Annotated in this window: 33 protein-coding genes; 18 read left to right on the top strand and 15 right to left on the bottom strand. The window is 42.2% G+C overall.

Going from position 1 to position 49781, the window contains the following annotated elements; all coding sequences use genetic code 11:
* Window positions 1–154 precede the first annotated feature (154 nt).
* Both DBR11_RS07945 and DBR11_RS07940 read left to right on the top strand, forming a co-directional pair.
* Window positions 155–2707: a galactose oxidase gene (locus tag DBR11_RS07945; protein ID WP_108551343.1), complete on the top strand. Its 2553-nt coding sequence runs from the start codon at window positions 155–157 to the stop codon at window positions 2705–2707.
* 112 nt (window positions 2708–2819) lie between these two features.
* The gene (locus DBR11_RS07940; protein ID WP_233260685.1) at window positions 2820–5084 is read left to right on the top strand and encodes a GH92 family glycosyl hydrolase; all 2265 of its coding nucleotides are present in this window, start codon (window positions 2820–2822) and stop codon (window positions 5082–5084) included.
* A gap of 47 nt (window positions 5085–5131) precedes the next feature.
* On the opposite strand, the gene DBR11_RS07935 is transcribed toward DBR11_RS07940, so the two are convergent.
* The 3 genes from DBR11_RS07935 to DBR11_RS07925 form a co-directional block, all read right to left on the bottom strand.
* Window positions 5132–7312: a DUF5703 domain-containing protein gene (locus DBR11_RS07935; protein ID WP_146186487.1), complete on the bottom strand. Its 2181-nt coding sequence runs from the start codon at window positions 7310–7312 to the stop codon at window positions 5132–5134.
* 109 nt (window positions 7313–7421) lie between these two features.
* The gene (locus DBR11_RS07930; protein WP_108551339.1) at window positions 7422–8072 is read right to left on the bottom strand and encodes an HD domain-containing protein; all 651 of its coding nucleotides are present in this window, start codon (window positions 8070–8072) and stop codon (window positions 7422–7424) included.
* 101 nt (window positions 8073–8173) lie between these two features.
* Window positions 8174–9031, bottom strand: a complete 858-nt coding sequence (locus DBR11_RS07925; protein WP_108551337.1) for a helix-turn-helix domain-containing protein — start codon at window positions 9029–9031, stop codon at window positions 8174–8176.
* A 178-nt stretch (window positions 9032–9209) separates the two neighbouring features.
* On the opposite strand from DBR11_RS07925, the gene DBR11_RS07920 reads away from it, so the two are divergent.
* Entirely contained in the window at window positions 9210–11702 is a 2493-nt protein-coding gene (locus tag DBR11_RS07920) for a glycoside hydrolase N-terminal domain-containing protein (protein ID WP_108551334.1), read from the top strand.
* A gap of 42 nt (window positions 11703–11744) precedes the next feature.
* Here DBR11_RS07920 and DBR11_RS07915 read toward each other — a convergent pair whose 3' ends face one another.
* Together DBR11_RS07915 and DBR11_RS07910 are read right to left on the bottom strand one after the other, a co-directional pair.
* Window positions 11745–14591 (bottom strand): glycosyl hydrolase 115 family protein, encoded by a 2847-nt coding sequence (locus DBR11_RS07915; protein WP_199233790.1) that lies wholly within the window; start codon window positions 14589–14591, stop codon window positions 11745–11747.
* Complete coding sequence (locus tag DBR11_RS07910) at window positions 14592–15698, bottom strand: endo-1,4-beta-xylanase (RefSeq protein ID WP_108551332.1); 1107 nt, start codon at window positions 15696–15698, stop codon at window positions 14592–14594.
* Window positions 15699–16199: 501 nt separating this feature from the next.
* Between DBR11_RS07910 and DBR11_RS07900 the strand changes: the two genes are divergently transcribed.
* The 4 genes from DBR11_RS07900 to DBR11_RS30105 are packed head-to-tail and all read left to right on the top strand — an operon-like array spanning window position 16200 to window position 26371.
* A complete protein-coding gene (locus tag DBR11_RS07900; RefSeq protein ID WP_108551328.1) occupies window positions 16200–19361 on the top strand; it encodes a TonB-dependent receptor in 3162 nt (1053 codons plus the stop codon).
* 18 nt (window positions 19362–19379) lie between these two features.
* Window positions 19380–21137 (top strand): RagB/SusD family nutrient uptake outer membrane protein, encoded by a 1758-nt coding sequence (locus DBR11_RS07895; RefSeq protein WP_108551326.1) that lies wholly within the window; start codon window positions 19380–19382, stop codon window positions 21135–21137.
* 35 nt (window positions 21138–21172) lie between these two features.
* Entirely contained in the window at window positions 21173–22816 is a 1644-nt protein-coding gene (locus DBR11_RS07890) for an endo-1,4-beta-xylanase (RefSeq protein WP_108551324.1), read from the top strand.
* Between the two features lie 39 nt (window positions 22817–22855).
* Complete coding sequence (locus tag DBR11_RS30105; RefSeq protein WP_233260684.1) at window positions 22856–26371, top strand: family 43 glycosylhydrolase; 3516 nt, start codon at window positions 22856–22858, stop codon at window positions 26369–26371.
* 56 nt (window positions 26372–26427) lie between these two features.
* Here DBR11_RS30105 and DBR11_RS07880 read toward each other — a convergent pair whose 3' ends face one another.
* From DBR11_RS07880 to DBR11_RS07870, 3 genes are read right to left on the bottom strand one after another with little or no spacing between them, the layout of a single operon-like run.
* Window positions 26428–28116, bottom strand: coding sequence for a sodium/sugar symporter (locus DBR11_RS07880; RefSeq protein WP_108551322.1), 1689 nt, complete (start codon window positions 28114–28116; stop codon window positions 26428–26430).
* Window positions 28117–28125: 9 nt separating this feature from the next.
* Window positions 28126–29457 carry a xylose isomerase gene (gene xylA / locus DBR11_RS07875; protein WP_108551319.1) on the bottom strand — a complete coding sequence of 444 codons (1332 nt, stop codon included), beginning with the start codon at window positions 29455–29457 and terminating at the stop codon, window positions 28126–28128.
* Between the two features lie 22 nt (window positions 29458–29479).
* The gene (locus DBR11_RS07870; protein WP_108551317.1) at window positions 29480–30955 is read right to left on the bottom strand and encodes a xylulokinase; all 1476 of its coding nucleotides are present in this window, start codon (window positions 30953–30955) and stop codon (window positions 29480–29482) included.
* A gap of 113 nt (window positions 30956–31068) precedes the next feature.
* Here DBR11_RS07870 and DBR11_RS07865 point away from each other — a divergent pair, with 113 nt between their 5' ends.
* From DBR11_RS07865 to DBR11_RS07845, 5 genes are all read left to right on the top strand, one after another.
* Window positions 31069–32118, top strand: a complete 1050-nt coding sequence (locus tag DBR11_RS07865; RefSeq protein ID WP_108551315.1) for a LacI family DNA-binding transcriptional regulator — start codon at window positions 31069–31071, stop codon at window positions 32116–32118.
* Between the two features lie 84 nt (window positions 32119–32202).
* On the top strand, window positions 32203–33237 hold the full coding sequence (locus tag DBR11_RS07860; protein WP_108551313.1) for a LacI family DNA-binding transcriptional regulator: 1035 nt from the start codon (window positions 32203–32205) through the stop codon (window positions 33235–33237).
* Window positions 33234–33974 carry an SDR family NAD(P)-dependent oxidoreductase gene (locus DBR11_RS07855; RefSeq protein WP_108551311.1) on the top strand — a complete coding sequence of 247 codons (741 nt, stop codon included), beginning with the start codon at window positions 33234–33236 and terminating at the stop codon, window positions 33972–33974. The genes DBR11_RS07860 and DBR11_RS07855 overlap by 4 nt, the downstream gene beginning before the upstream one ends.
* Before the next feature lie 42 nt (window positions 33975–34016).
* Complete coding sequence (gene uxuA, locus DBR11_RS07850) at window positions 34017–35183, top strand: mannonate dehydratase (RefSeq protein WP_108551309.1); 1167 nt, start codon at window positions 34017–34019, stop codon at window positions 35181–35183.
* A gap of 29 nt (window positions 35184–35212) precedes the next feature.
* Complete coding sequence (locus DBR11_RS07845; protein WP_233260683.1) at window positions 35213–36304, top strand: glycoside hydrolase family 43 protein; 1092 nt, start codon at window positions 35213–35215, stop codon at window positions 36302–36304.
* Window positions 36305–36306: 2 nt separating this feature from the next.
* Here the strand turns inward: DBR11_RS07845 and DBR11_RS07840 are convergent, their stop codons facing one another.
* Entirely contained in the window at window positions 36307–37206 is a 900-nt protein-coding gene (locus DBR11_RS07840; RefSeq protein WP_108551307.1) for a 1-aminocyclopropane-1-carboxylate deaminase/D-cysteine desulfhydrase, read from the bottom strand.
* 372 nt (window positions 37207–37578) lie between these two features.
* Here DBR11_RS07840 and DBR11_RS07835 point away from each other — a divergent pair, with 372 nt between their 5' ends.
* Window positions 37579–38610 carry an RluA family pseudouridine synthase gene (locus DBR11_RS07835; protein ID WP_108551305.1) on the top strand — a complete coding sequence of 344 codons (1032 nt, stop codon included), beginning with the start codon at window positions 37579–37581 and terminating at the stop codon, window positions 38608–38610.
* A 3-nt stretch (window positions 38611–38613) separates the two neighbouring features.
* On the top strand, window positions 38614–39453 hold the full coding sequence (locus tag DBR11_RS07830) for an aminotransferase class IV (protein WP_108551303.1): 840 nt from the start codon (window positions 38614–38616) through the stop codon (window positions 39451–39453).
* Here the strand turns inward: DBR11_RS07830 and fmt are convergent.
* Window positions 39448–40356: a methionyl-tRNA formyltransferase gene (gene fmt / locus DBR11_RS07825; protein WP_108551301.1), complete on the bottom strand. Its 909-nt coding sequence runs from the start codon at window positions 40354–40356 to the stop codon at window positions 39448–39450. The genes DBR11_RS07830 and fmt overlap by 6 nt on opposite strands.
* A gap of 107 nt (window positions 40357–40463) precedes the next feature.
* Here fmt and DBR11_RS07820 point away from each other — a divergent pair, with 107 nt between their 5' ends.
* The 3 genes from DBR11_RS07820 (at window position 40464) to DBR11_RS07810 (ending at window position 42220) form a co-directional block, all read left to right on the top strand.
* Complete coding sequence (locus DBR11_RS07820; protein ID WP_108551345.1) at window positions 40464–41504, top strand: DNA topoisomerase IB; 1041 nt, start codon at window positions 40464–40466, stop codon at window positions 41502–41504.
* A 131-nt stretch (window positions 41505–41635) separates the two neighbouring features.
* Window positions 41636–41905, top strand: a complete 270-nt coding sequence (locus tag DBR11_RS07815; RefSeq protein ID WP_108551299.1) for a hypothetical protein — start codon at window positions 41636–41638, stop codon at window positions 41903–41905.
* Window positions 41906–41941: 36 nt separating this feature from the next.
* Window positions 41942–42220 carry a hypothetical protein gene (locus tag DBR11_RS07810; RefSeq protein WP_108551297.1) on the top strand — a complete coding sequence of 93 codons (279 nt, stop codon included), beginning with the start codon at window positions 41942–41944 and terminating at the stop codon, window positions 42218–42220.
* A gap of 31 nt (window positions 42221–42251) precedes the next feature.
* On the opposite strand, the gene DBR11_RS07805 is transcribed toward DBR11_RS07810, so the two are convergent.
* Together DBR11_RS07805 and DBR11_RS07800 are read right to left on the bottom strand one after the other, a co-directional pair.
* Window positions 42252–42464 carry a hypothetical protein gene (locus DBR11_RS07805; RefSeq protein WP_108551295.1) on the bottom strand — a complete coding sequence of 71 codons (213 nt, stop codon included), beginning with the start codon at window positions 42462–42464 and terminating at the stop codon, window positions 42252–42254.
* Window positions 42465–42504: 40 nt separating this feature from the next.
* A complete protein-coding gene (locus tag DBR11_RS07800; protein WP_199233791.1) occupies window positions 42505–43662 on the bottom strand; it encodes an exo-beta-N-acetylmuramidase NamZ domain-containing protein in 1158 nt (385 codons plus the stop codon).
* A gap of 208 nt (window positions 43663–43870) precedes the next feature.
* On the opposite strand from DBR11_RS07800, the gene DBR11_RS07795 reads away from it, so the two are divergent.
* The gene (locus DBR11_RS07795) at window positions 43871–45091 is read left to right on the top strand and encodes an FtsX-like permease family protein (RefSeq protein WP_108551291.1); all 1221 of its coding nucleotides are present in this window, start codon (window positions 43871–43873) and stop codon (window positions 45089–45091) included.
* Here the strand turns inward: DBR11_RS07795 and DBR11_RS07790 are convergent, their stop codons facing one another.
* From DBR11_RS07790 to DBR11_RS07780, 3 genes are all read right to left on the bottom strand, one after another.
* On the bottom strand, window positions 45092–46609 hold the full coding sequence (locus tag DBR11_RS07790) for a glycosyltransferase family 39 protein (RefSeq protein WP_108551289.1): 1518 nt from the start codon (window positions 46607–46609) through the stop codon (window positions 45092–45094).
* 144 nt (window positions 46610–46753) lie between these two features.
* Entirely contained in the window at window positions 46754–49162 is a 2409-nt protein-coding gene (locus DBR11_RS07785) for a S9 family peptidase (protein ID WP_108551287.1), read from the bottom strand.
* A gap of 90 nt (window positions 49163–49252) precedes the next feature.
* Window positions 49253–49699 carry a DUF2059 domain-containing protein gene (locus DBR11_RS07780; protein ID WP_108551285.1) on the bottom strand — a complete coding sequence of 149 codons (447 nt, stop codon included), beginning with the start codon at window positions 49697–49699 and terminating at the stop codon, window positions 49253–49255.
* Window positions 49700–49781 lie beyond the last annotated feature (82 nt).

The following is a 49781-nucleotide window of genomic DNA, read 5'->3' as shown; positions in this document are numbered from 1 at the left end:
GAGATATATAGGCCTGTAGCGCTACAGATAGCGCTTTATACGTTCATCTTCTTTAATTTTAATAGGATTTACTGTGAACAGAAAATCCTATTAAAAGTTACATATTCTATTATCTTTGGTGTTCCTGTGACCAGATGTCCTTCTTCAAACGACTATGAAATTAAAGTTTTACGCTGCTTGTTTTTTGTTTTTACAGTTAGCTTCCTTGGCGGGGTATTGCCAATCTTATGGATTAGGTTTTGCTGGCCATGAAGTGGTGCAGGACAAAAGGACGAGTTTGGATCTTAGTGCAGAGCAGCCCATCTGCTTGGATCGTAGTTTTGAATTGTCGTTTGATCTTTCTTTTATGCCAGGTTATGCAGATTACTTTGGTTATGTTTTCCGCCTGATTGATAACAACGAACGTAATATTGATCTGGTATATGATATGCGGTTTCTGGAAAACAAACACTTCAAATTGATTATTGGCGATAAAGTGTCTGATATTGCCTTTGATATTAACATTAATAAACTGTATAAAAACTGGTATAATTTAAAATTTCAATTTGATGCTGAACGTCAGCAGCTTATCCTGCTGGCAGATGGGAGAACTTACCGGCAAAAATTGAAGTTGGAGAACAATTGCTACAGGATTCTTTTGGGAGCAAATAACTACAAATATTTCAAAATAAAAGATGTACCTCCAATGAAAATCAGGGAGGTTAAGATCAGCGAAGATCAACATTTGAGTTATTACTGGCCATTGAACGAGAAATCAGGAAATAAAGCCCAGGAAAAGATCAAGGGAAAAGATGCGAGTGTTTTCAATCCAATCTGGGTCAAAAAACTGCATTACGACTGGGAGATGGTGAAAGATTTTGTAGTGAAGGGGCCAGCAAGCGTTGCTTTTAATCCAAATAAAGAGGAACTGTATGTGGTTGCTGAAGATTCGCTGGTCAGTTATAATCTAGTTTCCCACCAATCTACTTATCATCCATACAACTCCGGAAAACAAGGGCTACTTGCTGGAAACCAATCTATTTTTGATGCTAGTACGGGGCAGTTGTTCAATTTTTATATGGACCAGAAGTTGGTTGCTAATTTTAACTTTAGTAGTGGGAAATGGGATAAGAAATATATAAATCCCGATGTCATCACACTGTTCTGGCATTCCAACAAGTTTTATTCAGCTCTGGACAGTTCTATATATATGATTGGTGGTTATGGACAGTATCACTATAGTCATAGTGTAAACCGTTATCATTTTCCAGACAAGAAATGGTCACTTGTGCAGGCTAAAGGGAATTTTACCCCACGTTATTTATCTGCACTTGGTGCAGTAAAAGATGGCGCCTATATCCTTGGAGGGTATGGAAGCGCAACAGGTGAACAAATCTTAAATCCCAAAAATATCTACGACTTTAATTTTTACGATGTTAAGCAGGGAACTTTTAGGAAGATTTTTGAAATCAAACCTAAAAACGAAGATTTTGCTTTTGCAAACTCGATGGTGGTTAGCGAAAAAAACAACAACTACTATGCGCTCACCTTTCCAAATGATAAGTATAATTCCTATCTGCAATTAATACAGGGGTCTTTAAATACGCCTGTTTATAAACTGGTGGGTAATCGGATACCTTATGCTTTTCATGACATCAATTCTTTTGCAGACTTGTTTTATTGCCCCGCAAGTCAAAAATACGTTGCTGTGACGTTACTGCGGGATGAAAAAAGGAACCAAACAACTGTTAAGATTTTTACACTATACGGTCCGCCAGAAGTCTTTTCCAGTGCCTTAGCAGAGGGTGGGGATACATTCAAAGCCAGCAAATACTTATTATTGCTTGTGCCGGTATTCCTTATTGGCATTTTCTTTTTTTACAGGCAAAATAAGCGCCGTTCCGGAGCAGCTACAACTGGATCTGCTGTGCCGTCATTTCCAACCGAAGTTCCGTTAATTCTGGATAAAGCAGCTGATTCTGAAACGGAACAACCGAAGCCAGAAATAAAAAACACCATTTTTCTGTTCGGAGATATGCAGTTGTTTGATAGAGATGGAGAAGATATTACCAAATCTCTCTCTCCTTTGATACGGGAGCTTTTCCTGGTCGTGCTGCTGTATACTATAAAATGGGGAAGGGGGATCAGTTCTGAGAAGCTAACAGAAATATTGTGGTTTGATAAACCTGCGGAGAGTGCCAGGAATAACAGATCTGTGAATATTGCCAAACTAAAGATTATTCTGGAAAGAATAGAGGGCTGCCAGATTTCAAAAACAACCGGGTACTGGAAGATCGATTTTGAACCTAAGCAGGTTAAAATTGATTACAATCAATATTTGAATATCGTAAACAGTAAGCGGGAAATTGACAAAGCCAGGCTCAACGAACTTACGAATCTGATCCATCGTGGCGGCTTTTTGTCTAATGTAGAATATGACTGGCTGGATGGTTTTAAATCGGAGATTTCCAATGAGATCATTGATACCTATCTCCATTATGCAGCTCGTATTAAAATTGCAGATGATCCGGAATTTTTGATCAGCCTGTCTAATTACATAGCTTATTTTGATCCGGTAAACGAAGAAGCAATGTTGATCAACTGTAAAGCACTTGTACATTTGGGAAAACATTCTTTAGCAAAAACAAAATTTGAAACTTTTAGCAAAGCCTATAAAGCGATTTATGGAGAAGACTTTAAACAAAGTTTTCAGGAAATATTAGAATAGCAGATTTAATTTTTTGCGGAAATTGGGTTAAATGATACCGGTTAATCATTTGTTAGGCTTTTATTAATACCTGGATCTAACTTGGATTAAAATCAAGAAATTAAACCACTGTATGCTTAAGATGTTAACTAATGTTATGGTGCCAAAACTAAAATTGGTTTTGTGCATTCCCCTACTATGGATACAAACAGGTACCATTGCCCAGACCAAATCTTATGAGGGCACCGGGAACCTGAAATATGTAGACCCGTTGATTGGTAATGTTGGTCATTTATTAGAACCAACCCGTCCTACTATTCAATTGCCTAATCAAATGATCCGAATGTTTCCGCAAAGAAAGGATTATAAAGATGATCAGATTTCGAGCTTTCCTTTAAACGTTGTTTCGCACCGTTTAGGACAAGTATTTTCAATGAAGCCAGTTGTGCAAGAGCGAAGTCTGTCAAGCTGGAAAAAGAATATGACCTATGATTATGACCTGGAGATTAATCGCCCCTGGTACTACAGTACCTATCTTATAGATGATGAGGTGAAGGTGGAATTTACTCCCGGAAAAAAAACAGGATACTTTAAATTTGAATTTCCCACTAAGAGTAATAAATCTTTGCTTTTTGGAAACTATAACGACGGTCAAAATGAATTTAATTTTATTTCTGCCAGGGAACTAACTGGTGTTGAAGTTTATCATGGGAATATTAAGGTATATCTCTATGGTATTTTTAGTGAAGATGGTGTAATAGGTACTGTTCAAAATAATCAGCTGTCAGGCCAATCTAAGGTAGAAGGAAAAGATGCGAGGGCCTATATTAGTTTTCCTAAAAACTCTAATGGTAAAATTGAATTTAAATATGCCATCTCTTATATAAGTGCAGCACAGGCTAAAAAGAATTATGATCATGAATTAAAACAAATAGATTTTAATGCCCAATATGGTGTTGCCGAAGAGGCCTGGGCGAAAGTGATCAATCAAATCCATTCAACGGGGGGAACTGAAGCACAAAGAAGATCTTTTTATACAGCTCTGTACAGATGTTATGAGCGAATGGTGGATATCTCTGAAGATGGACAGTATTTTAGTGGTTTTGATAATAAAATACACCAAAGTAACCGGCCATTTTATGTTGACGACTGGGCCTGGGATACTTATTTGGCCCATCACCCGCTTCGTGTAATTTTAAACCCTGCACAGGAAGAGGATATGTTAAGTTCTTATGTAAACATGTATGAACAGAGTGGCTGGATGCCTACGTTTCCGGTACTGTTTGGTGACCACGCTTGTATGAATGGTTTTCATTCTACAATTAGTTTCCTGGATGCGCACCGTAAAGGATTAAAAAACTTTGATTTAAACAAGGCCTACGAAGGTCTGGCTAAAAATGCGAATGAGGCAACCATGCTGCCCTGGAGAAATGGACCTAAGACAGAGTTGGATGATTTTTATCACAATAAAGGATTTTTTCCTGCTTTGGCGATTGGAGAAAATGAATATGTACCCACTGTAGACAAATTTGAAAAACGCCAGGCAGTGGCAGTTACCCTGGGGAACAGTTATGACGATTGGGCATTGGGTCAATTGGCTAAAGACATGGGGAAGAAGGAGGATTTTGTGAAGTTTAATGCCAGAGGACAGAATTATAGAAACTTATGGGACCCAGAGAAGCAGATGTTCATGCCGAAAGATAAAAATGGCAACTGGGTTAAAATAGATCCTAAGTTTGATGGGGGAATGGGGGGAAGAGAATATTATGATGAGAATAATGGCTGGACTTATTTATGGCAGATACAACAGGATGTAAATGGATTAATAGGTTTACTGGGTGGTAAAACTGGTTTTGAAAATAAACTGGATCAGTTGTTCAGAGAGCCACTTGGGCGGAGTCAATATGAGTTTCAGGCCAAATTCCCTGACGTAACTGGGATTGTAGGCCAGTTTTCTATGGGTAACGAACCGAGTTTCCATATTCCATACCTATACAATTTTACAGATTCGCCATGGAAAACTCAGAAGAGAATCCGCTTTCTGCTAGATACCTGGTTTAAAGACAATGTATTTGGTATTCCGGGTGATGAAGATGGTGGGGGGATGACTGCTTTTGTGGTTTTTTCTTCCATGGGTTTTTACCCGGTAACGCCCGGTCTGCCGGTTTATACCATTGGAAGTCCTGTTTTTGAAAGAGTAGCTATCGATTTACCCAATGGGAACACTTTTGAAATGATCGCCAACCATTGTTCTGTAGTTAATAAATACATTCAGAGTGCAAAATTGGATGGTAAAGTATTAAGCACGCCTTGGTTTACTCATGAGCAACTTGTAGCAGGTGGAAAGCTTGAATTGGAGATGGGGCCCAAACCAAATAAAAAATGGGGGGTTGAATAAATAAATTAAGGCCAGTCGATAAACTGATTGGCCTTAATTTTATAGGTCTATTGAATAGACATATCTATCACGTCTTTCTTTCGTTCAGCAGGAGTAACAACCAGATCTGTTAGTTTACCCCTTACAATCTTACCTTGAACTGTTGTTTTAAATGGTGCATTTAATTTAAAGTCTGCACTCCACTCTTTAGGCCAGGCGGGCAGCAGCATGATTTTTTCACCTTCACATTGCATTAACATCAGCTGTAGTGCATTTTCTGCATTTCCACCATTGTCCTGATCAGGCTGGTAATCATTTTCTGCAGACCAGAAAGCAGGGAATTTCAATTCCGGATCTTTTAGATTGAAGGCAAACTGAGTGTATTCTTTGGCTACACTGGTTATGCCCAATAAAGCAGCCTGTATGGGATCTTGCGTCCAGCAACCTTTAAATCTTTCTTTACGGGCATTAAATGTTGATATGGCCAGTTTAAGGTTTGGTTTGCCAAGGCCATAGATCCGAAAAGGGTAGATGGAGTATAATTCCGGATTTTCACGATTTCTTGGCTTAGCCGTTTGTTGTCCGGAATATGGAAGAAGGATGCTGTCTCCAGATTTAGTATCTACGCCAACAGGAAGTACAGGCAGTTCTTGCAGCAGTCTTCTCCATGGTGCTTTTATTGAAGGTTCAGCAATGTTATCCGGAAGATCAATCAATTGCTGAAGTAACGCATGTAAACCTGCAATGTCTGGTGCAGGATTGTACACTTTCCAGAATTGTTCTATCGAATTAACCGGATCCAATAGTAATTTTCCGCTTTCATCTCTTTTAAAATGCTGATCGAAGAAAATGATGCCCGCTTTTGCTACCGGAAGTAATTTTTCCCTTGCAAATTCTTGATCTTCAGTGTATTTGTAATAATCCAGCATCATCATACTCAATTCAAGGACAGGCGTAAAATAATGTCCTGTCCAATCCTCTTGTACCTCTGGCCCCCAATATCTTAAACCTCCCCAAAAAGGAGCTGTTTCTGCAAAATAGACGCCATCATGGTTGTAATATTTTTTTATCTGAGCCTTATTTGCAGGAATCATTGCTATATACATATTAAAAAATGGCATCATCACATCAAAATCACCAGCCATTAACCTGGGCCAGTACATTGCACGGGTGTTCTGAAACCAATACTGGCCGCCCCATTTCCTGTAATCAGCAGTTACAGATTTTATTTCCTGATCAAGTTTTAATTTAGTGTGATTTACATTGAAGATTGACCCGTTAAATTTTACGGGGTACCCACCTCGTCCGGCGCAAGCCGTAACAAAACGCTGAAGTATGTAACCATGTGTAATATCTTGTGCTGCCTGGTCTCCATTTATGTAAATCCAGCTGCGCTTCCAAAATTGGTCCCACCATTGCTGGTGTTTTTTATAGCTTTGAGCCAGGCTGAGTTTTTCAAGACGTGAAACCTGATCTTTTGATTGTGATACCCATTTATCTCCGGTTGTTGTTGTTGCTGTTAAAGGATAAATAGAAATAAGATGAAATGTTGCCGGTTGAGTTGATTTTAAAACAGAATAACCGCTACTAATCATTCCAGTTCCCTTAATAACAGCACCGAATGTGCGATTTAATACCTCTGGATCGCTGTTTTCTCCATTTCTATGATACCAGGCAATACGGTTGATCTGGTCTTTCAGGATGACATCTGCACCGATGCGTTCATTCTTTGTGGTACGCCAGTTATCGAGTGTGAATTTTGCTGAAACCGGATGATCACTTTTTACTTCAACTCTGATCACCGGGTTATTTGCATCTACCCAGATACGTATAATGGCTCCTTTACCTTTTTTTCCTTCTGAAATTTCTATTTCGCCTTCATGTAGTTTAAGTGTCTGCAGGAAATGTCCACCTGGTTTAAATGGAGACGGACTCAGTGAAAGACGCATACCCCCCAATTTTAGTAGACCGTATAAGCCTCTGTTGTCTTCACTCCAGGCGTCGGTTTTTGCAGTGAAAAAAACGATGTCTCCACTGGGTTCGGCCCATACGTTAAGTCCTACATCACCGTTGCCAATGGGCATAGATTCTAATGATGTAGGACCAGGGGTATCCCAGGTTACATTATAGGGTTTTAAAAGTAATTCGATATTCCTTGATTCTTTCTGCTGAGCCAGAGCTGAAAGTGAACTGATCAGCATCAGAAAGGAACAGATCGTAATTTTTGACTGTCGAAAATCATTCATCATTTGTTCGGTTAGGTTCTTAAATTTATAGTAATCCTGAATAAAGATATTCCCACAAATTAATAAACCCTTAATAGCGAATTAACAGACCTTGTAGTGTTGATCCTGAGAGCTACTCTGACCATGGGGAATGTAAAATGCAGTCACAGAAATTTTTGCGGTGAAAGTTGGGGAGCATAAAGGCACATACATCGGCTTTAATATTGCCAAAAGTGGTTTCAGTCTTATGCTCAAATCCTCCAAAAAATGTGGGGATAATTTTTTTCTTGAAATCATTTCTAGGAAAAGCTTTTATAATTTCTTCCCTATGTTGTGCACTTAAATTTTCATAACCTTCACCCATTACGTCTAATCCTACTCCGCTGTACATTAATGCTACCTCATTTTCTTTATGCTCTGCGATACCAATAGTTGTATGCAAAGCAATTGTATCCCAAACCAACTGTATCTTATCTTTTGCAATGCCATGGCCCTTTAGGAAATCGCGGGCTGCGTTGGCTCCGTCGACTTCAAATCTAAGATCTGAGCTACTGTAATGAGGCACAAGACCAAGGTCATGAAATACGGATGCCACGTATAACAGTTCCGCATCATGCGTTAAATGCTTGCGTTGAGCATTTAATGATGAAAACAGAAAAACACGCAAGGAGTGGTTGTAAATAAATTCAGTACCATATTCCAGTAAAAGTTCGGTGGCCTGTATTGTAATTTTACTGTCCGGGATAGTGATACCGGCTAATTTTTTTAAACGATTTACTGACATAATTTCAAATTGTTTTATACAATTCAAAGTTATGCTCGTTAAAAGTTTCAGAGAATATCAATAACTACGTTTGACATGTCAAAATTTTCGACCTTTTTGGTTTAAAGCCCAATACTGATAAATTGATTGCGATAATCAGCGGGCGATATATTGGTATTCTTTTTAAAGAAATGACTAAACTGTTCTGGTGTATTGAAATTAAGTTGGCAAGCAATTTCTTTTACGGGACTGGAACTAAATTGCAGGGACCTCTTTGCTTCTGCAATGATTTGTCCATTGATCATCTCTTTTGCATTTTTTTTACTGCATCGTTTACAAAGATCACTCAGTCGCCGGGCTGTAATATTCAGCATTTTCGCATAGTCGCTCACTGCGTGATAATTCTGGTATTGAGCACTGAGCAAATCCATGAATTTTCGGTATAATAGATAATCCTGGCTGTCAAAGGTATCTTCATTTGTCATTTTTACATTAGCCAGTTTGATCATGATAATTTTCAGGTAAGCAGCCATTGCGTCCTGTTGATTAGTATATGCAGGCATTTCATATTCATTGAGTAGGGTAGTGAATAGAAGGCTGAGCTCATTCATTTCTGAATCATTTGGCAGTAAACGTTGATTGGCGATTGTATTATTAAATAGTACAGCTTTACAATTACTTGCACTCCTGGGTGTCTTCTCCCAAAAACAATCACCAAAAGAAACGATATACCCAGAAACAACGGAAGGTGTTTCAAATTGATAGATTTGCCCTTTGGATAATAAAAAAACCTCACTGTTCTTCACTTCAAAAAAGGAATCATCCACGGTTAATCTTCCAGTCCCACCTTCTACAAATATGATGCGATGATAACTAAGCCTGTTGGGAAAATCAGTATTTACAACTCGATTTTCCAACCGATCTATAAAAAATGAGTCTGTAATGGTTTGCTCTATAAGAATTTCTTGCACAGGTTTCACCCAATTGAATTTTTAGTAAAGATAAAAAATCACGTCGACGAATAGACGATTAAAAAGCTGCTTCTTCTATTTGTATGTTGCTTCTCAGTATAATCCATTCTAATCACAGGATATACTATTTTCTTTTTTACCCCCAATAGTATTTTTGATTCTTGTATTACATTAACCAAATCATTGTATGAAACCTGCCTCTTTTTTCTTTTCATTCTCTTTCCTTATGGTTTGCCTGATCTTTTCGCAACCTGCTGCAGCACAATTACCGGGAGTAGAAGCCGCCAAAAAACATACACTAGTTTATAATAAACCTGCGCCAGATTTTTTTGAAGGTGCCTTACTCGGAAATGGGGGTATGGGTGTAGTTGTCACGACCAGGCCAGATGCAGTAGTGCTTTATTTTGGGCACAATAATGTATGGGATATCAGGATTGCGGAACAGAATAAAGAGAAACTGGGTACATTCCAGGAGGTTTTTGATCGGGTAAAACAGATACCTGTGGGGCTTAAAAATCTTACAGATGACCCCTGGTATGCCGCTTATAACCATATGGCCTCAGAAAATTACAGTAAGCCTTATCCCAGACCTTTTCCATGCGGATCTGTGTTGCTTGGATTTGACCGGCGTAAATTGACGATGCTGGGGCATGAGCTAGACATTTCAAATGGTTTGTGTAAAGTGAAGTTTTTAACCAGTGATCATCAGAAAACTTTCCTGAACATATTTACAGAGATGAACTCTGATCTCTTGTGGATAGACTATACGGATAGTTTGGGCAGATCCATGGAGCATCCTTTTACCAGGGTTAAAATCATGCCTGATCCATCCACACCTAAAGAATTTTCAGCTTCTCAAAGTCTGGAGCAATTAGATCAAGGAATACTCGCTTTCCGCCAGGTACTGCCTGCAAATGAACAGAATCCTTCACTTAAAGATCATAAAGATAAAGCCTTTAAACTGGCAGTAAAACTCAAAGGTTCACTGCTTAAAAAGTCAAGAACGAACTGGAATGGAAATAGAGAGGAAATGGGCCTTCTGGAAGCTGGGTTTACCAGTAATAAGGAATTCCTTATGGCGATTTCTTTGGAGGAGGGACTGGATGCTGCGGTTTCTGCTGGGGAAGAAAGAAATACCATTTCCAAAAAAGACATGACAAATGCTTTTGAGGCTAATGTGAAAGCTTGGAACAGCTATTGGAGCAAATCTTCCGTACTGCTTTCTGATCATTTTCTGGAACAGACTTGGTACCGTAATCTATATTTCTTTAATTGTGCGGCAAAAGATGGAGTGAATTGCCCGGGCATTTTTGCCAACTGGAGCTATAACAATATTGGTACGGCCTGGCATGGCGATTATCATATGAATTACAATACGCAACAGCCTTTCTGGATGACTTTTTCAAGCAATCACCTGGAAAAAAATCTGCCTTATGTAAATCTTATTGAAGCTTTGGTGCCTGTGAGCCGTAAATGGGCAAAAGACTATTATGGCTTGCCTGGTATGTATATTCCACATTCCGCGTATCCGGTAGAGATGACTATGAATCCCTATCCGGTTCCTGATTGGGGTTGGGAGGTAAGTGAGACCCCATGGGCGATACAGGGACTGTGGTGGCACTATCTGTATTCAGGAGATCAGGATTTCTTAAAGAATAGAGCTTATGAACCTATTAAAGAGGCGGTTCAATTTTTAACGGCTTATATGCAAAGAAAAGAGGCAGTTGATCCAGCCCGATGGAAAGACCATAAATATCATATTTTCCCTACGTTGCCCCCTGAACTTTATGGTTTAAGACCTGGATTTAAGTATAATTATGATGGTATTGTTGATCTGACCCTCACTAAATTCGCTTTTGAAGCTTTTAAGAAGGCCACCGTCATTCTTGGAAAAACAAAAACTGAAAAACAGTTGCTGAGCCAAATAGACAACATACTCAAGAACTTTCCTGATTATCCGACCGCGGTTTCAAAGGATTATGGAAAAATATTTGTTTCTGTACCTGAAGAAAATGAACAGGTGGTTTACAACCTGCCCAATTCCTTATTTACAGTCTTTCCTGGGGAAGATCATGGACTGGATACACAGGGAGAAATGGCAAAGATTCTGCAGAATACCTATAATAGCCAGCAGAATGAAGGTGGCAATGACTTAGTGTTACTTAATTTACAAGCAGCAAGAATTGGCAAACTGGATCTGGAAACCTTTAAGAGACAAATTAATTATTGCCTTCTTCCAAATGGTACGGCTACAGATCTTGTGATGCAGACAGGTGGTCGTTATAATGACTATTCCGATTATCAATATATGGCTAAAATGGGTGTCTGGTTTGAAAATTTTGCTTTGCCTGCTGTGATCAATGAATGCCTTTTACAGGGGTATAATGGAAAGATCAGGCTGTTTCCCAACTGGCCGAAGGAAAAAGATGCCTCTTTTACTTCTCTACGTACAGTGGGGGCATTCCTGGTTAGTGCGAGTTTAGAGAAAAAGATGGTCAGTAAGGTCAGTGTATTTAGCGAACAAGGTAATGATCTATGCCTGTTGGCACCATGGAATAAAGGCTATTATACCAGTAACAAGAGGATCGGTAAAAAACACTTTTCTAATCCAAATATAGTTTTAAAGACCCAAAAGGGGGAAGATATCCAGTTTTATCCTGAATCAAAACAGCTGGATTAATTCTGCATTTTTTCAGGATAAAACTGATTAATCAAGTGTCTGTTAACGTGGGCTTTCCGGTGGTCCTAAATAGCTTGCCGGAATGGCCTTGGTTTCCAAAACGAGTTTCTGCAAAACTACACCAGGGCTAAGCGCCCATACTTTCAGCGTATGAACACCTGGTTTTTTAACCTCGTGCTTCGAACTCAAAATTTTTATATTCTCTGCCACATTAGTATCCCAGTTTCTTTGGTCGGCTTTGATGATGTCAATCGTTTGCGGCGTTTCATCGTCCATGGAAATGGCATAAGATAAAGCCATATCATGGCTGAAATCGAGTGTAGGAGAGAGGTAAGCATTGATCTTCACTTCACCTGCCTGCTGTAGTTCAATGGCATATTCCAGCCTTGGGCTTTGTGGCGCCAGTTTTTCTGTCTTTGCCGTTACCGGGAATGGGGCAACTGCAGACGACGTTCTGCCATGGTCCGGAAGCACTTTCCAGGACAGTGCATTTGTTTCAATATTACGGGTATAGTTGGCGGCTTCTATGGATATGTACCCATTTTGTTCCTGGAATGTATTCGCCTGTTTTGGCGTGTTTATCTGATGCACTTCCGCATAGACCGTGACCGAGTTGCCCTGGTCTGACTGGATTAGTATGGGTACTTTAAAACTACCATCAGGAATTTTAGAAAAGTCTGCAGTTAAGCTTATACGGACTTGATCGTTAACCTCGCCTTCTGTCTGACTGAGTTTTATCCAGGGTTTTTCGGGCATGATCTTATAATGAAAAGGTATCTTTCCACGATTGAAGATTTCTATATAAGCCGATGAATTGCCCTGTTTGTAGATGCCTGGTAAAATTGCTTCCGACTGGGTATGTGGCCACCAGTTTGCTGATCCTTCTATGGCAACACCCATATCGGCCTTTTCGGGTAAGGGAATGGTCTGTGTTGCCGGAACCGCATTCACTTCTGGTTGCTGCCAGCCGGTGTAGCCAATATGGGTCTGGTCCATCATATGGTTCCATTTTCCATGGTTAATTTCTGTATTGTAATGCTTGGTTAGGGCAGCGTCCTGATCAAAGCGCTCTTTTACGGTGATGGCTATAGCATTTGTGGCTGCTCTTCCCTGGATAGCATACAGATTGTTTTTAGCAGCTGCATAGTACATTTCATTCAGGTTTGCCAGTGCCCTGACCGGGAAGAGTATCAGTTGATCATAAGCATCTTTAGCATCGGCAGGAATTTTTTTATTCAGTTCTTCTGCATCCGCAAGCAATACCTGGTACTCTTCTACAACGCGCTCAAATTCCCTATAGTTGGTTAAACTATAGGTGTTTGCATCCAGCAGTTCCGGCTTTCTTCTTGAACTGTATTTCCCATATCTGGACAATACAGATGCAATAGCTGTTGCATTGTTTTTTCCAAATTGTTTTTCAACCCACAATGCGGTATAGGCTTCCAGATGATCCACAGGCCATCTTTTTGGAGACCAGGCATAGTCCAGGAAAAACTCTATCGGGAATTCCATAGGTTTCAAATCGCCCACGTTGACAATCCAGATCTGATTGGCGCCATATTCGTAGGCCAGATTCATCTGCTCCCAGATTCTTGGTAGTGGATTTGTATTTAACCATTTGTAATTTCTCGGGCCACCAACATAGTCAAAATGGTAATAGACCCCATAACCTCCACTTCTTGGACGGTCACTTAACTTTGGAAGCTTTCGGATATTCCCCCAGTTGTCGTCGCAAAGCAGCAGGGTAATGTCATCGGGTACACGCATGCCTTTATCGTAATAATCCTGCACCTCTTTATAGAGCGCCCAGAGCTGTGGCGTTTTAGAGGCCTCCTTTTTGGTTTGCTCTGCAATGATTTGACGCTGGTCTTTTACAATCCGCTCCAGCAGAGCAATATTGCTGCCTTCAGACATGGGTTCGTCACCATCACCCCTCATTCCGACAGTTACAATACTTTCATTATTGCCCATTCTCTGAATGCCTTTAGTCCAGAATTCTTTAAGGGCTTGTTCGTTGGTGGCATAGTTCCATGGGCCTTTGCCGTACCGTCTCCATTCGTCGTGGGCCCGGGTCAAAGGTTCATGGTGTGAGGTGCCAATCACTATGCCATATTCGTCTGCAAGCTTCGGATTTAAGGGATCATCATCATAAAAAGCATTGCCCCACATGGCAGGCCACAAATAATTGCCTTTCAGGCGCAGGATCAATTCAAAGACATGGGTGTAAAACTTATGGTTAAAACCTCCGAATTTCTCTTTAGACCAGCCAGAAAGAGCCGGAGCTTCATCGTTGAGGAAGATGCCTCTGTATTTTACGGCCGGTGTACCTTGACTGTGCAGGCCGGGCGCAACAAACAGATTTTTCTGCTGCTTAACCGGTACATCTGCCCACCAATACCAGGGAGATACACCAATCTTAGAGGATAAGTCGTAAATACCATATATGGTCCCCCTTTTGTCGCTGCCCGTAATCACCAGGGCTTCATCTATACCTGGGAAGGGCTTTTTTACAGTTTGGATCACAAAGGTTTCCCATTTTCCTTTAATAGCCGATATCTCCAGTTTATGCTGTTTTACCAACAGGTCAATCTCTGGGCTTTTGCCTAAGGTGCCAATGATAACGAGCATGCCTTTTTTAGGCATAACATTGTAAAAATAAGGCGTATTTCCGGTAACTAGTTTCAGATCAGACTGCAAATTTTTAGCCGCAAGTAGCACGCCGGGGTAATCCTGGGGGTTTACGAATATGGAGGTAGGTGATCCGTTCTGGCTAAGCGGAAAATGAGCCTTGCTGGCTTGACTGGAAATATAGGTTTTATCATCTATTGCAAAACTATATTGGTAGCTGCAAATCATGAAAAGTACGAGTAACAAATGTCGGTTCATCATTTAAAATTTGGTTATGGCGTAAAAGGCTTTTTTTCTTTTGAGTTGCTGGTCAAACAGGAGCGGGTAGTTCTTGCGTCCCTGTACCGGATATTCATCCAGCCAGCTGTGCCGGTCTGAAATGTTCCAGAAAGTGACCCCGGTAATTTCTTTGCGGTGTGCACGCAGTACCTGGAACACTTCTTTATACTTGTTGATCTGCTGTTTTTCAAGCGCAGAGGTGTAGGCATCAGGCTCTCCGGGACGTAATGCCCTTTTTTCTTTTTCCCAGGGATAAACTGAAATATCGAGTTCAGTGATCTGGATCTTTAAACCAAGGGCAGCATATTTTTTAATGGCATTTTCAAGTTCGGCAGTGCTGGGTTCAAAAATAGACCAGTGGGCCTGCAGGCCTATACCATATATAGGTACATTCTTGTCTTTAAGGTTTTTGATCAGGCGGCAGATCCTTTCTACCTTCTCCGGCCGTTCCGTATTGTAATCATTATAGAACAACAGTGCATCAGGATCTGCTTCATGTGCGTATTCAAAAGCCTTGGTTATAAAGTCTTCGCCGCAGATCTGGTACCAGAGCGAATTTCTGAGGTAAGCACCCGGATGGTCATCAATTGCCTCATTGACCACGTCCCAGGCATAAACTTTTCCTTTATAACGTTGCATTACCGTAAATATATGCGATCTCAATCTCGAAAGCAGGACCTCTTTACTCACCTGATTTCCCTTGCTGTCTTTAAACAGCCAGGCAGGTGTTTGTTCATGCCAGCAAAGGGCATGGCCCCGTACTTTTAGACCGTTTCTTTGAGCAAAGGAGACAATGGAGTCTGCGTCTTTCCAGTGGTAACGGTTTTCTTCGGGATGAATAGGGCCCATTTTCATGGCATTCTCAGGTGTAATGCTGGCAAATTCCCTTTTAATGAGCTGGGCTTCTTCTCCCTTGAGGGAAGAAACAGAGACCGCTACACCCATGGTAAAGTAGGATTGATAAATATCCTTCAGTCCCTTGCTATTGGTTTGGGGAGATTGCCCGGCACTTTTAAAAGGAATATACAGCCCTATAAGAATCCAAAAAATTAACTTGTTATAAAATGCAATCGATTTCAAAATATCCATATCTAATACGATTTAGTGAGTTTTTGGAGGTGTATTATCTTTTCTATTCCAGGTAACTGAAAATGGCGGTTAAGATATAGCAGCTGGTAATTATGGTTCATATTTGGCTTTAAACAAGGTTTTTTTCTCTTCCTTATGTCATTATAAAATGATGTGGCTGAATAAACGCCTGCACCTGTGATTTTATAATGACATCTGTGAGTCCCTGAAAATAAAATTATAAAAAAATAATTACAATCGATTGCATTATTGAAAATTCTTTCTACTTTTATCCTAGTAACCAAATATATCACCCTGTACTTCAGTACTGATTCGTGATTATTTCCAGAATACCACAGTATCATATAAGGATATTGTAAAATGATTATTTGTAATAAATATTTAGAAACGAATGAATATGCATTATTAATTAAGACGTCTATGGAAAGAAAATCTACGTAAAGGGCTTTATGAAGCCAGAATTAACAAACTCAAAACCCAACCAAATATTAACCAAACATTATGGAAAAAATTAAACTCATTAAGAAGTTAAGTTCGGCAGCCTTGCTGTTGTTACTTGCTTTTCTATCGGCAAATACATTTGCACAGACTTCCTCAGTAAAGGGAAAAGTGACAGATGAAAAAGGATTAGCTCTTCCAGGTGCCATCATCAGAATAAAATCAGGAACGGCAAGTACTTCAGCTGACGTAAATGGTAACTTCTCCCTGGCGATACCTGCGGGAGGAGGAACCTTAGTTATCTCTTATATAGGTTATGCGCCTAAAGAGATAAAAGTAAGCGCAGGTCAGTCTGTTCAGGTTACACTTAACCCGGAATCGAATAAGCTCACAGAAGTTGTGGTGGTTGGATACGGTACGCAGCGTAAAAAAGATGTAACTGGAGCGGTAGCTTCCATTAATGGCGCAACGTTGGCCGAAGTGCCGGCTACAAACGTTATTGCACAGCTGCAAGGGCGTTTGGCTGGTGTAGATATCCAGGCTAACGGTACGCAGCCCGGTGCTGCCGGTCAGATTCGCATCAGGGGAGAGCGCTCTCTTGGTACTACGGGCAGCTCGGCCAATGCACAGAATGGTCCACTGATTGTATTGGACGGAATCCCTTTTGTTGGTGGAAGTATCAATGATATTAATCCGGACGATATTGCAAGTCTGGATGTCCTGAAGGATGCATCTGCAACGGCCATTTATGGCTCCAGAGGTGCCAGTGGGGTTATTTTGATCACTAGTAAACGTGGAAAATCTGGTAAAGCAGTAATCAATTACAACTCTTATTTTGGAGTAACCAGCCGAACTGATGAATATAATTTCTTTAACGGAACAGAGTATGCTGCTTTTAAAGAAGCTGCACAGGTTCTAAATAGTGTCAATCCTGGCGTAAGCGCTTATGCCTTAACCAGTGCAGAACGTGCTGGTTTGGCTAAGGGAACCAATACCAACTGGCAGGATATTATTTTCCGAAATGGTTATGTTAATAATCAGAATTTAAGCATTTCAGGTGGATCCGATGCAACACAGTTTTCAATTAGCGCGGGTTATCGCAAGGAACAAGGTATCGTATATGGACAGGATTACTCCCGGTATAGTTTAAGAGCAACAGTAGATCATCAGGCCAGTGAAAGAATAAAGATTGGCGGATCGATCGCCTCCGATCTTTCAGTTACTAATGGAGGAAACCGATATCCTGTAGGCGGTGTAATCCGCCTGAGCCCGCTGGTTTCTCCTTATAATGAAGACGGTTCGATTAACTTGTTGCCACAGGTAGGCTCATTGGATGCTGCCGTTGTTAATCCCTTGACCATAAGAGATAAAAGTACCAACACCGATCAAAATAGAAGGTTGGGTACCATAGCTGCGTTATATGGTGAATTGAAAATTATCGATGGGCTTAAATACAGGGCAAATGTTGGGGCAAGCTATTATTCAAGTGGTGGTGGTATGTATACAGGTCCAAATACCTATTATAATAATGCAACGTCTTACAGCCAGGCTAATGAATCGGTCAGTGCCAGTGAAAATTACAGTTATACAGTAGAGAATTTGCTGACCTATGATAAAGTGTTCGCAGAAAAACACCATGTAACTTTTACCGGTTTGTACAGTATAGAAAAGGATCATTTCCAGAACAACAGTTTTAACGGTATTGGTATACCTGCAGATTATATTCAAAATTATAACCTGCAGCAAGCAGGAAGTGTCAGTGCAGGAGCTGGTGGTTATTCCGAAACAAGCCTGGTTTCTTACATGGGGCGTTTAAATTACGTATTCAATGGCAAATACTCTTTAACAGCAACCATCAGGGATGATGGGTCTTCTGTGTTCCCAAACAAAAAATATTATGTTTATCCGGCATTTGGCGCAGCCTGGAATATCGATAACGAGAAATTCTTTAAAGGAATTGAGCACATCATTTCTTCTTTAAAATTAAGGGGGGGCTACGGAAAAACTTCCAACCAATCTGTTGGAGCTTATTCTTCTGCAGGTAACCTGGCCAGCAATTTCTATAATTTTGGCCCTATTGGAAATGCGGGTTCTGCAGCAAATGGTTATTTTTTAAATAGCCTGGCGAATCAGAATTTAACCTGGGAATTTACCAAACAAGCCAATATTGGATTAGATTTTAGTTTGTTTAAAAACAGGATCAGTGGTTCCATTGATTTTTATGACCAGAGAACAGACCATATCTTACAGGTGGTAAACCTGCCTTATACCAATGGTGCAACACAATATACAGCCAATGAGGGTAAAACCAAAGGAAGGGGATTGGAAATTTCATTAAGTTCCAGTAACATCAGAAGTGATAAAGGTTTTAGCTGGGATACAGATTTTAACATCTCCTTTAATAGAAATTCTATCGTTGCCCTTCATGACGGTATTCAGCAGGATATTGGTAACAACTGGTTTGTTGGACAACCTTTTAACGTGATTTATGACCTTAAAAAAATTGGGATATGGCAAACCAGTGAGGCGGCACAAGCAGCCGTATACGGACAACTGCCAGGGCAAATCAAAGTAGAAGATTTAAATAATGATGGAAAGATCAATGCCAGTGACTTACAGATTATTGGTAATTTTCAGCCTAAATTTACCGGAGGTATCACCAACCGTTTCAGGTATAAAGGATTTGACCTTTCTCTGGTAACCAGTGCCCGTATTGGTCAGAAAATTCTAGCCCCATATCTTTCAGCAGATGGAAGTGCTCAGGGTTATCCATTTTTTGGTAACAGTCGCGTAAACCAATGGAAAGTAGATTACTGGACCCCTACCAACCCAACAAATGAATTCCCTGCACCTGATGCGGCGAATGATAAACAAATTTATGCCTCTACACTTGCAGTTCGCGACGGATCTTTCGTGAAAATGAGGAGTATCAATCTGGGCTATACGTTCTCTGCAGACCTGTTGAAAGGTACGGGAATCAGTTCTTTAAGGATTTATGCGACCTGTGCCAATCCATTCATTATCTATTCTCCATTAGTACGCAGCGGATACGGAATAGATCCTGAAGGAAATGCAACCGGAGGTGTTGTGGCTTCAACAGTTGCCGGAACAAACCCAACGGCAGGAGGTGGAAATGCAGGAACGAGTACCAGCCGTGCCATAACAGCAAATTTAAATAATCCACCCACCCGGACATTCCAATTAGGTGTTAATGTGAAATTTTAACAGTTTAAAGTTATAAATATGAAATTATATAGTAAAATATCTATAATCCTTGCGGCTACGGTTACCTTAAGCGCGAGCAGCTGTAAAAAGGATTTTTTAAAAGAAGAACAGCGTACCCAGTTGACCCAGCAATCTTTCAGCACACCAGTAGGGGTTATTGGCAGTATAACAGGGGTCTATGGAACACTTCGGGGTTTATGGGGAACAGAGGGCTTTACCAACCAGTTGGTTGGCGGAACAGACGAAACCCTTGCAGGTGGTAGTACCAGTAGTATTTCAACATTTACATATGTCAACCTTGGCCTGGATGATTACCGTTATATTGTACAAAATGCTTATCAGGGGATCAACACCTTAAATGGGGTGCTGTTATATGGAACTGCGCTTACTGATGCAACGCAACGTACACAATACCTGGCGCAAGCGAAGTTCCTGCGTGGAATGCTTTATTACTATATGGTGGTGAATTTTGGTGAAATGCCCTTGCATACCACCTTTATTACAGATCCAACCACTTCTGATAAACGTGCGCCGCTAGCAGATCTTTACGCTCAGATCATTAAGGATTTTTCAGAAGCCTCCAAGGAATTGCAGGTTACCCCAGGCCAGCCTTTTGGTGGTAAAGCCGCAACACAGGCTACAGCATTATACTTTTTAGGTAAAGCTTATCTCACCAGGGGTTGGTCAAAGGCCGCTCAATCCGGTGATTTTGCAACTGCGGCATCCACATTTCAAAATCTGATTGCCAATCGCGCTACCTATGGGGTTGATCTTTGGCAGGATTTTGCAGATGCTTTTAAACCTGCAAACGATTATGGAAAGGAAGTGCTTTTTGTTATTGACGAAAGTAGCGATGCCAAATACGGAAATTACGTAGTAGGTGGTTCGGGAGGTAATTATAATGTGACTAATTTCCTTTTCCGTCCAAACTATCCTTCAGTTACTGCAAACTATCCTGCTTCTACTGGCTCAGCAGTGATGACACGTGATGTTGCAAATGGGCGTCCTTTCATCAGGATCAGACCGAATACAGACTATATGCTGCGTGTATTTGCAGAACGAAACAACGATACCCGTTTTGACAAAAGCTTTCAAACCACCTGGATTGCAAATACCGCCGGAATTACCACACCCAGAGGTGCTTTAACTGTAGGCACAGATACGGCTATCTGGACACCACCGTTTGACCCGGGAGCAACAAAACGAGCTTCCTTTAAAGGAGTAATCCTGATTCCACCATCGTTGGTAGGGGCAGGAAGCACAGCGAATGCTTATACACCTATCATATTTCCATCTTTAAAGAAGTATGACGATCCGAGCCGAGCCGCAATGAATGATCCTTCTACCCGTCCTTTCATCCTGGTTCGGTTTGCAGATGTATACCTGTTGGCAGCTGAGGCTTATTTTAAATCAGGAGATCTGTCTAAAGCAGCAGATATGCTGAATGTAATCCGTACCCGGGCTGCTTATAAGAGCAGCAATTCCAGTGCACAAAATGCTACGGCTGTAGCAGCAATGCAGATCAGTTCGAATGATGTAACGCTTGATTTTATCCTGGACGAACGTTCAAGGGAGCTGTATGAAGAGTGCACAAGATGGTGGGATTTAACCCGTACGCAATCTTTGGGAAGAAGACTTCAGGCCTATAATTCAGAAGCATATCCCGGGTACTCGAAAAGTTCGCCTGCAGATGCTTTTGCCTTGCGACCTATACCTTTATCGCTGATCAACCTGGTAACCACCGGAGATAAGTTTCCTCAGAACCCAGGCTATTAAACTTGTTTGTAAACGGCCAACAAAACTTAAATGAAATGATAAAAAATATTATATATAAATGTAAGCCTGCAATTATAGCTGGTTTAATACTATGCAGCTTTTCCTGTAAAAAGAACCAGGAGCTGGGAATCAATAACATGGGTGATTTTTCCGATACCACAGGAACCCTTAAATCGCTGGTTTCTTTTCCTATTGGGCTTGCAATAGAAAAAGGTCTGTCTACTTCGAACAGTGGCTATTTTGCAACGGTAAAGCGTGAAGCGAACATCGTTACTTTTGGTAATGAAATGAAGCATTCTTACATCGTGCAGAATGATGGCAGCCTTAATTTTGCCAATACGGATGCTTTTGTAACCTTGTGCACAAATGCTGGATTAAACATTTATGGACATACACTGGTTTGGCATTCCCAGCAAAATACCAACTACCTCAATACCCTGGTCACTGGCAGCGGAGGGAGTAATGCGGTTAATTTGGTGCCGAATGGCGATTTCGAAGCTGGTCCTGATGCGGTTACTGGCGATCTTTTTACTAACTGGCAAGATTTAAACCATTCCAATGGTACGTTTTCTGTAGCTACAGGTGTTGCTGCTCATGGGGGCAACCGGGCACTGCAAACTACTACGGTAGCAGGTGGAAACAATTACAATACCCAGATCATTACCCGTACACCAATTCCGGTTACTGCGGGAAAAGTTTATACAGTATCTTACTGGATCAAAGGAAATGCTGCAGGAAGTATACAGTTTGAAATACGAAGCTCAGACGGTTCTGTAAACTATCAGGGTGGAAAAGCAGTAGGGACTTCCTGGACGCAGATATCCTACAGTTATACCGCTACCGGAACCACAATGCAGATTGCATTTGATTTGGGAGGCAACGCGAATACATTTTATATTGATGACGTATCGGTTGTCGACGCATTAGCAGCGGCTCCTCCAACAGGGGCGCAGGTACTGGCCAATGTAGATAATGCCATGAAGACCTATATTCAGGGTATGATGACACATTACGCAGGAAAAGTAAAGCAATGGGATGTCCTTAATGAACCTTTTACCGATGGTGGGGATCTCAGAAACAACAGCAATACACCGGCCACAACATCAGGTATATTTGTGTGGCAGAATTATTTGGGCAGAGATTATGCTAAGAAAGCTTTTGGTTACGCCAAAGCCATAGACGCTAATGCAGACCTCTTTATGAATGAGTACAATCTGGAAACTAATACCACAAAATTGAATGCCTTTATTGCTTTAGCCAAGGAGTTGAAAGATGCCAATGCGGGTATTACAGGCCTGGGTACTCAAATGCACATCAATATTGGTACTCCAAAAGCGGGAATCGATGCAGCCTTTAAGGCTTTAGCTGCAACAGGATTAAAGGTACGGGTTTCTGAATTGGATGTCCGGGCCAATCCAGGTGAAAATTCGAGTTTTGTGTTAACACCATTTACCTCCGCAGACCAGGCAGTTATGTATAAATATGTGGTTTGGTCGTATCTACAAAATGTTCCTCCTGCACAGCGGGCGGGGATTACGGTTTGGGGGGTTGATGATCCTAGCAGCTGGATTGTAACTTCACTGAAAAAAGTAGATCAGCCAGATTTATTTGATAAGAATTTTGGTAAAAAGCAAGCATACGTAGGATTTAAACAAGGATTACAAGGCAAAACTCCTTAAGGAGTTTTGCCTTGTATTGCATCAATTGACGATAGAAGCATGGCACAGGTATTTTTTAAGAGATTCTTATTTTGCCTATTTTTCACTGCACAGGTTGTTTGCAGTTACGCAACTGTAAAATTACCCAGACTGATCAGTGACGGGATGGTATTGCAAAGAGGCGAGGTGATCCGGGTTTGGGGATGGGCAGATCCGGGAGAAAAGATTACACTCAAATTCAAAAACAAAGACTATAAAACTGTTTGCAAGTCATCATCGGTCTGGACCATTGAACTTCCTGAAATGGCCCCTGGTGGGCCATTTCGCATGGATATACAGGGAGATAATCTGATCTCTATTCATAATATCCTGATTGGAGACGTCTGGGTTTGCTCGGGGCAGTCAAATATGGAGTTGCCCATGAACCGGTTAAAGGATAAATATGCTGCAGTTATAAAGAAGGCTACCAATTCAAATATCCGGCAGTTCAATATAAAAACAGCTTATAATTTTCATGGTATCCAGAATGATCTTGGTTCCGGTACCTGGGTTTCTGCAGATCCTGTCTCGGTATTGGATTTTACAGGTGTGGGTTATTTTTTTGCTAAAGACCTGTATGAAAAATACCATGTTCCCATTGGTCTGATCAAGGCAAGTGTGGGTGGTTCGCCAGCAGAAGCCTGGTTGAGCGAATCGGCGTTGAAATCTTTTCCAAAACAATTAGCGCTTTATCAAAAGTATCAGGACGATGCGGTGATCGATCAGATCAAAAAAAAGGATGAGGAAACAGCCAGTACATGGAACAACCGCGTAAAAAAGAATGATCGGGGTCTGGAGGATGGAGAAATTTCCGACTGGAAAAACACGGTAGTGCCTGGCTTCTTGACAGGATATTTAAGTGGTGTACTTTGGTATCGGAAAGAAATCGACTTGCCAGAAGCTATGGATGGAAAGGCTGGAAGACTTTTGCTGGGGACGATTGTAGATCGGGATGAAACTTATATTAATGGCCAACTCGTGGGCAGTACCGGCTACCAATACCCACCAAGAAAATATGATGTGCCTGCCGGAATTCTGAAAAAGGGTAAAAATACGATCGTTGTGCGGGTGATTGCAGAAAATGGAAAAGTCGGGTTTACAACAGATAAACCTTATGAACTCGTTGTTGGTCTGAAGCGTATAGATCTGAAAGGAACCTGGCAGTGTAAAGTGGGTTACGCCTCGGATCCAATGCCAGGTGGACAGACCACCTTCCAATATCAACCTGGAGGACTGTTCAATGCCATGATCTCACCTCTTCTCCCTTATGCCGTGAAAGGCGTAATTTGGTACCAGGGCGAATCCAATACTGGAAATCCAGGTGATTACGAAGTGCTGTTTAAAGATTTAATACAAGACTGGAGAGCACAATGGAAGAACAAAGATCTGCCATTTCTATATGTGCAGCTTGCCAGTTTTATGCCTTCAAAACCTCAGCCTTCGGAAAGCAACTGGGCCGAAGTCAGGGAAGCACAACTAAAAACATTGGAGCTGACCAACACAGGTATGGCGGTTGCTACGGATATAGGCGAATGGAATGACATTCATCCGCTCAATAAAGAAGATGTGGGTAAGCGTCTTTCACTTGCCGCACAAAGGATTGCCTACCATGATTCCAAACTGGTGTATTCTGGCCCACTTTATCAATCGATGAAAAGAAGCGGGCAAAAGATGATGCTTTCTTTTACTTCTACAGGCAATGGTTTACTTGCAAAAGGGGGAGGGGAGCTTAAGGGCTTTTCTATCGCTGGCAAAGACGGGAAATTTGTATGGGCAAAAGCGCGGATTACAGGAAAGCAGGTAGAAGTATGGAGTGAGGCTGTACAAGAGCCGATGGCTGTGCGGTATGCCTGGGCCGATAATCCCGAAGGGGCAAACCTGTACAATAAAGAAGGTTTGCCTGCCTCGGCTTTCCGGACAGACGGAGCCTCTGTTAAATTCACTAATCCGGTGATGTCCGGTTTCTATCCCGATCCCAGCGTCACTAAAGTGGGGGGAGATTATTACCTGGTCAATTCTACTTTTTCCTATTTCCCGGGTATCCCTGTATTTCAGAGTAAAGACCTCAAGAACTGGAAACAGATCGGCAATGTGATAGACCGGCCTTCTCAAATGAACTTTATGGGAGATAAGGTGTCCAGAGGCCTGTTTGCTCCTTCTATCAATTACCACAAGGGTACCTATTATGTAACCTGTACGCTGATAGACCGCAAAGGGAATTTTGTGGTGACCGCCAAGCATCCTGAAGGCCCATGGAGTGATCCGGTCTGGTTGCCTGAAGTGCAGGGAATAGATCCTTCTTTGTTTTTTGACCAGGATAAGGCCTATATCGTTTACAACAGCGATGCGCCAGACCGAAAGCCGCTTTACGACGGCCACAGAACCATTCGCTTATATGAGTTTGATCCTGTAGACTTAAAAGTGCTGGGTGAAGAACAATTGCTGGTGAACGGAGGTGTAGATCTGAGTAAAAAGCCAGTTTGGATAGAAGGACCGCACATCTTTAAGCGCGATCAATGGTATTATCTCTGCGCTGCAGAAGGTGGAACTTCAATCAACCATTCACAGGTCATCCTGAGAAGCGCTTCTGTGAAGGGGCCTTATCAGCCTTATGCTCAAAATCCTATCCTGACTCAGAGAGACCTAGATCCGGCCCGGGCAAATCCAATTACCTCTGCCGGGCATGCAGAACTGGTGGAAGGTCCGGATGGGAAAACTTATGCCTTATTTCTAGCCGTCCGGCCTTATCAGGGCGATTATTATAATACAGGTAGGGAAACCTTTATTGCACCGGTTTCCTGGGAGAATGGCTGGCCAAAAATCAATCCGGAGCATGCGGAGATCCAGTACCGCTATACTGCTGGATTTCAAGAACAAAAAAACGATGCCCCGCCCCAGAGTGGAAACTTTGCTTACCGCACTACTTTTGATCAGAAGCTCGGTCCTGAACTGCTGCTGCTAAGGACAAGAGATACCACAAAGTATCAATTGAGCAAAAGTAAGGGACTTACTTTGAATTTGAGTCCGGAGACCTGCATGGGGAAAGGGAATCCCGCCTTTGTGGGCAAACGTCAACAGCATTTAACCTGCTCCGCGACAACTGAACTGAACTTTAATGCGCTGCAGAATAACGAACAGGCAGGTATGTTGATCTTTCAGAATGAAGACCACTTCTATTTTATAGCAAAGTCTGTTGTAGACGGAAAACCGGTTGTTCAACTCTTTAAAAGCAATCCACAGACCCAAAAAATGGACTTGTTGACAGAACAAAGCTTAACCGAAACAGAAGCGAAAGCTAAATTATTACTGCGGATTGATGCCCGGAAATCTGTCTATGATTTCAAATATGCCACAGATGCTCGGCAGTGGAAAGTGCTGAAAAACAATGTAGATGGCAGTTTTTTAAGTACAAAAACAGCAGGTGGATTTGTAGGATGCCTTTTTGCCTTATATGCCAGTTCAAACGGCAAGGCTTCATCTAGCCAGGCCAGCTACCAATGGCTGGACTATGAAGGAAACGACGAGATCTATAAATAAAAAAAAGGCTTGTGTTCGATAAGAACACAAGCCTTTTTTAGGTAATACGGTACAAACTACCAGAAAATGGTATATAAAGCAACAATCACCCCGCAAACAATCAGTGAACCCACCGCAAAACCAGTATTGGTTTTAAACATGCTGCGGTCTACATCCAAACCTTTAGGATTAACACCTTTCCGGTTTTCCAGTGTACTGATGATCCACATGGCCAGTATACAAATCACAAATACAAAGCCCATTCTGTCCAGGAAAGGAATCTCATAAAGCATTGTTCCATCTTTTTGCTCGGCCAGTTTGGAGAAACCAAAAGGACTTAACCATTCCAGATTAGTAAAAGCCGGAAGGACTTTAAACAAAACAGACAATACAAAACCTCCTATAGTTGCAAACAGAGCCGCATTGGACGTGGTCTTTTTCCAGAAAAAGCCTAAGATGAACATGGCAAAGATACCTGGAGATACAAAGCCGGTATATTCCTGGATAAACTGAAAGCCACCTTTTTTATCAATACCCAGTTGAGGGGCAATAATGATGGCCAGAATCATGGCAATGATCACCGTCGCTCTTCCAATTACCACTTGTTTATGTTCATTGGCCTCCTTATTGATCACCTTCTTGTACACGTCGAGTGTAAAGATGGTAGCAATACTGTTGGCTTTTCCAGCAAGAGACGCAACAATAGCTGCAGTAAGTGCCGCAAAAGATAAACCTTTCAATCCAGCAGGAAGCAGGTTAAGCAATACCGGATAGGCAGAATCCGCATTCAGCGATCCGTCTTTCATCATATCGCTATGGAAATTACCATATCCTTCTTTGTATAACACATAGGCTGCAATACCTGGAAGGACCACAATCACCGGCATCAGCAATTTAAGAAAGGCTGCAAATAATAAACCACCTCTGGCCGTTTTTAAATCTGCACCAAGGGCCCTTTGGGTAATGTACTGGTTACAGCCCCAGTAGTTTAGATTCACAATCCACATCCCGCCAATCAACACGGTAAGGCCTGGTAAGTCCATATAGTGCGCATTTTCTTTATGAAAGATCATGTGGAAATGGTCTGTCGCTTTTTCTTTCACCAGGTTTAAGCCATTTAATACGCCCGAAGTTCCAAAATGGGTAGATACCAATTGCAAAGCCAGGTAGGTGGTAGCCAGTCCGCCCAGGATCAGGAAGAAAACCTGGATCACATCGGTGTAACCAATTACCTTCATGCCACCCAGGGTAATGATGATGGCGAAAACAGCCAAAACATACATACAAGCTGTGGTGTTGATGCCCGAAATGCTATTGATGGCTAAAGCACCAAGATACAGGATCGAGGTTAAATTGACCACCACATAGAGCAACAGCCAGAAGATGGCCATGATCATCGCTACCGTACTGTTGTAGCGTTGCCCCAGAAACTGGGGCATGGTATAGATCTTGTTCTTGAGGTAAACCGGAATAAAAAATACGGCCACAATGATCAGGGTGGCAGCGGCCATCCACTCATAAGTGGCAATGGCCAGCCCCATAGTGAAGCCAGAACCGCTCATTCCGATAAACTGCTCTGCAGATATATTGGAGGCAATTAGAGAGGCACCAATCGCCCACCAGGTCAAAGAATCTTTGGCCAGGAAGAAATCTTTCGAATTTTCTTTATGTGCCTGCTTTTTGCGGTATACCGTCCATCCGTATAAGGCTACGATTAGAAAATAGACCAGGAAAACGACATAGTCGTATGTGCCTAATGCATTCATAAGCGTAGATTAAATAAATCTGTTGATGATGTTTTCCAATAGCTCCTGCTGTCCGCTCAGGGTAGCTGGTTCACCTTTTTCTATAGCATAAGCGCGCAGATCTTCCAGGTTCAGTTTTCCCTGCTCAAAATCTTTACCTTTTCCGCCATCAAAAGAAGCATATCTTTCTGTTCTGATTTTTTTATAATCTGAATGCTGCAGAATCTGGTCGGCCGTAACCAATGCACGCGCAAAAGTGTCCATACCCCCAATATGTGCATAGAACAGATCAGCAGCATCAGTAGAATTTCTTCTGATTTTTGCATCAAAATTGATTCCACCACCTTGCAGGCCATTCGCTTCCAGAACGATCAACATCGCTTCTGTAATTTCATTGACATTGTTCGGGAACTGGTCTGTATCCCATCCATTTTGGTAATCACCTCTGTTGGCATCCATAGAACCCAGTAAACCTGCATCAGCGGCAACTTGTACTTCGTGCTGGAAAGTATGGCCCGCCAGTGTGGCATGGTTAACTTCCAGGTTCAGTTTAAAGTCTTCCAGCAAATTGTATTCGCGCAGGAAACCAATTACCGTTGCAGCGTCGTAGTCGTACTGATGTTTGGTCGGCTCACATGGTTTTGGTTCAATGAAGAAGGTTCCTTTAAAACCTTGTGCACGTGCATAGTCTTTTGAAGCATGTAGGAATTTAGCCAGGTGTTCCTGTTCCCGTTTCATCTTGGTATTCAGTAAGCTCATGTAGCCTTCACGTCCGCCCCAGAATACGTAATTCTCTCCGCCCAGGGCAATAGTTGCATCCAGTGCAGATTTAACCTGCGCGCCGGCATGAGCCAGTACGTGGAAATTAGGATTGGTTGCCGCACCATTCATGTACCTGCGGTTAGAAAATAAATTGGCTGTTCCCCAAAGTAATTTCACACCACTTTCTGCTTGTTTTTGTTTGGCATAGTCTACAATAGCCTGTAAACGTCTTTCATTTTCCAGTACATCGTTGGTATAATCTACCAGATCTACATCATGGAAACAGTAATAAGGCAGGTTCATTTTGGTGATGAATTCAAATGCTGCATCCATTTTATCTTTTGCACGCTCTACTGCATCTGCTTTTTCATTCCATGGGTGAATGATGGTTGCTTCTCCAAAAGGATCACCACCTGTAGCTACAAAAGAATGCCAGTAAGCACAAGCAAAACGCAAATGTTCTTTCATGGTTTTGCCTGCAATGATCCTATTTTCATCATACCAGCGAAAAGCCAGTGGGTTGTTTGATTCCAGTCCTTCGAACTTTACCTGTCCGATGCCTTTGAAAAATTCTTTTTCTCCTGTTACTACTTTAGTCATCTTAATTATATTTTGATTTTGGTTATTGTTGTTGATTTAAAAGCTGTAGCCAGTCCTGGTACACAGGCTCATATTGGCTGGTTAATGAGGGCTCTACAAATTGGATAGGCTTCAGGTTATGGAAGGCTTCGGAAGGGTTGCTATAGATTTTGGCCCCAATTCCAGAACCCAGGGCTGCCCCGGTACTGCCATCATTTTCATACAATTCTACCGGAACCCCCGTACAGTTCACAAAAGCTTCCAGGAAGAGGTTGCTGAGGAATAAATTTGCTTTACCTGCGCGAATAACTGTAGGAGCAAGGCCATTGGAGCGCATAATGTCGAGACCATAACGGAAAGCATAAGCAATTCCCTCTTGTACCGCTCTGAATATATGCGCCTTCTGATGTATATTTAAGTCGATATGGCTCATTTGCGCACCGATCAGTCTGTTGTTGAGCATACGCTCTGCACCATTTCCAAAGGGTAGTACACGCAAGCCGTCTGCGCCTATACCTACCTGCGCAGCTGCGGCATTGATTTGTGCGTAAGAATCTGAAGGGCCCATATTGTGCTTGGCCCAGCGGTTCATACTTCCTGTACCATTGATACAGAGTAAAATACCCAGTCGTTTCTGCTCTTGTGTATAATTGACGTGGGCAAAAGTGTTTACCCTGGACTGAGGATCAAAAGCCAGTTGGTCACTTACGCCATAGATTACGCCAGAAGTACCTGCTGTTGCCGCAATTTCTCCAGGTTCCAGTACATTCAAAGAGAGTGCATTATTGGGCTGATCACCTGATTTATAAGTAACCGGAGTTCCTTCAGCCAGTCCGGTCAGCTGCGCGATACTTGCCGTAACCCGCCCATGCTCTGCAAATACAGGCTTGATTTCAGGAATAAGATCTCTGCTAAAGCCATAATAGTCCATCAGCGCTTCGGATAAGCTGTCTGTTTTAAAATCCCAGAATATCCCTTCAGATAAAGCTGAAATACTAGTGGTGATCTGCGAGGTGAGTTTCATCGCAATGAAATCACCTGGAAGCATGAATTTATCCACCCGGGCATAAATCTCCGGTTCATTTTGTTTTACCCAGGCCAGTTTGGAGGCCGTGAAATTTCCAGGAGAATTGAGCAGGTGAGTTAAACAATATTCCTCTCCTAAAGCTTCAAAAGCCAGGTTCCCTGTTTCTACAGCCCGGCTGTCGCACCAGATAATACTGTTGCGTACCAGGTTTTGATCTTTATCTACCAGAACCAGACCGTGCATTTGATAGGCAATGCCTATAGAGGCAATATCACTGGCTTGAAAAGACACTTGTGTTTTACATTTTTTAAAAGCCAGGAGTGCATGCTCCCACCACATTTCAGGTGATTGTTCTGCCCAGCCGGTTTGTTTAGATATAATGGGGCTTTCTTCGTCAGGATATTGTGCCGAGGTAATTACCCGTTGTGTTTCTGCATTGATGACGGCTACTTTTATAGAGGAAGTACCAATATCTATTCCTAGTAACAGCATATGATTTTTTGTTTCATGGTTTGTTCTAAATCTGGTTAGCAGAAACGAATTTAGGAGAATAATTTTGTTTTGCAATCGATTGCCCTGTTTTTTTTTATATTTTTGTATTTATTATGCAGCGTCAGAAAAGAACAACCATCTACGATATCGCCCTAAAGCTGAATTTGGCAGCTTCTTCTGTGTCCAGGGCACTGAGTAACAGTAATAAAGTTAATGCTGCAACAAAAGCACTGGTGCTCAAAACTGCTGCAGAAATGAATTACCAGCACAATGCGATGGCCTCCAACCTAAGGAAAGGAAATAACCCGACGATAGGTGTGGTTGTGCCAAGGATCAATCAGAATTTCTTTTCCAATATTATCGCCGGAATTGAAGAGGTCACTTATAAAAAGGGCTATAACCTGATCATCTGCCAGTCCAACGAATTGCATGCCCGCGAGGTGGATTGTGTCAACGCACTGGTGAATCAGCATGTGAGTTGTATCATTATTTCTATTGCTGCTGAAACCGGTCCCTATGAACATTTGCAACAGGTGCTGGACCATCAGATCAGGCTCATCCAGTTTGACCGGGTGGTAGAGGAACTGGATACTTTTAAAGTGATCAATAACAATGAAAAGGCCTCTTATGAAGCCGTAACTCATCTTATAGAGCAAGGTTACCGCAGGATAGCCCTGTTGGAAGGCCCACAGCAACTGGATATTTTCCGTCACCGGAAAGAAGGTTATCTGGCTGCGCTTCGCAAGCACAATATTCCCGTTCTGGAAGAACTGATGTGCGAAAATGCCTGGACCAAGGAACTGGGTGCAGAAGCTACAGCTCAATTACTGGGACTTGAGAACCCGCCAGATGCGATATTCGCTTCCACTTCCGATTTCTCTGCTCTGGGTGTTCTGGAGGTAGCCACCAATAAAGGAATTCAGATTCCAAAAGATCTTGGAATTTGCGGTTATTCCAATGAACCTTTTACAGAACTGACCAGCCCGTCTATTACCACTATTGATCAGTACAGCATCAGCATGGGAAAAACCATTGCTAATCTCTATTTCCAGGAGATGGAAGGACTGGAATTCAATGTAGAACCTAAAATTGTAAGTATAAAACCAAAAGTCATCGTCAGAAAGTCAACCCAACGAATTCCAGGCGTAAATACTACCGCTTGATTACCTGTGTTTTCTGAAAAATGCAATCCATTGCATTTTTCAGAAAAATGATTACTTTAGAGCCGGAAAAATGTCTGGCCAAATATGAAAAATGAGAAAGTAGTCACGATTTATGATCTTGCAGAACGACTGAATCTTGCCCCCTCTACCATTAGCCGGGGGCTTCAGGACAATCCTGCTGTTACGGCTAAAACCAGGAAGAAAATATTTGATGCCGCCACAGAGATGGGCTATCGCTTCAATACCTTTGCCAGCAACCTGCGCAAACAGAAAACCAATACCATTGGGGTCATTGTACCCAGATTAAACAGTTATTTTATTTCCGATATCCTGGCTGGCATTGAAAAAGAACTCAATGTATCGGGTTATAATATGCTGATCAGCCAGTCTCTGGAACTGGAAGAGAATGAAATCAAGTATGCTGCAGAAATGCTGCAAAATAGGGTAGATGGGCTGATTGTGAATTTAGCCGCCAATACACGCAACCTTGATCATTATAAAGAATACATCCGTCACCGGATTCCTTTGCTTTTTGTGGATAGGGTTATCGAAGAAGATGATTTTAATAAAGTGGTGATCAATAATGAAAAAGCAGGTTATGAAATTACCAACCACTTAATTGAACAGGGATGTAAGCGCATTGCCCATCTTACCGGGAACTGCATGCGAAATGTTTACCAGGAAAGAAAGCTCGGCTACGAACGAGCTTTGACAGAACACCAGCTTCCTAAACAGCAAGACCTGATTTTTGAAACAGATCTAACAGAAGAATCTTCCATTTTGGTAGCCAAACAGCTGCTGAAAATGAAGAACAGACCTGATGCACTTTTTGTAGCCAATGACCTTTCCGCAGTCATCTGCATGAAGGTTTTTAAAGATGCAGGACTCCGTATTCCGGAAGATATTGCGGTGGCGGGATTCAACAACGACATCATCTCCAGAATTTCAGAACCAATGCTCACCACCATGAATTACCCGGGCGAAGAGATGGGGAAAATTGCAGCAAGACACCTGGTTAGCCAGCTTAACGGAGAAGAAGATGCGGCCCTGACCAATACCATTATTCTAAAATCACAACTGCTGATCCGGCCATCCTCCTTAAAAAAGAAAACGATATGAGTGCAAAAATTGCCATAGTTACCGGTGGCGGGGCAGGCTTGGGCCTTGCCATTACCAGGAAACTAGTAGAAGAAAAGATTAAAACCATTATTATAGGGCGGGACGAGTCGAAGTTACAGGCTGCGGCAGCAGAACTGGGCAGCCTCTGCACATATAAAGTACTGGATCTGCAGGACCTGTCCAGGATACCGGACTGCATTGAAAACATTTTACAGGAATTCGGACAAATTGATATTCTGGTCAATAACGCCGGAATTAACCATAAAAAGCCCTTTGCTGAGGTAACCGATGCCGAATTTTATAATGTGATCCAAACCAATGTCTTGTCCGTATTTGCCATCAGCAGAGAAGTAAGTAAGGTAATGATTGCTGCCGGAAAAGGAACAATCATTAACATCAGTTCTATGGCAGCCCAATACGGCATACCAAAGGTGATTGCTTATACTGCTGCTAAATCTGCTATAGAAGGAATGACTAAAGCCATGGCGGTAGAACTTTCTCCATTGGGCATCCGGGTCAACTGTGTTGCACCAGGATTTATAAAAACAGCCATGTCTTCAAAAGCATTGGATAATGATCCGGAAAGAAAGCAAAAAGTTTTGTCCAGAACCCCAATGGGGCATCTTGGTCTTCCTGAAGACGTGGCCGGAGCGGTGTATTATTTAAGTTCAGAAGGTTCCAAATATGTTACTGGAGTGATCATTCCTGTAGACGGAGGAAACTCCATAGGCTTTTAAAATTTTTTTATCCTAAAAGACAATCGATTGTCCGTATATAAAATGATAAAATTTGAGCAAAGTATGCGATGGTTTGGCCCAGCAGACCCGGTCAGCCTGAGAGACATCCGCCAGGCCGGCTGCACCTCTGTAGTTACTGCCCTGCACCATATTCCGGTAGGAGCAGTCTGGAGCAAAGAAGAAATCTTTAAACGCCGTGTCTTAATAGAAGAAGAAGGAATGCAATGGCTGGTCGTGGAAAGTTTACCTGTGCATGAGGAAATTAAAACCAGGACAGGAAATTATAAGGAATGGCTGCATAATTACACCCATAGTCTTAAAAATCTATCCGAATGTGGCATCAAAGTGGTGACCTACAATTTTATGCCTGTTCTAGACTGGATGCGCACCAATCCAAGCTTTACCCTTCCTAATGGAAGCAAAACTTTATACTTTGAAAAGCTCGCTTTCATCGTTTTTGAACTTTTTTTACTTCAAAGACCTTTGGCTGAACAAGCCTATACAGAGGCCGAGATTGCTACAGCAAAAGTGAAGTTCAAGGCGATGACGACAACAGAACGGGAACAACTTTTTCAAAGCACTTTGCTCGGACTTCCGGGATCAGATGAAGCTTTTACGCCAGAGGTTATTCTGGACGCCTTGCAAAATTATGCTGCTGTAGACGCTGGTGTATTGCGGTCTAACCTACAGCGCTTTCTTCAGGAAGTCATCCCCGCTGCAGAAAGCTACGGGCTGAAAATGGCCATCCATCCCGATGATCCTCCATACCCGATTTTAGGACTGCCCAGAATTGTCAGTACGGAAGCTGATCTGGATTTTATCCTGAATTCTTATCCCTCCCAGGCCAACGGGCTTTGCTATTGTACCGGGTCATTAGGAGTAAGGGCAGATAATGACCTTTGCCAGATCATTTCAAAGTATGGCGCTCAAATTCATTTTGTACACCTGAGAAACATCCATAGAGATGCAGAGGGAAATTTTTACGAAGCAGAACATTTAAACGGTGTAGTAGACATGTACAGCGTGATGAAAAAGCTGATCGAAGTGATGCAGCAAACCGGAGTTTCCTTGCCGTTGAGGCCAGACCATGGGCACCAGATGCTGGATGATCTGCAGAAAACAACTTATCCCGGGTACTCGGCCATTGGACGATTAAAGGGGCTCGCAGAACTTCGGGGTCTGGAACTGGGAATTTCCAGATCCATGTGAAATTAGAATAACCTAAAGACCAAATATATATGAACAGACCAATCTACAAGCCGAATGCCCTGATGCTGGGCCTGTCGTTCCTGCTGCTCTCTGCTGCTGGCAACGCACAAGACAAGACTACCTGGAAAGATCCGTTTAAAGGTGCCATTTCAAAGCCCCTGATTACCAACATGTATACTGCAGATCCTTCTGCACATGTTTTTGAAGGCAAGATCTATATTTACCCTTCTCATGATATTGAAGCTGGTATCCCGGAAAATGACAATGGTGACCATTTTGATATGCGTGATTATCATATTTTTTCTATGGACGGCCCAGGAGGAAAGGTTACCGATCATGGTGTAGCCTTGTCTGTAAAAAATATCCCCTGGGCAGGAAGGCAATTGTGGGCGCCTGATGCGGCCTTTAAGAATGGTACCTATTATCTGTATTTTCCCCTTAAAGATAAAAATGATGTATTCAGGATTGGTGTAGCAACTTCTTCCTCACCGGCAGGGCCTTTCAAAGCCGAAAAAGAACCAATGAAAGGAAGTTTCAGTATTGATCCGGCCGTTTTTAAAGATACAGATGGCAGTTTTTATATGTATTTCGGAGGTATTTGGGGGGGCCAGCTGCAACGCTGGAATAATGGGAAATACGATAGTAACGGCTCGAAAACAGATGCCGGAAAAGACGAGGCACCTGCATTAACGGCCAAAGTCGCTAAACTGGCACCCAATATGAAAGAATTTGCAGAACCGGCGAAAGATGTAGTGATCCTGGATAAAGCAGGAAAGTCTTTGTTAGGCGGAGATCACGACCGGCGTTTTTTTGAAGGCTCCTGGATGCACAAATACAAAGGAAAATATTACTTCTCCTATTCTACAGGTGATACACATCAGCTGGTCTATGCAACAGGTAAATCACCTTATGGTCCCTTTACCTATCAGGGGGTGATCATGACGCCGGTAGTAGGCTGGACCACACATCATTCCATTGTGGAGTATAAAGGCAAATGGTTGTTGTATTATCATGATACGCAACTCTCAGGAGGCAAAACACATTTACGTAACATTAAAGTAACCGAACTGCATCATGAAGCCGATGGCAGTATACGCACCATACATCCATACGGAAACTAAGCTTACAGGTTACCAGGAGAGGAGATCGAGGCAGATAACTGTTGCTTTTTACCAAGGATGCCCAGCAGTCCTCCGGTATGAAGGGCTACAATCTTCTCTCCTGGATTAAAATAGCCTTGTTTTGCCAGATCATCAATGGCATAAAACATTTTCGCCGTATATATGGGATCAATCAGCATGCCTTCACGGGCCGCAAAACCCGTCATAAACTGAAGCAATTCAGGAGAAGTTTTTGCATAACCCCCAAAATGATAATCCGTATGCAGATTCAGCTGTTCTATGGTTTTCGTGTAATTGTAAATCTCTCCGGCAATAAAATCACCACCTTTTAATACAGGTATAACATGGAGCTGGGTCTTTAGGTTCTGCTGGCGGATGCCTTTTAAAAGACCAGCAGCCGTTGTTCCTGTTCCTGCAGCACAAAATAAATGATCAACATCTCCAGGGAGCTCCTGGATGATTTCCGCACAGCCCCTTACGGCTTCTGCAGAAGCGCCACCTTCATCAATAAAGTAGGCGGAAGGATCTTCACCGAAAAAGACCTTGAACAAGCCAAATTTGTCCTTATACGCCTCTCTGCTGATAAAGATCAATTTCATTCCATAGAGCTTGCAAAGAAACAGGGTGTCATTTTCCACCTCTTCACCGCGCACAAAACCGGTAGACTGTAAACCTGAACGGGCAGCAGCAGCAGCAGTAGCAATAAGGTGATTGGAATAGGCGCCTCCAAAAGTAACCAGGTGGGTTCTTTTTAAATCGAGTGCTTTCGCCAGGATATATTTGAGCTTACGCCATTTATTCCCGGAAATATAGGGATCAATAAGATCATCCCTCTTCACGTATAACTGTACAGAAGAAGGATGTTTTAATTTATGTAACGGACTGTGTATCGCTTCAAACATGAGGCAAATATAAAGTCGATTTTACATTTCCAGCCTGATTAAGCTTTGAAATAGATTTTTTTAATCAGATAAGGGAAAAAGTTAAGAACAATTTTAACATTTTGGGTAAAGGCTTTCATAGGTATTGTTTTTATATTCTGGTGGGTATGGTAGGTATTGTTTTTTGTATTTATGAAATTGCGGGTGGTCTGGTCATTCATTTTGTGCAGTTTCAAATTATTAATGTTATCTTTTTTTTTATTTATTTCCTCCTGCTTTTAAAGCCCTTTTGTCCTGTAACAAAGTGGGTTTTGCAGACTGGTATCCTACCCTAACAAATAGTAAGCCAATTTCTTTTTTAAATATGTAATTGTTAAAGATTAGTTTTGTAACATGGAAAATACCAACGCCGGAGTAGAATTAGAGGAGCAGGATTTATATGAACATTTTAATATTGTTGTAGATAAGGGGCAATCTTTGCTCCGGATCGATAAGTTTTTGATGCACCGTATGGAAAATGCGTCACGAAACCGTATACAAAATGCTATAGACGCCGGAAATGTTTTGGTTAATCAGAAAACGGTAAAGCCAAGTTATAAAGTAAAACCATCTGATGAGATCTCCATTGTTTTTCCTCATCCACCCAGAGATACTGAAGTTTATCCGGAGGATATTCCCCTGGATATTGTCTATGAAGACAACGATTTGCTAGTGGTGAACAAAGAAGCGGGTATGGTGGTGCATCCTGGATATAATAATTATACCGGGACCCTGGTCAATGCGCTTGCTTTTCATTTTGAACAATTGCCTGAACTTCCCGGAAATGAGGGGAGACCTGGCCTGGTGCACCGTATAGATAAGGATACTTCAGGATTGCTGCTGATCAGCAAGAACGAAATGACCATGACCAAACTGGCCAAACAATTTTACGATCATACCATTACCCGTAAATACCTAGCCTTGGTTTGGGGAGATCTGGAAGAAAATGGCACAGTTACTGGTTATATCGGTAGAAGCGCAAAGAACCGGATCGTAATGGATATTTATGACGATGAAGAAAAAGGTAAGTGGTCTGTAACACATTATACCGTTCTGGAACGTTTAGGATATGTAACCCTAATCAGCTGCCAGCTGGAAACTGGCCGTACACATCAAATCAGAGCACATATGCAGCATATTGGACACCCACTATTCAGCGATACGAATTACGGAGGAGATAAAATTCTAAAAGGAACAACCTTTGCCAAATACAAGCAGTTTGTTCACAATTGTTTTGAGTTGATGCCCAGACAAGCACTTCATGCACAAACTTTAGGATTTATTCATCCAACTACTAAAAAATATCTGGAATTTGAAGCACCTTTGCCGGCTGATTTTGATGCGGTACTGAACAAATGGAGAAACTACATCGTACAGCCACAATAATACATGCAACACGAGTATATTTTACACAACGACGAGTTTTTTACAATTCACCATCCGATACTGACTTCCAGTAACCGCAGTTTCCGTTACGGGGACGGCTTATTTGAAACCATGCGCATGAGCGGTGGTAAGCTGTTGTTCCCTGAATTGCATGCTGACCGGCTTCGTGCAGGAATGAAGGCCCTTAAAATAGAGGGGAGTGTTTTACTGGATGAATATTTTCTGAAACAGAAAACGGCAGAGCTTTGTAAAAAGAATAAATTAAGAGATAATGTGCGGTTCCGGTTGTCGGTTTACCGCAATGGTGATGGTCTGTATACCCCAAACAGTAATAAATCAGGTTATATCCTGGAAGCCAGCCCACTTACCGAGAGTGGCTATGAACTGAACAAAAAAGGTTTGATCATAGATGTCTTTGATGAGATCACCAAACCTATCAATCCTTTGTCTAATTATAAAACCAGTAGTGCATTGGTCTACGTCATGGCTGGATTGTTCAAAAAACAACACAGACTGGACGAGGCGATCATCCTCAATCAAAACGGTTTTCTTTGTGAGAGCATCAGTTCTAATGTGTTTGTGGTGTACGACAAGCAAATCTATACGCCTGCCTTGTCTGAGGGATGTATTTCTGGTGTTATGCGCAAAGTGGTCATGGGACTGGCTAAAGCCAACGACATTTCCATCATAGAAGCTCAACTCAATCCCGAAGTATTGAGAGAAGCCGAAGAAGTCTTTATTACCAATGCCCTTGGCGGTATCCGTTGGGTAATGGGTTATGGAAGAAAAAGATACTTCAATGAAGTTTCCAAAGGATTAAGTACTATGTTGAATAATTTATAAGCGCATTCCTCTTAAAAATTCTTCCACAGACATCCTTTTTTTGCCTTCATATTGCAGATCAGTTAATTTTAAAAAGCCATCACGGGCGGCAAATTTTAAAAAGGTTTTGCCGTCTGTTAAAAAACTCCCGGGTGCCACATCAGGCACCTGGTTTTCTATGCTTGTTTTAAATATTTTAAGTGTTTTGTCATTCAGCTTGGTAAATGCAGTGGGATAAGGGCTTAGTCCTCTGATCAGGTTATATACCGTCTGAACAGGCAGGTTCCAGTTGATCTGACAAAAATCCTTAAAGATCTTGGGAGCGTGTTTAAGCTCTTCTGCCGCAGGCTGAGGTATTTCCTGATAATCACCCGCCTCAATGGCTTTAACGGTCTTCACCAGCAGGCCTGCGCCTACAGCCATCAGTTTATCATGCAGGTCTCCAGCGGTATCTTCGTCAGCGATGTTTACGGTCTCCGAAAAGATCACATCGCCCGTATCTATTTCGTGTTTTAAAAAGAAGGTAGTTACACCGCTTTGTTTTTCTCCGTTAATAATGGCATGATTGATTGGTGCTGCACCGCGATAGTGGGGCAGGAGCGAAGCGTGTAAATTGATTGTGCCTTTTGGTGGCGTGTTCCAGACCACTTCCGGCAGCATCCGGAAGGCAACCACCACCTGCAGGTCTGGCTTTAACTCCTGAAGATCAGCAATGAATTCCGGGTCCTTAAGTTTTACAGGCTGAAGTACTTTAATTCCATGTTCTACAGCATATTTTTTTACAGCGCTTTCACTGAGTTTCTGCCCTCTTCCTGCCGGCTTATCTGCTGCAGTAACTACTGCTGCAATTTCAAAACCTGCTTTAACCAAAGCATCTAAAGATGCTACTGCGAAATCGGGCGTGCCCATAAAAACTAATTTCATCCGGATATGTTTATTGTACCTATAATCAAAGCCTGGAAATTTAAAGACCCATGGCTTTATTGAAAAGCAAAATAACTAAAAATTTAACGTATATCCTTCCTTTGCTTATGGTTCAGACATTAGAAGAAATAAAAGAAAGCGGTTTGGTCTACCTTACCGATAGTATCCCAGGGATTTACAGAAAAGGAAAGCCTGGTAAATTTTATTATACCGATCAGAAAGGAAACCGGATCGCCGATGAAAACCAGCTGGACCGCATCAAAGCGCTTGTACTGCCGCCGGCCTGGACAGCCGTTTGGATTGCGCCTAAAAAGAATGCCCATCTCCAGGCTACGGGGATTGATGCTGCCGGGCGGAAGCAATATCGCTACCACCAGAAATGGACAATGCGACGTTCTGATACGAAATATTTCAGGCTTATGGAGTTTGGGAAAGTTTTACCGCAGATGCGTAAAAGAATTGCCAAAGATCTTAAACGAAAGCAGTTCGATGAACAGAAAGTCCTGGCCATTTGTGTACAGGTCATGTTAAAGACCCTTATCCGCGTGGGTAATGAAACCTATAAGCAGTTGTATGGCAGTTATGGATTGAGCACACTGCGTGATAAACATGCAAAGATCGAGGGAAATCAGCTGACCCTAAGTTTCAGAGGGAAAAAAGGGGTTCAACAAGAGATTCGCTTAAATGACCGGACGCTGGCGCGATTGGTGAAAAAATGCAGGGACATCCCCGGACAGGAGCTTTTTCAATATTATACCAGCGGTAAGGCGCATCAGTCTGTAGATTCCGGACAGATCAATAACTACATCAGAGAAATCAGTGGAAGCGATTTTACCGCAAAAGATTTTCGTACCTGGGGAGGCACGCTGGAGGCCCTGCGGCAATTGGCCAGATGTGCCAATGTAGAAGATGAGCGTCCGAAGAAAAAGGTTATTGTTGAGGTTTTGGACTGCGTTGCCGGAAAACTTGGCAATACGCGCGCAGTTTGTAAGAGTTCTTACGTATATCCATTATTGCTGGAAGCCTTTGAAAAGGACCAGTTGGCGAAATACCTTCAGCAGATTCATATAGACCAGCCGCAGACCCAGTCTGCTATGGAAAATGACGAAAAGGTTTTAATGAAATTCTTAAAGTCTATCCGAAAATAGATTTTTCTTTTGTGAAATTTTTCATGATTAAATTAATTGTCTGTGTGCTATTGTTTATCTGAAATTAAATTATAAAATTTGAATACGCCCTCTTCAACCAGAAGGCGTAACACACACAAACAAACACACAAATGAAAAAATTAACAAATCTTGTCGCAATGACATTGGTCATTTGCACGCTTTCCAGCTGTGCAACAGTATTTGGTGGGCAGGTAACTGAAGCCCAAAGAACTAAACCCACACCAGGACAACCTTCGCGAGCCATCAGGCCAGTGGCACTGATCGCAGACATCATTCTTTTTTGTCCAAGTTTAATTGTTGATTTTGCAACCGGGGCCATTTATAAGCCGGAGGTAAAGAAAACAACCGAAACCCCTAAACAAACCGCACAAACCAATTAACCAAACTTTCTGCACCACTAGGTGTACACCACATTTATGAAGAAAACGAACACCGCAATAGCCATGTTACTGGCTGTTTGTATGCTTTCGAGCTGCGCCACTGTATTTGGTGGAAAAATAACAGAGGCACAAAGAACCAGGCCTCTTCCAGGGCAACCGTCAAGAGCCATAAGGCCTGTCGCACTTATCGCAGATCTATTTTTTTGGCCGGGAATTATTATAGATTTTGCAACAGGGGCCATTTATAGGCCCGAAAAAATGGAAATTAAAAAACAGCCAGAGGCAAAAAAGGAGCTTGCCGAAGTGAAAATTTAACAAAAATGCCCTGTATTACACAGGGCATTTCTTATTTCTTTGGTGGTGTTTTAACCGGATTTACAGGTTGTTCCTCTTTCTCTCTTTTTTGAGCAATGTTCTTAAAATTGGCCTGCTCTTTAGTGTAGTCCTTATCTTCAGGCTTTTTTACAGCCTTGTTTCCTGAAGGTACTTTTCCTTTAGGTGTTTCTTCCTGGTAATTGCTACCAGGTTTTTTACTTTTCTCTTTAGGCGCGCTGTTCATATCCCTTTGTTTAAATTCAATCAGCAGCCTTGATGGTTGCCTAAGGATATAACAAGTATTTTTTGCGCATTGTTTTGTATTTGCTCAATCCAGGCTCCCAGCTGGCCCTGATCTCTTTTTCGGATTTGCCTGCAATAATCTGTTGTCTGAAATCCGCTACGCCTACTAAACGTTCAATAACCCCCATTTGGTTGCTCAGTTTAGAGTTGAAAAAATCGGCTTTGTTAGGAGAGGCTTTGTACAGTTCAATCAACCAGCTCAGTTTAATCTTTTTATCCTTCCTGAAATTATCGGTGTCATATTTCCTTAAATCCAATCCATAGCACACCTGGTTCATAAATAAAGGAGTTTCAGCCATGCCCTTAATGCTGATCGGTGTAAAAGAGAAACTGTATTTTCCTTTTAGCGCTGGCGATCCAACAATCGTAAAAGGAAATTGGGTACCCCGGCCAAGATTAAGGTAAGTACCCTCAAACAAACAGGTTGTTGGATATAACAAAATGGACTGTGTGGTATTCAGATTTGGTGAAGGTTTCACCGGAAGTTCATATGGCGTGTCGTGCGTGTAATTCGCAACTTTAATAATCTGGAGTTTGCAGGTCAGTTTATTGTCCAGCCAGCCTTCGCCATTTAGCATTTGCGCATATTCGGCTACGGTAAGCCCATGCACAATAGGAATAGGTTTTAAGCCAATGCCAGATTTGAACTTCGGATCCAGAACAGGCCCGTCCACATAAAATCCATTGGGATTTGGTCTGTCGAGAATCATTAATTCTTTTCCATGCTCTGCACAGGCCTCCATTACATGCTGCAAGGTGTTGATATAGGTGTAAAAACGTACACCGACATCCTGAATATCAAAAACCATGATGTCTATATCTGCGAGTTCTTCTGCTGTAGGTTTCTCGTGTTTTCCGTATAAAGAAACTGCTTTGATACCGGTCTTGGCGTCCACATCGTCATCAACATGAATACCTGCACTGGCGTTACCTCTAAAACCATGCTCCGGGCCAAAGATTTTTACAATGTTCACCCCTCTTTTCAGCAGGCTGTCCACAGAATTTTCCTGACCAATTATCGAAGTTGGGTTTACCACCATGCCTACCCGTTTGCCTTCCAGTAAAGGGAGGTACAACTCCGTTTGCTCTGCACCTGTACGAATATGCTCCACAGGAGCCTGCTTGTGTTTCTTACCCATAGGTACAGGCTGGACACTATAGGTAGCCAGTGTATCAGAATGGAACTGATCAGGTGTTTTGGCGGCACAGTTTTTTAAGGCAAGGGTGCTTAAACTCAGGTATAATAACAGGGATGCGGTGGCTTTCATCGGGTTTCTTTTTTAATAAATATGCTTTAAATCCAAATCAAATAAGCATTTTTGCTAAGTTACTATTTATTGCAAAACATTGAATATAGAATATTTCATAGCCAAAAAGATCTCTGTAAAAGCAGAGCGCACCTTTTCCAAACTGATTGTACGCATTGCAATTTCGGGTATTATGCTCAGTTTATCGGTTATGATGCTGTCTGTAGCCATTATTAAAGGCTTTAAAACCGAAATCCAGGATAAAGTAAGAGGTTATGTTGGAGACATCCGGATCTTTAAACTGGACCTCAACAATTCTTTTGAACTTTCCCCTTTTACACCCAGCGCAGCAACGCTGAAAGCACTTAAAAATAATCCGCAGATAGAATATTTCCAGCCTTATTCTACCAAACCAGCCATTATATCGGCAAATGATGAGGTAGAAGGAATCAATTTTAAAGGCGTAGATTCCAGTTATCACTGGGATTATATTAACACCCACCTGGTGAGCGGCCGGGTCATGTCTTTTAAAGACAGTGTACAATCCAACTCGGAAATTATGATTTCCAGTTATACGGCAAGCCGTTTGAAACTCAAAGTCGGCGATTCCTTCATTATGCATTTTGTACAGGATCCACCAAGGAAACGTAAATTTAAGATCGTTGGGATCTATGACATTGGCGTAGAAGAGATCGATAAAAGTTTTGTGATCGGAAACCTTAACATCATCCGCCGGCTCAACAACTGGAAGGTCAATGAAGTTGGCGGTATAGAAGTCCGGGTCAAAGATTTCTCTAAGATTGATCAGATTGCAGATGGTATTTATGATCACCTCGATGCCCGTTTAAAGTCAGAGTCGGTAAGAAACTACTATCCGAATATTTTCTCCTGGTTGTCTATGCTCGATGTGAACACCCGGGTCATGCTTATTTTGATGATGATTGTAGGTGTGATCAATATGATTACTGCTTTGCTGATCATGATCCTGGAAAGAACCAATATGATTGGTGTACTCAAGGCCTTTGGCATGAGCGACTTCAGTATTATGAAGATCTTCCTGTACAATGCGGCCTATCTGGTGGGCATTGGACTGCTGCTTGGAAATTTTCTGGGGCTTGGATTGGCATTTCTTCAAAATCACACCCATATTTTCACTCTCGATCAAAGTTCTTACTACCTTAAATATGTTCCGGTAGAGATTCATGCGGCTGATGTGATCTTACTCAATGCAGCTACACTGGTGATCTGCCTGATCGTACTGATCCTGCCTTCCTTACTGGTCAGCAAGATTTCTCCGCTAAAAGCAATCAGGTTTAAATAATTAGTTAAAAGCTGTTATTCTATTTCTGAGCAGCAGATTAATATCCGTTTTGGGTTCTTCCAGTAAAAGAATATAGGTTCCCTTTTCCCTGGCATAGGGGTTTTCAATACTACCCATTACCTTGATCTTATGGAACAATACTTTCTCATCGGGGTTGCCCTGATTACCAGGAGAATTTTCCTTGATGCTGATCACTGTATAGTAATCCTTATCCAGATCAAACCAGTTTTTGTAATCGGCATTAAAAGATACCGCATCTATGTTCTTGTACCTGGAGTAAAAATTAATAGCACCCGCCTCGCCGTAATTGTCGCAAATCACCAGTAAATGTTTTTTATCTGCGACACCAGCATAAACCCGATCTACTTTCCCGGCCAGTTCTCTCCAGCCCAGCATATCCGCATAATCCTGGGGTAAAGGATGATCTTTCCCATCTTCCCACCTGGATACCCCAAATTTTTTATCTATGGCTTGTTTTTTGATAATTTCGTCGGGACTGTAGAGCGGCAGAGTAAGTTTTGCAAAGGGAATGAACACCCCTAAGATCAACAGGATGGCCACAGGCCTAAGGTAACGCGTCCAGCCTTCGCTGCATAACTTTTCCAGGTAGACCGCTCCAAAACCAAGCAATACAGGAATCAGGCCAATGGCATAATAGGATTTGCCCCGAAAATAAGAAAAGATCAGCAGGGTGAAAATATAAGAGAACAATACAAAACGAAAAGGACGGAAAGGAGGGTAGATGACCAGGGCAATCAAACCTCCGATCATGACAAAGTCTGCTCCGGCAAAGAACAGCAACTGGTCTTTAAACAAATCCATCCGGTTCATATTGACCAACTGCGTGGCCCTCAGCTCTGCCATGTGTTTAAGCACAGGAAGATGATGTTGAAACTGCCAGATCAGATTGGGCGAAATAAGCAGTAGGGCTAAGACCAGGGCGAGGTAAAAATCTTTTTTTAAGAACCATTTGCGCTGTTCTCCAAGCAGCAGTGCCGGTACTAAGCCGAGCACCAGGAACAGGATGTTGTATTTGTTCAAAAAGCCAACTGCAAATACAGCAGCGGTGGCAAAAAGCCAGTTGCGGTGTTGGGTATTTGTGTACTTAATCAAAGTATAATACAACAGCGTCCAGCAGAGGTAATCCAGGGAATTGGGCTGGTAGAGTGAATTGATCCTGAACAATATAGAAAAGGTTGTTGCAGTGGCCCCTAATATCAGTGCAAACCAGTTTCCCTTCAGTTCTTCTATAATCTTCCAGACCACCAATGTAGTGAGGGCACCGTATAAAGCCGGGAAAAATTTCAACCAGAAAAGGGTATGGCCAGACGATAACATCAACCAGGACGTCCAGGAGGTTAGCGGTGGGACAGAAGTATAACCCCAGGCCAGGTGTTTTCCAAGATCAAGGTGCAAAAATTCATCCCTTTGCAGATCGTAAACCGGATGAATGACGAAGTATTGAATGATGAATTTCAGCAGAATAAACGACCAGAGGACAATAGATTTCTTTGACATAGGGACAGCTTATATGGAATACATCTTTTAGACAGCGTTGTACATGTAATATTACATATCATGAGAAGAAATTGCATAAAAAAAGCGGCTGTATTATAACGCGGTCGTCATCCTGACCGTGTTATAATACAACTGCTTTCTTATTTATTTAGCATTCTTTACATATTTATCCAGCCAACTGTTCATTTCCCAGAGCATATGAAGCAGGTTTTCCTTACCTCTGTAGCTGTGGGCTTCGTAAGGAAGAGAAACATACCTGGTCGTACCACCAAATCCTTTGATGGCATTGAACAAGCGCTCACTGTTGATCGGGAAAGTACCCTGGTTGTCGTCAGAATCGCCATGAATCAGCAATAAGGGCATTTTAATCTTATTCGCATAACTGAAAGGGCTCATTTGGTAATACAATTCCGGTGCATCCCAGTAAGTGCGATCTTCGTTCTGGAAACCAAAAGGCGTTAAGGTTCTGTTATAAGCACCACTTCTGGCAATACCTGCTTTAAACAAGTTGGTGTGGGCCAGTAAATTAGCTGTCATAAACGCACCGTAACTGTGGCCACCAACCGCTACACGATTCCGGTCTGCAACCCCCATGTCTGCCAGTTTATTGATGGCCGCTTCGGCATTCATTTTCAACTGATCTACAAAAGTATCGTTTGGTTTTTTACCTTCAGCAGCAACAATTGGCATCTCTGCATTGTCCAAAACAGCATAGCCCTGGGTTACCCAGTAAATAGGCGAGGCCCAGCTGATGGTGGTAAACCTGTCTTTAGAACCACGAATCTGTGCTGCATCTGCTGCAGAATTGAATTCTCTTGGGTAAGCCCAGATCAGTAAAGGAAGTGGTCCGTCCTTCGCTTTATCATAACCTTTAGGTAAATATAAATTACCGGTCAGATCAATACCGTCCGCACGTTTATAGGCTACTTTTTCCTTAATTACACCGTTCAGTTCAGGATAAGGATTGGTGAAATCGGTAATCTGACGATCGGCAACGCGGAGCACCAGGTTTTTGATAAAGTAATTCGGTACCTCTTTCTGAGATTCGCGTCTGGTCAGTAAAACTAATTTTACCGGATCAATCACATCTTCCACATATTCAAATGTACCTTCGGTGCTTCTCCACAGGACTTCATTCTTTTTGCTTGCCAGGTCAAACTTGGCCAGAAAGGGTAAATCTCCTTTTGGTGACGAACCGGTTTGATTGTTCATCAGTATTTTAGTGCCATTGTCTACCGTTTGAATCACGTATTTTCCATATTTGTTCTTGGTCAATACCGGATCTCCCGGATCATTATACGCATCGGTTTGATTTCCTTCGTATAAAGTTTCCAGCTGACCACTTGTAGAATTGAAGCGGCTTACCCGGAAAGTTTGCTTACTGCGCAATCCTTCCTGTACCAGGGCTAAAGTTGCTTCGCCCCAGGTGGTACCGCGATAACGGGTCTGGGTTTTGAAGAGTTCCTTAGCTTTTGCAGTAAAAGGTGCATTCAGCGCATAAACTGCATCATGAAAAGGTACCTGTTTTTTGATCAGCCCACTGTCCAAAGGCTCGGCCCATACGATAGTGGCTGCTTCATCTCCACGCCATTCAAAGCCTCTTGGTTTATTTTGCAGGTTATCATATCCTGATGGTGTACCCTCAGAAGAAGGAAGCTGTGCCAGTTCTTTAACTACCTTTCCGTTCAGGTCTGTAATTTCTACCACAGAAGGGAAACCGTTTGCAGAAACCAGGTACGAAAATGGTTTTCTAATCTTGCGTTGTAATAAATATGCTTTGTCAGGAGAACTGCTTACACTTAAATAGATAGCAGGTTTGCCGATAGGAGACTCCTGGCCATTGCTGTTTTTAACCAGCTGTGAGGTGGCATAGAATTCGAAAAGCTGTTCATCATAAGGGGTTTTGATCAAATCCTGAATGGTGGCGCTTGGCGAAACTTTGCCCAGGTTCTGCTGCACCGCAGGGCCTTTTGGCATTAAAGATTTAGGAGGTGCTTCAGTTGCAGGCCTTACAATCGTTCTGTATAGGATAGTATTGTTGTCCAGCCAGCTGATGCCGCTTCCCAGAATAACATTCAGGTGCTGTTTGTTCACCTTTGTTACTTTAGCCGTAGCGATGTCAATGACGTACAGATCTACACCAGTTGCTGTTGTGTTGGTAAAGGAAATCTTGGTTTCAGCAGGGTTCCAGTTCACATAACCCGCAAACAATGGAGCCGGAAGGCCAGCTAGAGCCAGTGTTTTACCCGTTTTGATGTTTTTAAGGGTAAAACCATTGATAAAAGTCTGTCTGCTGAGCGCGAAATTTCCCGGGTTGATGCGCAGTCCTGCGATCCGCAATTCGGGCATAGCCAGTTCTTCAACGGAAGGATAAGAGTTCCGGTTGCTGAGCAGCATCCATTCTGCTTTGCTGTCCAGTCTTACTGAAGGTGTTGGTTTAGCCAGGAGCAGATCTGCAATGGCTTTTGGAGGCGTTTGATAATTTACTGCATCCTGGGCAAAAACACCACAGGATGAAGTAAGGAGAAAAAGGTTTAGTAAGAGTTTCTTCATGCCTTACGAATTAATAAGTTGGTTAATTCGTAAAAATAACGAATGAGGCAGGGAATCCCGCCTATTCTGTATCAAATTCTTGATACAATCCTAATAGCCCTTCTCTTTCAGCTTGTCGGCAACCTGCTGACCAATCTTTTGCCCCCATTGTTGTCCAATCTGCATGGATTCCTGCATGATCAGGGGCGATTTCTCCGCAAATTTCTTTCCTACCGGGGTATTGTAAAAGCTGGTCAGGGCATTAACATCCTGAATGGTCAGGTGCTTCTGGTAAACGGGTACCAGCATGTCGGTCAGTTCTGTTACTGAAATTTTTAACATTTCGGTTTGCAAACTCTCCCAAACTTCTGCAGGGACCTGGCTTTTTTGTTCTTTCATCAAGTTCATCATTTGTGAAATAGCAGCCTTGTAAATGCTTTCGGCACCTGAGGCTTCCATCATCTTTCCTAAAGCGGTTTTGTAGGCAGTGTTGTCCTGGCTAAAGGAAGAGCTTGCGGTAAGAAGAAAAAAGGAGAAAATTAAAAGCGTTTTTTTCATTTGAATATAATTTTATTTTAATGGTGATGAAGCTATCATGTGCTACCAAATTCTATTCATATCGGCTTGTGTATTTCTGTAC

The organism is Pedobacter sp. HMWF019 (assembly GCF_003061025.1).
In the GTDB taxonomy this organism is placed as follows: Bacteria; Bacteroidota; Bacteroidia; order Sphingobacteriales; family Sphingobacteriaceae; genus Pedobacter.
This window is presented reverse-complemented; position numbering and strand designations above follow the sequence as displayed.

Excerpts from the sequence above, each read along its gene's own strand:
- DBR11_RS07945 (WP_108551343.1), top strand. The coding sequence starts at position 155 with ATGAAATTAAAGTTTTACGCTGCTTGTTTTTTGTTTTTACAGTTAGCT.
- DBR11_RS07940 (WP_233260685.1), top strand. The coding sequence starts at position 2,820 with ATGCTTAAGATGTTAACTAATGTTATGGTGCCAAAACTAAAATTGGTT.
- DBR11_RS07935 (WP_146186487.1), bottom strand. The coding sequence starts at position 7,312 with ATGATGAATGATTTTCGACAGTCAAAAATTACGATCTGTTCCTTTCTG.
- DBR11_RS07930 (WP_108551339.1), bottom strand. The coding sequence starts at position 8,072 with ATGTCAGTAAATCGTTTAAAAAAATTAGCCGGTATCACTATCCCGGAC.
- DBR11_RS07920 (WP_108551334.1), top strand. The coding sequence starts at position 9,210 with ATGAAACCTGCCTCTTTTTTCTTTTCATTCTCTTTCCTTATGGTTTGC.
- DBR11_RS07915 (WP_199233790.1), bottom strand. The coding sequence starts at position 14,591 with ATGATGAACCGACATTTGTTACTCGTACTTTTCATGATTTGCAGCTAC.
- DBR11_RS07910 (WP_108551332.1), bottom strand. The coding sequence starts at position 15,698 with ATGGATATTTTGAAATCGATTGCATTTTATAACAAGTTAATTTTTTGG.
- DBR11_RS07900 (WP_108551328.1), top strand. The coding sequence starts at position 16,200 with ATGGAAAAAATTAAACTCATTAAGAAGTTAAGTTCGGCAGCCTTGCTG.
- DBR11_RS07895 (WP_108551326.1), top strand. The coding sequence starts at position 19,380 with ATGAAATTATATAGTAAAATATCTATAATCCTTGCGGCTACGGTTACC.
- DBR11_RS07890 (WP_108551324.1), top strand. The coding sequence starts at position 21,173 with ATGATAAAAAATATTATATATAAATGTAAGCCTGCAATTATAGCTGGT.
- DBR11_RS30105 (WP_233260684.1), top strand. The coding sequence starts at position 22,856 with ATGGCACAGGTATTTTTTAAGAGATTCTTATTTTGCCTATTTTTCACT.
- DBR11_RS07880 (WP_108551322.1), bottom strand. The coding sequence starts at position 28,116 with ATGAATGCATTAGGCACATACGACTATGTCGTTTTCCTGGTCTATTTT.
- xylA (WP_108551319.1), bottom strand. The coding sequence starts at position 29,457 with ATGACTAAAGTAGTAACAGGAGAAAAAGAATTTTTCAAAGGCATCGGA.
- DBR11_RS07870 (WP_108551317.1), bottom strand. The coding sequence starts at position 30,955 with ATGCTGTTACTAGGAATAGATATTGGTACTTCCTCTATAAAAGTAGCC.
- DBR11_RS07865 (WP_108551315.1), top strand. The coding sequence starts at position 31,069 with ATGCAGCGTCAGAAAAGAACAACCATCTACGATATCGCCCTAAAGCTG.
- DBR11_RS07860 (WP_108551313.1), top strand. The coding sequence starts at position 32,203 with ATGAAAAATGAGAAAGTAGTCACGATTTATGATCTTGCAGAACGACTG.
- DBR11_RS07855 (WP_108551311.1), top strand. The coding sequence starts at position 33,234 with ATGAGTGCAAAAATTGCCATAGTTACCGGTGGCGGGGCAGGCTTGGGC.
- uxuA (WP_108551309.1), top strand. The coding sequence starts at position 34,017 with ATGATAAAATTTGAGCAAAGTATGCGATGGTTTGGCCCAGCAGACCCG.
- DBR11_RS07845 (WP_233260683.1), top strand. The coding sequence starts at position 35,213 with ATGAACAGACCAATCTACAAGCCGAATGCCCTGATGCTGGGCCTGTCG.
- DBR11_RS07840 (WP_108551307.1), bottom strand. The coding sequence starts at position 37,206 with ATGTTTGAAGCGATACACAGTCCGTTACATAAATTAAAACATCCTTCT.
- DBR11_RS07835 (WP_108551305.1), top strand. The coding sequence starts at position 37,579 with ATGGAAAATACCAACGCCGGAGTAGAATTAGAGGAGCAGGATTTATAT.
- DBR11_RS07830 (WP_108551303.1), top strand. The coding sequence starts at position 38,614 with ATGCAACACGAGTATATTTTACACAACGACGAGTTTTTTACAATTCAC.
- fmt (WP_108551301.1), bottom strand. The coding sequence starts at position 40,356 with ATGAAATTAGTTTTTATGGGCACGCCCGATTTCGCAGTAGCATCTTTA.
- DBR11_RS07820 (WP_108551345.1), top strand. The coding sequence starts at position 40,464 with ATGGTTCAGACATTAGAAGAAATAAAAGAAAGCGGTTTGGTCTACCTT.
- DBR11_RS07815 (WP_108551299.1), top strand. The coding sequence starts at position 41,636 with ATGAAAAAATTAACAAATCTTGTCGCAATGACATTGGTCATTTGCACG.
- DBR11_RS07810 (WP_108551297.1), top strand. The coding sequence starts at position 41,942 with ATGAAGAAAACGAACACCGCAATAGCCATGTTACTGGCTGTTTGTATG.
- DBR11_RS07805 (WP_108551295.1), bottom strand. The coding sequence starts at position 42,464 with ATGAACAGCGCGCCTAAAGAGAAAAGTAAAAAACCTGGTAGCAATTAC.
- DBR11_RS07800 (WP_199233791.1), bottom strand. The coding sequence starts at position 43,662 with ATGGGTAAGAAACACAAGCAGGCTCCTGTGGAGCATATTCGTACAGGT.
- DBR11_RS07790 (WP_108551289.1), bottom strand. The coding sequence starts at position 46,609 with ATGTCAAAGAAATCTATTGTCCTCTGGTCGTTTATTCTGCTGAAATTC.
- DBR11_RS07785 (WP_108551287.1), bottom strand. The coding sequence starts at position 49,162 with ATGAAGAAACTCTTACTAAACCTTTTTCTCCTTACTTCATCCTGTGGT.
- DBR11_RS07780 (WP_108551285.1), bottom strand. The coding sequence starts at position 49,699 with ATGAAAAAAACGCTTTTAATTTTCTCCTTTTTTCTTCTTACCGCAAGC.